The organism is Pseudomonas sp. PAMC 29040, from assembly GCF_003994535.1.
In the GTDB taxonomy this organism is placed as follows: Bacteria; Pseudomonadota; Gammaproteobacteria; order Pseudomonadales; family Pseudomonadaceae; genus Aquipseudomonas; species Aquipseudomonas paraversuta.
This window is the reverse complement of record NZ_RZAA01000007.1, coordinates 57,672-115,342: the sequence shown is the minus strand read 5'-3', so window position 1 is coordinate 115,342 and position 57,671 is coordinate 57,672. Positions and strand designations below refer to the sequence as shown.

Genomic DNA, 57,671 nt, shown 5'->3' with positions numbered 1-57,671 from the left:
GCATCGTGCTGGGCCAGCAGCGCTTGCAGGGCGCGCTCCAGCAGCAGCGGGTCGAGGTTTTCCCGCGGTTGCAGCAATACCGACTGGTTCCAGTGCTGGCGAACCGTGATCGGGCTGTCGAAGAACCAGGCCTGGATCGGCGTCAGGGCCGCCGGCCCGGTCACCGGGCCCTGGACCCGGGCCACACTTGGCGCAACCCTGGCCACCTGGGCCAGAGCGCGAATGGTCTGTTGCTCGAAAACATCCTTGGGGGTCAACAGCACCCCGGCCTGACGGGCACGCCCCACCAGTTGCAGGGAAACAATGGAGTCGCCGCCCAATTCAAAAAAGTTGTCGCTGGCGCCGACCCGCGCCGTACCCAGCAACTGCTGCCAGATCCCGGCCAGCACGGTTTCCACTTCGCCCAGGGGGGCGACGAATTCGCCGTCCTGCACCTGCCAGTCCGGGGTCGGCAAGGCCGCCCGGTCGAGCTTGCCGTTCGGCGTCACCGGCAACTGCTCCAGCCAGATCAACCGGGCCGGAATCATGTAGTCCGGCAAATGCCCGGCCAGGGCCTGCTTGACCCGCGCTTCCAGGCCCGGCTCGGCGGCCGGGCTGCTGGCCACGCCGTAGGCGACCAGTCGCGGGCCGGTGGGTGAAGGCAAGGCCAGCACCACGCACGTCTGCACCTGCGGGTGTTGCTGGATATGCGCCTCGACCTCCCCGGGTTCGATGCGATAACCACGGATCTTGATTTGCTGATCGATGCGGCCGACGTATTCGATCACCCCGTCGACGCCCCACAACACCCGGTCACCGGTGCGGTACATGCGCGCCCCTGGTGCACCGAACGGGTCAGGCACGAAGCGCTCGGCGCTCATGGCCGGGTGGCGGTGATATTCCCGGGCCAGACCGCTGCCGCCCAGGTACAGCTCGCCACTGACCCCGGCCGGCACCGGCTGCAGGCGCGCGTCGAGAATGTAGGCACGCCGGTCGCCGACAGGACGGCCGATGGGCGCGTAGGCCGACAGGCAGGCCTGACTGGCCGGCACCTTCCACACCAGGGGGGTGACCACGGTTTCGGTGGGGCCATAGCCATTGATCAGGGTGCGCGGCGCCAGGGTCTGGCGGATCAGCTCGAAATTGGCCTGGGGCATGGCTTCACCGCCGAAGGAGTACAGGTCCAGCGCCGGGGCACGGCCCCGGGCCCGGGCTTCGGCGGCCAGTTGGGTCAGATACACCGGCGGGAAGCCGGCGTTGGTGACCTGCTGCTCTTCCAGGGTCTGCAGGGTGCGCGCCGCAGACCACAGTTCTTCGTCGCGCAGCACCAGGCTGGCACCGCAGGTCAGTGCAGTCAGCCAGCGCTCATGGGCACCGTCGAAAGCAAAGGAGATAAAGTGGAACTCCCGGGATTCGGCGCTCATGTCGTACAGCGGCGCAGTGGCATCACAGTGCATTGCCAACGGACCATGGGCCACGGCCACGCCTTTGGGCGTGCCGCTGGAGCCGGAGGTGTAGATCAGGTACGCGAGATTCTGGGCATGCACCTGAACCCCGGGCGCCTGATCGCTGTAGCTGTCCAGATCCAGCCGGTCGAGGTCGAGCATGGCCAGACCCGGGGTTTGCGGCAGGCGATCCAGGGCCATCCCCTCGGTGAGCAACAGGCTCATGCCGCTGTCGGCCAGGACGAAACCCAGACGTTCGCGCGGGTAATCCAGAGCCAGGGGGACGAAAGCCGCACCGGCCTTGGCCACTGCCAGCAACGCCACCAACAGGCGGTTGGAACGCTGCAAAGCGACCCCGACCCGAACCTCGGGTCCGATACCACGGGCGATCAAGGCATGGGCCAGGCGGTTGGCCTGTTCCTCCAGTTCGCCACGGCTCAACTGCTGCCCCTCGCAAATCAGCGCAATGCGTTGCGGATCGGCCGCGGCATGGGCGGCGATACGCTGCTGGACACTGGTGAAGGCCGGGGCCGCGTAGTCCGAGCGGCTCCAGGCCATGAGTTGAGCCTGTTCGCCCGCGCTCAGCGGGCTGAGTGCGGCCAACGGCTGCAGCGCATCGGCACACAGGCCAAGCAACAGCTGCTGCAGGTGTCCGGCCAGGGCCTCGACCCGCTCCGGGGCGAACGCATCACGGCGGTAGCCAAAGGTGATGTCCAGGGTCTCGCCGGCGAAGATCGCCAGGGACAACGGATAGTGGGTGGCTTCAAGGGTGCTGGAGGCTTCGATACGCACGCCGCTGCGCTGGCGCATGGCGTGATCGACCGGGTAGTTCTCGAACACCAGCAGGCTGTCGAACAGGCTTTGACCGCTGAGCCCCGCCCAGCGCTGGATATCGGCCAGCGGAGTGTGCTCGAACTCGCCGGCATCGGCACTGCTGGCCTGCAGCTCGCGCAACCAGTCACCCACCGGCTGTGCCGGAGCACCGCCAGCGATCACCGGCACGGTATTGATAAACAGGCCCACCACCGCTTCGGCATCATCCAGGGCCGCAGGACGGCCCGAGACCGTGGTGCCGAACACCACCCGGGACTGGCCGGTGTAGGTTTGCAGCAGCAGAATCCATGCGCCCTGCACCAGGGTATTGAGGGTCACCCGCTGGCGCCGGGCAAACTGGCGCAGGCGCTGGCTGTCTGCCGCCGACAGACCGCCACGGATCACCCCGTGACCGAGGGCCTGAGCAAGGTCCCGGGTGTCCCGGGGCGGCAGGCTCTGGGCCAGCAAGGTCGGGCCATCCAGGGTTGCCAGACGCCCTTGCCACCAGGCCTCGGCCGCCTGCTCATCCTGGGCGCCGAGCCAGGCGATGTAGTCGCGATACTGGCTGCGGGGTGCCCGCGGCCGTTCACCGGCGTAATGTTGCAGCACTTCGCCGATCAGTCGCGCGCTGCTCCAGCCGTCCAGCAGGATGTGGTGGAAGGTCCAGATCATCCGGCAGCGAGTGGCGTCCAGACGTAGCAACTGCACCCGTTGCAGCGGCAAGCGGTCCAGCTCGAAACCTTCGGCGCGTTCGCGGCGGGCCCAATCATCCAGCTCTTGCTGGCTGAGCCCGCGGGCGTCGTGCAATTGCGCTACGGCCGGGCCACGGCGCAATACGGCTTGCAACGGCGTATCGAGCCCGCTTTCCCAGAGGAACAGGCTGCGCAAGGTCGCGTGTTGCTCAACCGTGGTTTCCCAGGCCTGCAGGAAGCGTTGCAGGTCGAGGCCTTCGAGCACCACGTCGATCTGGTTGACGTAGGCCGACCGGGCATCCCCTTGCAGGCTGTGGAACAGCAGCCCCTGTTGCAGCGGCGACAGCGGGTACAGGTCCTCGACATCGCGGGCCGCCAGGGGCAAAGCGTCGAGCCGGGCCTGGCTCAAGCCCGCCAGCGGCACATCGGCCGGGGTCAGCGCGGCGTTTTCCGGGATCAGGCAATAGGCGCCAAGCAAGCTCAGCTCGGCGCGCAGGTCGTCCAGCAGGGCTTCCAGCTGCGCAGCGCTGTAGTGCCGGGCATCGGCGCGGCCGTCGAATTGCAACTGGCCTTCCACCAGGCGGGCGTTGAGGGTCAAGGCATGGCTCAGCGGTGCAGCATCGTCGCGCTGGCGGCCCTGGGGTTCGCCGGCCAGGGCAAACAGGCGCTGGCCATCGAGGCTGGTGTCGTACTGCCCCAGGTAGTTGAACATCACCTGTGGCCGCGGCTGTGCCTCAAGCAATGCCCGGGCAGACGCCGGGCCGAGATAGCGTAACGCGCCGTAGCCGATGCCCTTGTTCGGCACCTGGCGCAGTTGTTCCTTGATCGCCTTGATCGCCGAGCCCAGATCCCCCGGGCCCGGGCTCAGACGCACCGGGTACAGGCTGGTGAACCAGCCGACGCTGCGCTCGATATCCAGGCCTTCGCCGAAGGGTGCGGGCAACGCATCGCGGCCATGGCCTTCGAGCTCGACGCTCAGGCCGTCCTGTGCGCTCTGGCGGCACAGGACCCGGGCCAGGGCCACCAGCAACAATTCATCCAGACGCGTGCGATAGGCCGCCGGCGCCTCTTTTTGCAGACGCCGGGTCAGTTCCGCCGGCAGGCGCAGGCGGCGCTCCACGGCCTGGCCTTCACAGCCCAAAGCCATTAGCGGCTGCCCTGCGGTCTGCGCGCACCAGTAGTGCAGTTCATCGAGCAGCGCCGGGCTGGCTGCGAATGCCTGCAAACGCTGGCCCCACTGGGCGAAGCTGGCGCCCACCGGTGCCAGGGTCACGCTCTGGCCGGCCGTCAGCTGGCGATAGGCCTGCTGCAAATCTTCCACCAGGACACGCCAGGACACGCCGTCCACCACCAGGTGATGAACCACGATCAGCAGGCGCTGGCTGCCATCCCCCAGGGTCAGCAAGGCGGCCCGCAGCAGAGGGCCGCGGCCCAGATCCAGGCTGGTCTGCAAGCGCTCGGCCTCGCGCAGGAACACCTCGGCGTCCGGGGCATCCACTTCCACCAGCCAGTCCTCGGCGCAGTGCTCGCTGTAGCCTTGTTGCCAGACGCCCATGGCGTCCTGTTCGTAGCGCAGGCGCAGGCTGGCATGCTGTTGGGCCAGGGCCGCCAGGCTGGCGCGCAGGGGTTCGACCTGCAGCGCCTGCAACGGGCGCAATAACGCCGACTGGTTCCAGTGCTGACGCTGCGGGATATCCTGGCCGAAAAAATACTGCTGGATCGGTGTCAGTGGCGCCGGGCCGACCGTTACCGCCTGCTGCAGCTCGCCACCCTGGGTCACGCAGCGCGCCGCCCGGGCCAGGGCCGCCAGTGTCGGGTGCAGGAACAGGTCCCGGGGGCTCAGTTGCCAGCCGGCCTGACGCACCCGGCTGATCACTTGCAGGGACAGGATGGAGTCGCCGCCCAGTTCGAAGAAGTTGTCGCCAAGCCCTACCTGATCCTGGCCCAGCACCTCGGCCCAGATGGTCGCCAGGGTCTGTTCGATTTCGCTGCCGGGTGCCACATAGTCTTCGGTCACCTGCCCCTGGGGTTGCGGCAACTGCTTGCGATCCAGCTTGCCGTTGGCCGACAGCGGCATCGCCGGCAATTGCAGCAGACGCCACGGCACCATGTATTCAGGAAGGTGGCGGGCCAGATGGGCCTTGAGGGCATCCTCCTCGATGGCAGCGCCCACCCAGTAGCCGATCAGCTTGTCGTCCCGGGCTATGACCACGCTTTCCTGAACATTGGCGTGGCTCAGCAACAGCGCTTCAATCTCCCCCAGTTCGATACGCAGGCCGCGCAATTTCACCTGATGATCGAGACGGCCCAGGTAATCGATGGCACCGTCGGCGCGCCAGCGTGCCAGGTCGCCACTGCGGTACATGCGCTCCCCGGGAGCGCCGTAGGGATTGGCGACAAAGCGTTCGGCAGTCAGTGCCGGACGGCCCTGATAGCCCCGGGCCAGATTGACCCCGGCGATGTACAGCTCGCCTGCCACGCCCACCGGCAGCGGATTGAGATCGGGATCAAGAATATGGATTTGTGTATTGGCGATCGGGCGGCCAATGGGCACGCTGTTGCCGTCTTCGCGACAGGCCCAGGAGGTGACGTCGATGGCCGCTTCGGTCGGACCGTAGAGGTTGTGCAACTCGCTGGCGGTTTGCCCCAGCACCTGACGCTGCAACTCGGCCGGCAAGGCTTCGCCGCTGCAAATGATCCGCTTCAGCGAAGTGCAAAGGGGCAGTTCACCCGCCGATACAAAGGCCTGCAACATCGACGGCACGAAGTGCAGCGTGGTGATGCGGTGCGCGACAATCAGTTCACGCAAGGCCTGTGGATCACGGTGGGCACCCGGTGGCGCCATCACCAGTGCCGCGCCGCTGAGCAGCGGCCAGAAGAACTCCCAGACCGAGACGTCGAAGCTGTAGGGGGTTTTTTGCAGCACCCGGTCGCTGGCGTTCAGGCCGTATTCGGCCTGCATCCATTGCAGGCGATTGAGCAACCCGGCGTGGCGGTTGCCCACCGCCTTGGGCTTGCCAGTGGAGCCCGAGGTGTACAGGCAGTACACCAGGTTTTCCGGGTTGATATCGACCTTGGGTGCAGTCTGCGGCTGGGTCGCCAGCGCCAGGTTTTCCAGTGCATGCACCGCTACATCGGCAGCGCCGGACCACTTCTCCAGTAAGTGATTCTGGGTCAGCAACAACGGGCTGCCACTGTCGGCCAGCATCCCTTGCAGACGCTCAAGGGGCAGATCCGGGTCCAGTGGCAGGTACGCGCCACCGGCCTTGATCACCCCCAATAACGCGACTACCAGTTCCACGGAACGCTCGGCGCACACCGCCACCGGTACGTCCGGACCAATGCCCTGGCCTTGCAGCCAGTGGGCCAGTTGATTGGCCCGAGCATCCAGCTCGCCATAGCTCAGTTGCGTGTCGCCATACACCAGCGCCAGGGCATCGGGGGTGGTAAGCACCTGTTCGGCGATCAGGGCTGGCAGGCTCGGGTACTGCGGATAGTCTTCGCGGGTGGCATTCCAGCCTGTCAGTTGCTGTTGCTCCGCCGCTGTCAGCGGCTGCAGTTCATGCAGCGCGCGTTGCGGCTGCTCCAGCAATTGCTCGAGCAGGTACAGAAAATGCGTGTGCCAGGCGTGCACGGTGGACGCTTCGAACAGGTCGGTGGCGTAACTGAAGGTGGCGGTGATCTGACCCTGAGGGTTTTCCTCGGTGGTCAGGGCCAGGTCCAGCTGAGCGGTTTCGGCAGCCTGCTCCAGGCGCTCGAACACCAGCCCGCCCGCCTGCAACTGGCTGTCGCCGCGCTGCAAGTGGTTGTACAGCACCTGGAACAGCGGGTTGCGGCCAAGGCTGCGCTGGGGTTGCAGCGCTTCGACCAATTGTTCGAAAGGCAGGTCCTGATGGGCCTGGGCCTGCAACGCTTGCTCACGCACAGCCTTGAGCTGATCGATAAAGGATTGGCGGCGCGAGATCTGCAGCGGCCAGACCTGAGTGTTGACGAAGCAACCAATCAAACCCTGGGTCGCTTGCGCCTGACGATTGGCCACCGGGATCCCGACCCGCAATTGCCCCTGGCCGCACAGACGGCTGAGCCACACACCGTAGGCGGCCAGCAGAACCATGAACGGCGTGGCCTGTTGCTCCCGGGCGAACTGGCGCAAGCGGCTGCTGGTGGCATCGGGCAAGGTCTTGCCGACCCGCGCCCCGCGGTAGCTGGGCAAGCCGGGACGCAGGTGGTCCACCGGCAACTCCAGCACCGGTTCCTCACTGCCCAGGCGCTCGCGCCAATAGGCCAGTTGCTGCTCGCTCTCGCCGGACTCCAGCCACAGCCGCTGCCAGCGCGCATAGTCGCTGTATTGCACATCGAGGTCGGGCAAAGGGCTGGCGTCGCCCCCCAGGTGACGGGCATAACCGCTGGCCATTTCCTGGACAAACAGCTCCATCGACACACCGTCGGCAACGATGTGATGCAGGGTCACCAACAAGGCGTGACGCTGCTCGGCGCAACGCACCAGACACAGGCGCAGCAAAGGCCCCAGGGTCAGGTCGAAGGGTTGCCGCGCCTGATCCTGGGCCAGGCGCATCAAGGCTGCGTCCCGGGCCCGGGGCGACAATTCGCTGAGGTCTTCGCGAGCGAATACCAGCCCGCACTCAGCGGCGTCATGTACCCGCACCCGGGGCTCGCCGCCCTCTTCGGGAAAGTCGCTGCGCAGTACTGCGTGGCGGGCGACGATATCGGCCAGGGCAGCGTCCAGCGCCGCCTCGTTGAGTTCCCCGGTGAGTTGCAGCCCGCCGGTAATGTGATAAGCGCTTGAGGTCGGTTCCAGTTGCCACAGCAGCCACAGCCGGTGCTGGCTGTAGGACAGCGCACCCGCAGCCCCGGCAGGTGCCGGGACTATTGGCAGACGCCGGGCATCGATGCCTTTTTCCCGCAGCTGTTGCAGGAACAGCCGCTGCTTTTCCCCTGGAAGAGCATTGAGCCGTTCGGCCAGCGGGCGCAACGGATCGTCACGGTGGCTGGGGCCTCGGGCTTGGCTCAGGTCATTCATTCAATGCGCTCCAGTTCATTCAGCAATTGGGTCATGGCGTCCACCTCATCTTCGGGGGCGTGCGCCGGAATGTGCTCCAGGTGCCGAGCAAGCGCCTCGACCGTCGGTGTTTCGAACACCGCGCCGAGGTGAATCTGTACGCCTAACTGGTGGCGAATCTGCGAGGCCAGGCGGGTCGCCAGCAGCGAGTGCCCGCCCAGCTCGAAAAAGTCATCCGTCACACCGACCCGCTCCACACCCAGCACCTCGGACCAGATTCTGGCCAGGGCGCGCTCGGCGTCATTGCGGGGCTCGACATAGCCAGTGGCAGCGGCTTGCGCCTCGACCTGCGGCAACTGCTTGCGATCCAGCTTGCCGTTGGCCGAGAGCGGCATCGCCGGCAATTGCAGCAGTCGCCACGGCACCATGTATTCAGGAACGTGCTGACCCAGATGAAATTTAAGCGCGGCTTCGTCGGCATCGGTGCCGACCCAGTAGCCGAGCAGCTGATTGTCCCGGGCTATCACCACGCATTCGTGCACCGCGGCATGGGCCAGCAACACTGCCTCGATCTCTCCCAGCTCGATTCGCTGGCCGCGCAACTTGACCTGATGATCCAGACGGCCCAGGTAGTCGATGGCACCGTCGGCGCGCCAGCGTGCCAGGTCGCCACTGCGGTACATACGCTCGCCGGGAGCGCCGTAGGGGTTGGCGACAAAGCGTTCGGCAGTCAGTGCCGGACGGCCCTGATAGCCCCGGGCCAGATTGACCCCGGCGATGTACAACTCGCCGGCCACCCCCACCGGCACAGGATTGAGATCGGCATCGAGGATATGGATTTGCGTGTTGGCGATCGGACGCCCGATCGGCACGCTGTTGCCGTCTTCGCGACAGGCCCAGGAGGTGACGTCGATGGCCGCTTCGGTCGGGCCGTAAAGGTTGTGCAACTGGCTGGCGGTTTGTCCCAACACCTGACGCTGCAACTCGGCCGGCAAGGCTTCGCCGCTGCAAATGATCCGTTTCAGCGAAGTGCAAAGGGGCAGTTCGCCGGCAGACACAAAGGCCTGCAACATCGACGGCACGAAGTGCAGCGTGGTGATGCCGTGCTCGACGATCAGTTCGCGCAAGGCCCGTGGATCACGGTGGGCACCGGGTGGTGCCATCACCAGTGCCGCGCCGCTGAGCAGCGGCCAGAAGAACTCCCAGACCGAGACGTCGAAGCTGTAGGGGGTTTTTTGCAGCACCCGGTCGCTGGCATTTAATCCGTATTCGTCCTGCATCCATTGCAGGCGATTGAGCAACCCGGCATGGCGATTACCGACGGCCTTGGGCTTGCCGGTGGAACCCGAGGTATACAGGCAGTACACCAGGTTTTCCGGGTTGATATCGACCTTGGGTGCAGTCTGCGGCTGGGTCGCCAGCGCCAGGTTTTCCAGCGCATGCACCGGTACACCGGCAGCACCGGACCAGCTGTCCAGCAGGTGTGCCTGGGTCAGCAACAACGGGCTGCCACTGTCAGTCAACATGCTTTGCAGGCGCTCCCGCGGGTGATCAGGGTCCAGCGGCAAGTACGCGCCACCGGCCTTGATCACCCCCAGCAATGCCACCACCAGTTCCACCGAGCGCTCGGCGCACACCGCCACCGGTACATCCGGGCCAACGCCCTGAGTTTGCAGCCAGTGGGCCAGTTGATTGGCCCGGGCATCCAGTTCGCCATAGCTCAGTTGCGTGTCGCCATACACCAGCGCCAGGGCATCGGGGGTGGCGCGCACCTGTTCGGCAATCAAGGCTGGCAGGCTCGGGTACTGCGCATAGTTGAACCGGGTCGCGTTCCACTGCGAGAGCCGCTGCTGTTCTGCGCTATCGAGCATCTGCAACTGGCCAAGGCGCACCTTTGACGGCCCCTGCGCCTCGGCCGCCATGGCCAGCAGCAGGTTCTGCAAATGCTCACCGAGGCGCGCCACGCTGGCAGGGTCGAAGGCACTCAACAGGTAACTCAATTGCAGGTCCAGGGTGTCACCCGCGTGGATCACCACAGTCAAGGGGTAATGGGTGGTTTCCCGCGAAATCACCTGGCCGAATTGCACGCCGCTGCCGCTGCGCAGGGCGCTGTCCACCGGGTAGTTCTCGAACACCAGCACAGTGTCGAACAGCGCCCGGCCACCCTGCCCGGCCCAACGCTGGATATCGAACAGCGGCGTATGTTCATGCTCACGTACCGCCAGGTTCAGCGATTGCAAATCCCGCAGCCAGTCCCCCAGCAAGCGCTGCGGCCCGGGCGCCTGAATGATCGGCAAGGTATTGATAAACAGCCCCAGCACGCGCTCGGCATCGGCCAGGGCGATCGGGCGACCGGCCACAGTGGCGCCGAAAGCCACGCTGCGCTGCCCGCTGTAGCGCTGCAACAACAGGCTCCAGGCACCTTGCAGCAAGGTGTTGAGGGTCACCCGCTCGCGTCGGGCAAACACCCCCAGCGCCGAGGTCACGTCCGGGGCCAGTTGCAGGCGCAGGTCACCATGCCCGCTGCGGGCCGGTACCGCCGGCAAGGCATCGGCCAGCAGGGTCGGTTGCTCCAGCTCGCACAGTTGCTGGCTCCAGAATTGCTGGCTCGACGCGCCATCCTGACGGCCCAGCCAGGCCAGGTAATCGCGGTAGCGGCTGGCCCCCGCCGCGGGCGTCTGACCGCGGTAATGCAACAGCACTTCTTCGATCAGGCGCGCCGTGGCCCAGCCATCGAGCAGGATGTGATGGCGGGTCCAGATCAATTGGTAGGCGCTTTCGCCCAGACGCACCAGCAACACCCGTTGCAGCGGTGGCCGGCGCAGGTCGAAGCCCTGATCGCGCTCGGCATCGGCCAGTTCGGCCAGTTCCAGGCGCGCCTGTTCGGCGCCGCGTTCGCGCCAGTCAAGATGGCGCACCGGCGAAGGTAACTGGCGGTGGATCCATTGCAGGGGCTGGGGCAAGTCGCCTTCCCAGGCGAAACCGGCCCGCAGGATCCCGTGCTCATGGCTGACCCGCTCCCAGGCTGCGGCGAAGCGCAGGCCATCGACATCGCTCAGCGGCACGCAGACCTGATTGACATAGGCACTGCCCGCGGCGCCTTGCAGGGCATGAAACAGCATGCCCTGTTGCAGCGGTGACAAGGGGTAAAGGTCTTCGAGGTCGGCGGCGGCCACCGGCAGTGCGTCCAGTTGCGCCTGACTGATGCTCGCCAGCGGGAAGTCCGAGGGTGTGACCCCGGCAGCGCCGGGGCTCAGGCAATGGTCGATCAGCGTGCCCAGGCTCGCCAGGTAGTCCTCGGCCAGACCTTGCACCAGCTCGCTGTCGAAACGCTCGCAGCCATAGCGCCAGCTCAGTTGCAGGCAGCCGTCGCGCACTTGACCGGTGATCACCCATTCGCTGTCGGCATCGGCACTCGGGTCCAGGGACGCACCGAGGTGTTCTCCGGCCAGGTCGAACAGGCCGTCGGCCAGGCGGCCCGGGTCGAACTGCCCCAGATAGTTGAAGGTGATTTGCGGCGCCGTGCGGCACGCCAGCCGGCGGGCCAGATCGTCCTCGCCCAGATAGCGCAACACGCCGTAGCCCAGGCCCTGGCCGGGCACCTGGCGCACTTGTTCCTTGATCGCCTTGATCGCTTCACCGGGTGCGCGGCTGCCGGGGGCCAGGCGCAACGGGTACAGGGCGGTGAACCAGCCGACGCTGCGGCTCAGGTCCAGTTGGGTCGGGGCATCGGGCCCCGGTGTGCGGCCGTGACTTTCCAGGAGGATGTCCAGTGCCGGCTGACCACTCCATTGGCACAGGGTACGGGCCAGCGCGGCCAGCAGCAGTTCATCGATCCGCGTGCGATAGGCCGCGTGGGCCGTCCCCAGCAAGGCGCGGGTCCGCGCCGGGTCGAGCTGCACCTGCACCCGGGCCGTCGCGCCGAGGGCACGGCTGCCTTGGGGGCGCGGCACCCGCAACGGGGTTGCCGTGGTCTCGGCATACGCTTGCCAGTAGGCCAGCTCGCTGTCGCCCAGCCCTTGGCGCTGCCAGCTTGCCAGGTGCTCGCCCCAGGCCTTGAAGCTGCTGGTACGCGCAGCCAGATGCAGCGCTGAACCGGCCAGCGCCTGGGTATAAAGCTGTGCCAGATCTTCGAGCAGGATGCGCCAGGACACGCCATCCACCACCAGGTGATGGGCCACCAGCAACAGCCGTTGCTGGCCATCGCCCAGTTGCATCAGCACTGCCTTGAACAAAGGCCCCTGACCCAATTGAAAACCGCGCTGGGCCGCTTCGCATACGGCGCTGATCGCCTCAGGCCGGCTCAGGGTCAAGCACTCCAGCAACCCGGGGGCGTCGGTGCCATGACTGGCGCTCCACTGCCCGTCCAGCTGCCGGAACTGCAGGCGCAAAGCATCGTGGTGGGCGAACAGCGCGGTCAGTGCCTCATCCAGAGCAGCAGGCTCCAGGCTGTGCAGCGGGCGCAGCAATAATGCCTGGTTCCAGTGGCCCGCAACCGGCACCGCCTGGGCGAAAAAATGCGCCTGAATCGGGGTGACCGGGGCCGCGCCCTGAACCGGACCGCTGTCAGCGCTGGCCTGCTCCAGAGGCACAGCGACACGGGCCAGGGCAGCGATGGTTTGATGCTCGAACAGGTCCCGCGGGTTGAGCTGCCAACCGGCGCGGCGCATCCGGCTGATCACTTGCAGGGACAGAATGGAATCGCCCCCCAGCTCGAAGAAATTGTCGCTGGTCCCGACCTGTTCCTGACCCAGCACCTCGCCCCAAATGGTCGCCAGGGCCTGCTGGATTTCGCTGGCGGGTGCCACATAGTCTTCGGTCACCTGCCCCAGGGGTTGCGGCAACTGCTTGCGATCCAGCTTGCCGTTGGCCGACAGCGGCATCGCCTCCAGCTGCAGCAGGCGCCACGGCACCATGTATTCAGGAAGGTGGCGGGCCAGATGGGCCTTGAGTGCATCCTCCTCGATGGCAGCGCCCACCCAGTAGCCGATCAGCTTGTCGTCCCGGGCTATGACCACGCTTTCCTGAACATTGGCGTGGCTCAGCAACAGCGCTTCAATCTCCCCCAGTTCGATACGCAGACCACGCAGTTTCACCTGATGATCGAGACGGCCCAGATAGTCGATGGCGCCATCGGCGCGCCAGCGTGCCAGGTCGCCACTGCGGTACATGCGCTCGCCGGGAGCGCCGTAGGGATTGGCGACAAAGCGTTCCCCGGTCAACCCGGGACGACCCAGATAACCCCGGGCCAGATTGACCCCGGCGATGTACAGCTCACCTGCCACTCCCACCGGCACAGGATTGAGCTCGGCATCGAGAATATGGATTTGCGTATTGGCGATCGGGCGGCCAATGGGCACGCTGTTGCCGTCTTCGCGGCAGGCCCAGAAAGTGACGTCGATGGCCGCTTCGGTCGGGCCGTAGAGGTTATGCAACTGGCTGGCGGTTTGTCCCAGCACCTGACGCTGCAACTCGGCCGGCAAGGCTTCTCCACTGCAAATGATCCGTTTCAGCGAAGTGCAAAGGGGTAGTTCGCCGGCAGACACAAAGGCCTGCAACATCGACGGCACGAAGTGCAGCGTGGTGATGCCGTGCTCGACGATCAGTTCACGCAAGGCCTGTGGATCACGGTGGGCACCCGGCGGCGCCATCACCAGTGCCGCGCCGCTGAGCAGCGGCCAGAAGAACTCCCAGACCGAGACGTCGAAGCTGTAGGGGGTTTTTTGCAGCACCCGGTCGCTGGCGTTCAGGCCGTATTCGGCCTGCATCCATTGCAGGCGATTGAGCAACCCGGCATGGCGATTACCAACGGCCTTGGGCTTGCCGGTGGAACCCGAGGTATACAGGCAGTACACCAGGTTTTCCGGGGCGATATCGACCCGGGGCGCGGTCTGCGGCTGGGTCGCCAGCGCCAGGTTTTCCACTGCATGTACCGGTACTTCGGTAGCGCCGGACCACTTCTCCAGTAAGTGTGTCTGGGTCAGCAACAACGGGCTGCCACTGTCGGCCAGCATCCCTTGCAGACGCTCAAGGGGCAGATCCGGGTCCAGGGGCAGGTACGCGCCACCGGCCTTGATCACCCCCAGCAGCGCCACCACCAATTCCACCGAGCGCTCGGCGCACACCGCCACCGGTACGTCCGGAGCAATGCCCTGGCCTTGCAGCCAGTGGGCCAGCTGATTGGCCCGGGCATCCAGCTCGCCATAGCTCAGTTGCGTGTGGCCATACACCAGTGCCAGGGCATCGGGGGTGGCACGCACCTGTTGCGCAATCAAGGCAGGAAGGTTCGGGTACTCGGGGTAGCGACTCGCTGTCGCGTTCCATGTAGTGAGCTGCGCCTGCTCGCCCGCGTCCAGCAACGGCAGGCTGAACACCGGACGGTCGGGCGCTGCGAGCATGCCCTGCAGCAACTGGCACAGGTGCTGGCCGAGGCGCTCAATGGTCGGGGCGTCGTAGAGCTCAGTCACATACTCCAGACGACAATCGATGGCGTCGGGGCCGGCGATAACATCCAGGGTCAGGTCGAAACGCGCGCTTTCCAGCTCGACATCCAGCACCTCCACCTCCAGCCCCGGCAACTGCAAGGGCTGGGCGTCCCGTGAGTGGCGGAAGTTGAACAGCACCTGGAACAGCGCCGTGTGGCGCAGGTCGCGGGTCAGGTTGAGACCGTCCAGCACGCACTCGAAGGGAAAGTCCGAGTGTTCCAGGGCAATCCGGCTTTCATCCCGCAGGCGGCTGCACAGCTCGCGGGTGGTCAGTTGCGGATCGAGCCGGGCGCGATAGACCTGGGTGTTGACGAAGAACCCGACAATCTCCTGGACCTGGGCATGGCTGCGTGCGGCGTTGGGCACACCGACCGCGAAATCGCGCTGGCCGCTGTAGCGCGCCAGCAGTACTTGCCAGGCCCCCAGCAGCAGCACGAAGGGCGAGCAATGTTGCGCCCGGCACCATTCACGCAGCGCCCGGGCCACAGCGTCCGGCAGCCGGAGATCATGGCGCGCGGCCTGCAGCCGTGGCGCTGCGCTGCGCGGGCGGTCGCTGGGCAATTCCAGCACCGGCACCTCCTGGCCCAGGTACTGGCGCCAGTAGTCCTGGCCTGCAGCAGCGCCCTGGCCTGCAAAGTGCTGGCGCTGCCAGGTCGCGTAGTCGGCGTACTCCAGGGACAAACCCGGCAACGGCCGGTCATTGCCGTCCAGAGCCGCGGCATAGGCCCGGCCCAGGTCGGCGATCAGCAACGGGTTGGACCAGGCATCGGCAACGATGTGGTGCAGGCACAACAGCAACACCGCCCCCTCGCCGTCGCACAACAGGCTGGCCCGCAGCAACGGTGCGCAACCGAGGTCAAACGGCACGGCAACCCGCTGGCGCAGTTCGGCTTGCAGGTCGGCGCCGGCCGCCAGGGTCACGCATTCAAGATGAAAATCCACAGCGGGTTCGATGACCTGCAGCGGCTGCTCATCCACCAGCACGAAGCGGGTGCGCAGGCTGGCATGGCGCTCGATCAGGCGGCGCAAGGCGGCCTCCAGGGCCCCGACATCCGGCCGGCCCTGAATCCGCAGCGCCCGGGCCGAGTTATAGGCCGGGCTCTGTACTTCGTACTGCTGGAGAAACCACAAGCGGCGCTGGGCGAATGACAGCGGCGCCGGCCCCGGCTCGGTGCGCCGGCCCGGCCCGACGGGTGCGGCTGGCGCGTCATCATCAAGTAACAGGGCAAGCAATTGGTCGCGGTCGATATCGGTCATGGTCAATCCAGTGCGGAATAAAAAAAGCCGGCCTCAGCCGGCCTGTTTTCAGTGGGTTGTCAGGCCCCGGGCGGCGCGGGCCTGGGCCAGTAGCTCGGCGCGTTGTTGATCGCTGAGGCTGTCGAGCTCGCGGCGCAGGCGAGCGATCTTTTCCAGGCGCAGGGGCTCTGCAAGTTCACCGAGGGCCTCGGCCAGACCGGCGGCACTGGGATGATCGAACACCAGCCCGGGGGCGACTTCGAGCTTGAACATCGTGCGCAGCCGCGCCACCAGCTTGATCACCAGCAGTGAGTGGCCACCGGCCTCAAAGAAGTCGTGGTCCACCCCCAAAGCGTCCGGCGGGCACTCCAGCAATTCGGCCATGGCATCGCGCAGGCAGGCTTGCAGTTCGCTGGTGGGGGCCCGTACCGGTTGCCGGGGTACCTGCTGGCCCGGATCGGGCAAGGCAGAGCGATCGACCTTGCCGTTGGCCAGACGGGGCAGGCTCGGCATGGCCAGCAAGCGCGCCGGGCACAGGGCTTCAGGCAGGCGCGCGGCCAGGGCCCGGGGCAACTGTTCCAGGGCACCTTCAGCGCCATCCTCGTTGAGCACCACATAGGCGATCAGGCTGGCCGCGCCATCGCCGGGCGACCACAGCCGGGCCACAGCCTGTTCGACCCCGGGCAAGGCCAGCAGCGCCGCCTCGATTTCACCCAGCTCGATGCGCTGGCCGCGCAACTTGACCTGCTGGTCCTGACGGCCAACCAGTTGCAGGCCGCCTTCGGCCCGATAGCGGCCCAGGTCGCCGGAGCGATACAGACGCTGCCCCGCCAGGAACGGATCCTCGATAAAGCACTCGGCACTGGCTTGCCCCAGGTAGCCACGGCATAGCTGGGCTCCGCCGATGTACAGCTCACCCAGGGCACCGGTGGGTACCAGTCGCAGGCGCTGGTCCAGCAGGTACACGCGATTGCCGTCAAGGACACGGCTCAGGGGCACCCGCTCATCGCGGTCCGGGACGTCGGCCCGCAGGGGGTGAAACATCACCCCGACCGTGGTTTCGGTGGGGCCGTAGTGGTTGAACAGGCGCAAGCCCGGCGCCCGCTTGAACAGTTGCTCCACCAGACGTTGCGGCGTGGCTTCGCCCCCCAGGATCAGGGTTTCGGGCAACGGCGGGGTATGTCCTTCGAGCAAGGCCGCCAGGTGCGAAGGCACGAATTTCGCCACGTCCGGTCGTTCCCGAAGCAAAAAGCGGCTGAATGCCGCGCCATCCACAAGATCCTCCGCGGCGGCGATGACCAGCCCGGCGCCGACCTGCCAGGCGCCGAACAGCAAGGTGTGGCCCAGGTCGACGCTTAGCGGACTGGTGAGTGCCAGGCGCATGCCGGCTTGCAGACCGAGGGCTGCGCTGGCCGAGCGGGCGTAGTTGCCCAGCGCGCCGTGCTCCACAAGCACGCCCTTGGGTGCCCCGGTCGAGCCGGACGTAAATAGCAGGTACGCCAGGTGCCGGTCAGTCAGTTGCGGTGCCTGGAACGGCAATTCGGCATCCCTGCCCGCCTGCTCCAGACTGGCGCTCGGCCAGGGGCCGCGAGCACTGCTGGACGCCGGATCGCACAGCACCAGTGCCGGTTCGGCGCGGGTCAACAGATCGTGACGGCGCTCCGCCGGCCAGGCCGGTTCCAGCGGCAAGTAGTAAGCCCCGGCCACCAGCACCGCAAGGATATGCAGCACCCCTTGCAACGAGCGCTCGGTCTCGATGGCCACGCATTGCCCCACGCCGACACCCTGCCCTTGCAACCAGCCGGCCATGCGTGTGACGGTCTGCTGCAAGCCGGCATAATCCAGCTGCTGCCGGCCATCGCTGAGGGCCATGGCCTGTGGGGTTTGCCGGGCATGCCGGGCCAGACACTGCGCCAGCCCGTCATTGCTCTGCACCGGCTGCTGCGGGGCCAGGCCCGACAGCCGCTGGCGCTCCCGGGCGCCCACCGGCTCCAGGTCGTCGAGGGTCACGGCGCCATCACCCGGCAGCTGTTGCAGCAGGGTGCGGTACTGTTCCAGCAGCACCTCGATACTGGCGGCGCTGTAGGCCGCGCCATTGGCCTGGATATTCAGGAACAGGGTCTGGCCCCGGACCCGGGCACTCAACAACAATTCGAAGGCCCCCCGGTGCGGATAGGCAAGCACCTGGCGTGGATCGATGTGCGCCTGTTCAAAGACAAACCCCGCCAGCAGCGGCGCGGCGCTGGTGGGCGCCTCGATCGGGCAGTACTCCTGCCAGCCCAGATGATCCCCCAGGCGTTCTTCGGCCTGTTGCAACCATTCGCCGAGATGGCGCGCCGGGTCCAGCTCGACCCGCAACGGCAGGATTTTTTCGAACACCCCCAGGGTGTTCTCGAAGTGGTCGTAGTCGCTGCGGCAATCGTGCAACCAGCCAGCGACAAAACCGCGCTGACCGCTCAGGCGCCCCAGCAGCACCCACCACAAGCCTTGCAGCACCAAGTCCAGAGGCTGGCCGAGGAAGTCGGCCAGGGCCAGGGCGCCACCCAGATCCGACAGCGGCACTTCCAGCTGCAGGGTCTGACGCAGCGCCCCTGAGGGCTGCGGGTTGCCGCGCAGGCCCAGATGCAGGGCGTCACCCCGGGCCGGATCAACCCCGGCGTGTTGCCAATAGGCACGGCCCTGGGCAGCGTCTGCATCGGCGGCCATGTCCTGGCGCCATTGCACATAGTGTTCGTAGCCCACTTCGTTGAAGGTCGGCGCCTCACCATTGGCCAGCGCCAATACCTCAGCCACCAGTTGCTCCAGGCTCGGTGGGTCCAGGGCCAGGGCAGCGGCAACGAATTCCAGCTCGACCCCGCCGTTGGCCAGGGTACGCTGGCTGACCGCCAGCACTTCGTCCGGGGCCAGGTTCAAGGCCGCTGCCTGGGTGTCCAGCCCGACCCAGCGTATTGCCCCACCCTGATTGGGCAAGGCCTGACGCCAACCACGCAACCCCGGTACTTGCAGCCAGCAGGCGGCGAGAATCGGCTGGCTCGCCGAATAGCCTTGCAGGGCCGCCTGGATGTCCGCCGGCACCTGTGCCGCAGTCAGCGCCAGGCGCAGTCGATGGCTGCCGGCGTCAGCCCGGGCCGGATCATGGCCGAGCAGGCAGGCACGCTGCTCGGGGCTCAGGGCCAGGGTCTGTGGTGCGGTCAAATCAAGACTCAAATCATTCATCACAGTGTCCTTAAACAGGCAGCCCGGCCGATTGGCCCGAGCGCTCTTCGTTGTCTTGGGCAGCGTCATCGAACACGCTACGGTCGGTCATTTCGCCCATGGCCACGACGATCCGCCGCGGGCCTTCGAACGGGTCCCGGGCGTGGGCCACCAGCATGTTGTCGAGCATCACCACATCCCCGCGCTGCCAGTCGAAGCGCACCGCGCAGGCTTCGTAGAGCTGGCCCAGTTGTTCCATGACCAGGTCATCGATGGGCGTGCCATCACCGAAATACACCTGCCGCGGCATGTACCCGGCACCGACTATGCCCAGCAGGTCGCGGCGCACGTCGGCTTGCAGGCAATAGTCGTGGTGCAGCTGGACCTGGTTGAAAAAGGACTTTTCCCCGGTGTAGGGGTGGCGGATCACTGCCGGGCAAGGGGTGCGGGTCTGCAGGCCGCCATTGGCCAGCCATTCGAACGCCACGCCCTGCTCACGGCAGGTGGCCTCGACCACGGCACGCTGCTCGGTTTTGTAGAAGTCGCGCCAGTCCACATCGAAGCCCGGGGTGAAGGTGCGCACATACAACAGTCCCTTGCGTTCGAAGGTCTCGGCCAGCGCGGCCGGCAAGGCGCGGTACATCGCCCGGCAGTCGACGATAGGTGTGGCACCGCCCACCGGCGATGGCTGCTCGCAGAAGAACCACTGCTTGCGCGGCCAGCGTCGCAGGTGCGCGCTTTCGTTGTGGAACAGGATCATCTGCCGCTCGGGGTATGGCGTGGAGCGGTAGGTATTGCGCCCGCCCTCTTTCTTCGGCAAGTCGCCATAGGCGCCATACAGGCCCGGCTGGATGGCCTCGGCGAAGGCTTCGAAGTCTTGCGCGGTGCTCAGGCCGAAGCCACGGAACAGCAGGCCGGCATGCCGGCGCAGGCTGGTTTCAATGAACTCTCGGTTGAGGCTGGCCCACACGCAGGGGTCGAGATCGGCACTGACTGGCTCGATTACCAGCGGCAACTCGCAGCCGGCATTCAGCGGCGTGCAGCGCACGGCAGCCTCCGCCACCGACGGCGTGCTCGGACGGGCAAAGGACTTCAACTTGTCGCGCCTGGCCTCCAGCCGCGAGCGCCCGCTGACCGGCGCTGCAACCGCGGGCTGCAAGGCGCCGAGGGTCAGGCTGTCGAGGGAACGCTCGGGGTCGGCGAGGATTTGACCCAGCAGGTCGACCCAGGCCTCGACCCAGCAGCGCACCCGCGCCTCATCGAGGATCGCCGTGGCGAATACCCACTCGCCGCCCAGCCCCCGGGCGTTGGGCGTCAGGAACAGGGCCATGTCGAACTTCGAGGTCTGGGCCGGCGCGGCCAGCAGTTCGGCGCTCAGCCCCGGCACCGCGAACTGACCCCGGGGCATGCTGTGCAGCACGAACAGCGCCTGCACCAGCGGGTTGCGCTGGCGGGGCACGGCGCTGGCATCGACGATCTGTTCGAAGGGCAAGTCCGCCTGTTCGAACAGGTTCAATGAATCCTCGCTGACCCGGGCCAGCCATTGGTTGAACGATTGCTGCGGGCGCACCCGGGCGCGCAGCGGCACGATGTTGACGAAGAAGCCGATGAGCTGTTCCAGTTCGGTTCGCGGTCGACCGGCGATATCGGTGCCATAGATCAAATCGTCCTGGCCGGTGAGGCGATGCAGCAGCCAGTCGAAAGCCCCCCGCAGGACCATGAACAGGCTGGCGCCGTGGGCACGGCCCAGGGCTTCGAGACGCCCGACCTGTTCGGCGTCGAGCTGGAAGGCCACGCTGGCCCCGCCAGTGTGCGGGGCCGAGGGACGCGCACGGTCAGTGGGCAAGGCCAGTTGCTGCGGGGCGCCTTGCAGATAGTCGGCCCAGAAATCGCGTTCGCGCTGGCGCTCGGCACTGCCGGCCCGGGCGTTCTGCCAGGCCGCATAGTCGCTGTACTGAATACTCAACGGCGCCAGCGCCGACTGGCTGCCGGCCAGTTGCGCCTGATACCCCGCGCCCAGTTCCTGGACCAGCACGCCGAACGACCAGCCATCGCCGATCAGGTGATGCATGCTCAACAGCAAGCGATATTCCTGAGCGCCCAGGCGCAGCAGGGTGGCGCGTAACAGCGGCGCGCGCTGCAGGTCGAACGGCTGCCCCGCCGCCTCGGCCTCGGCCACCGCCAGGGCGGTGGTTTGTTCGCCATCGCGCAGACCACTGAGGTCAAGCACCGGCAAGGCCAGTTCTACCTGACCCGCACAGTGCACCAGGGCCACGCCATCCGGGCCCGGCACAAAGGCACTGCGCAAACTCGCCTGGCGTTGCAGCACACCGGCCAATGCCGCTTGCAGGGCGTCCACCCGCAGCTCGCCACACAGACGCAACTGGGCAACCATGTTGTAGGCCGCCCCGGCCTGCTCCCCTCCCAGCTGCTGGGCCAGCCACAGGCTGCGTTGCACCGGCGACATGGCCTGCGGGCCGCTGACATGCAGCGCCTGCAAGGGTACGCCGGCGGCCAGACGTGGTGCAGCGTCAACCATGGCCGCCAGCCGGGCCAGGGGGCTGGCGGCAAACAGCGCGCTCAGGGGCAATTCGACGTTGAACTCGGTGCGCACCCGCGCCAGGACTTGCACGGCGGCGAGGGAATGCCCGCCTACGGCGAGAAAGATGTCGTCGCGGCTGATCTCGGCGCCTTCCAGCACCTCGGACCAGATCGCCGCCAGACGCTGTTCGGTGTGGCCCAGGGGCGCGGCACCTGCCGGCGCGGCCCCACTGCGGCTCAATACGGGCCGGCGATAGACGTGATACGCGCCCAGTTCACCGGTCTCCAGACGCTGGCGGCAGGCCGAGCGTTGCAGCTTGCCGCTGGTGGTCTTGGGCAAGGCCGCCGGCTCGAGCAGGGCAATGACGCTGGCCGGTTCCTGCTGGGTTTCACTGACCACCCGGTCGATGGCTTCGATCAATACTTGAGGGTCGAATTTCTTTTGCACACTGCGCCCGATCTCGGCGGCGATGCCAATGCATTCGCGCCCGTCGACCTGCACCGGAAACGCTGCGACACGGCCCTTGCGCACCGCTTCGACGCCCTGCTCCACGGCTTTTTCGATGTCTTGCGGGTAACGGTTCTGGCCGCGAATGATGATCACATCCTTGGCCCGCGAGGTGATGAACAGACCGCCCTGATGCAGGAACGCCAGGTCGCCGCTACGCAGCCAGCGGCCGTCGGGCAGGTCGAGGAAGGTACGGGCGGTGGCCTCGGGGTTGCGCCAGTAGCCACGGGCCACACTGGGCCCGCGCACCCAGATTTCACCCACGCTGTTTTCAGCCACCGGTTGCAGGGTCTGCGGGTCCATCAGGCGCACCTGATCATCGAACAGCAAACCACCGCTGCTGACCATTTCGCTGCCGTGCGGGTCAGGGACCACCCGGCCCAGCGCCAATTGCTCATGGTCCACATGCAGGGTGTAGTACGGGCCGCCACGGGTGTTGCTGGTGACCATCAAGGTCGCTTCAGCCAGGCCGTAGCATGGATGTACGGTGGTTGCCGCCAGCCCTGCCGGCGAGAAGCGCTCAACGAAGTCGGCCAGGGTGTCGGCCCGCACCGGTTCGGAACCGCAAAACGCAACCCGCCACTGGCTCAGGTCGAGCTCGGCAAGCAGGCTGTCGCGCACGCTCTCGGTACACAGGCGGAAGGCAAAGTCAGGGCCGCCGCTGAGGGTGCCGCCGTAGCGGTGGATCGCTTCCAGCCAGCGCGCCGGCCGGGCGAGGAAGTGCTGGGTGGTCAGCAACACCAGCGGCACCCCGGCATAGATAGGTTGCAGCATGCCGCCGATCAGGCCCATGTCGTGGTACAGCGGCAGCCAGCTGACAAAGACATCCCCCGGGCGGGTGCCAAAGCCCATTTGCAACAGGCGCTGATTGTCCAGCAGGTTGGCGTGGGTGACTTCGACGCCCTTGGGTTCGGAGGTGGAGCCGGAGGTGTATTGCAGCATGGCGATGGCATCGCCCGGCACGGCACGGGGTTGCCAGGCCCGGGGCGCTTGCGCTTCAAGATCCTGGACGCTGGCCAGGGCCGGCAAGGACGCCAGGGTCAAGCCATCACGCAGCAACCGGGAAGCGTCGAGGGCAGCATGCTCGCAGAGAATCAACGAGGGCTCGGCATCCATGGCCATGCCTTGCAGGCGTTCGGTGTGGAACTGGCGATTGCGCTCCGGCGGATAGGCCGGCACCGCGATCAGCCCGGCATACAGGCATGCGAAAAAGGCCACTATGTAGTCCGGGCCGTTGGTCAGCAGCAGGAGCACCCGGTCGCCCTCCCCGGCGTGCTGCCCGAGGCAGGCGGCCAGGTGCCGGACCCGGGCATCGAGCTGGGCGTAGGTGTACAGCTCGGTGGTCTGGTTACCGTCACCGAGAAAGCGCAGGGCCAGTTGATCGCCTTGCTGCTCGGCGCGCTGCGCCAGCATCTCGATCAGGGATTGGGGTTGAGGCTGATGTGGGATGGCCATGGGGCGTCCTCCTGCAATCGCAAAAAGTCAGAAAAAAATCGGGGGGGGGTACTCAGCGCACGTCGGCGCCGTGGGGTTCGGCCATGGCCACCACCACTTTGCGTGGCCCCTGAAACGGTGCGCGACCGTGGGCGGTGAGCATGTTGTCGAGCATCAGCACGTCATTGTCCTGCCAGGAAAATTCGACCTGTTCCTGTTGCATCACGCCGCGAATGTCCTCCAGCAGGCTTTCTTCCAGCGGGCTGCCGTCGCCGTAATAGACGTTGCGCGGCAAGTCCTCTTCCTCCACCAGATCGAGCAGGGTTTCGCGCACCTCCTCGGGCAAGTTGGAAACGTGGAACAGGTGCGCCTGGTTGAACCACACCGCGTCGCCGGTGCGCGGATGGGTGGCCACCGCCTGGCAAACCTGGCGCGTGCGCAGGCCGCCGTCGTCTTTCCACTCCAGGCTGATGCCGTGGGCCTCGCAGTAGGCGTGCACGACAGCGCGGTCCTGGGTGTTGAATACCTGCTCCCAGGACACGTCCAGGCCGTTGCCGTAGTTGCGGGTGTACATCAGGCCTTTGCTGGCGAAGCGCTGGCGAATCTGTTCACCGACCCGGCGATAAATTGCCCGGCTGTCACCAATCGGCGTGGCACCGCCTACGGGAGATGCCTGCTGGCAGAAGAACCAGATTTTCATTGGCCAGTCCCGGGTGTAGGCCTGTTCGTTATGCAGCGGGATGTGCTGGTGCGGCGGATATTCGGTAGAGGTGTAGATGCCGGCGGTGACGTTGCTGCGCGGCGTGGAACCGAACTCGTAGGTCAGCAGGTCCGAACCGAAGCCGGTGGCGAAAGAGCGAAAGCGCTCGGCGGTCTGCACCTCGAAGCCGCGCAGCAATACGCCACCGGCGACCAGCAGTTGCTGCTCGATCAGCGCCCGCAGCGCGGGCAGGCAGACCGCCAGTTCAAGACCGGGCTCGCGGGCTTCAATCAGCAGCGGCAAGGGGGTATCGGCATGGCGCAGGGGCCGGATATCGAAGCGTGAATCAAGCATGGAAGACTCCGCGAAAAAAGGACGGCGGTACGACCCGGATCAACCCAGGGCGCGCAATGAAGGGAGCGAGAGACGCGATGCCTGCTGGCGTAGATCCAGGCACAGCGCGAGCAGGCGCTGGAGGAAGTCGGCGCGCTGGCGGTGCAGGAAAAAGTGCCCGCCGTCGCAGATCTGCAAATGGAACGGCCCGCTGCATTCGGCTTCCCAGGCCGCCAGGGCACTGACGGCGACACTGTCGTCACGCCCGCCGAACACATGCAGGGCGCAAGGCAAAGGCCCACGGCGCGGCGGCTGATAGCGGTCACCGAGGAGGAAATCCGCGCGCAGCACCGGCAGCACCATGGCCAGCAATTGCGGATCGTCGAGTACTGCCCGGGGTGTACCGTCGAGGCGAAGCAACTCGGCGATCAGTTCGGCATCGGTCATGGGTTGCGCATCGGGATTACCGTCGCGCTGCCCGGGGGCGGTACTGGCCACGGCGATCAGGGCTTCGGGCGGTTCGAGCCCCAGAGCGACCAGGGCGTGGGCCACCTCCAGGGCCACCACGCCGCCGACGCTATGGCCGAGCATCAGGTAAGGGCCGTTGATCATCGGCGCCAGTTCGGCCGCCAGGCTGGCGGCGAGGACGGGCATATCCACCTGCAACGGTTCATCGCCACGGCCCCCGTGGCCGGGCAGTTCGACCGGCTGCACATCGAGCCATGCCGGCAATACAGCCCGCCACGGGGCGAAGGCCATGGCACTCGCGCCGGAACAGGCGAAGCAGAACAGGCGGATGCGATCGGGGGCGACGGACACTGCGGATCTCCTTAAAAGCAGTCGACAAGCCGGGCCGGCCTTGCCTGGAACACTGCTAATAAGAACGAAAGAAATACCTGGGGAATTAACTGTCTTTGATAAATATTGTTATTTGCAGGGCACCAGACCTGGCCTGGTCTGTAGTCGCTGGCGAGCTGTGCGAGGCGGCGATCGGGCAAAGCCCGCAACCCCTCAGACCGCGTGTATCTGACACACCGAGGGGCGCGACTGGCGACTACAGGATCGTTTTTTGATCTTGATCTTCAAGCCCCTTCGGAAGGAGCGTGCATATCCATTCTATGTATCATGGCTTTTTACGGGTTTCGCCCTTACGGCGAGTCCCTTTTGGCAAACGCCCCAAAAGGAACCAAAAGGTCTGCGCCCTACCATACGGCCGAGCTCGCCTAGGCTCGCCCGGTGCCCTCACTCCGGCGCTGTTGTGGGGGCACGCCGTGACGGGCCATCCATGGCCCGGCACGGCTGGCTCGGCGTCCTGCCTCGCCACCCCCACAACAGCACCTGCGTTCGGCCTTCTGTGATGGGCATCCGCGTCGTTTCGACTATCGAGTGGCGGCAGGGACATCGTTTTTAAAAGCAAAAAGCAAAAATCAAAACAGCGCCTACAAGGTCGTTTTTGATCTGCTTTTGATCTGCTTTTGATTTTGATCTTGATCTTGATCTTCAAGCCCCTTCGGGAGGCCGAGAGGAGGTTCTGCGTAGTGGTCCTCCCGGCATGGATGCCGGGAGAGCCGTGTTGGGCCATGGATGGCCCGTCACGGCGTGGCCACGGAGCGGGACCGGAGCGAGGGAACCTGAGCGCAGCGAAGGCCGTACGCTGGGGCAAGGCCTTTTTGGTTCCTTTTGTGGCTGTTTGACAAAAGGGACTCGCCGTAAGGGCGAAACCCGTAGAAAGCCGTGATACATCAAACGGATATGTACACGGTATTCCAGTTGCTTGAACTAGGTACATATCCGTTCATTGCGCAACGGCGATTTACGGGTTTCGCCCTTACGGCGAGGTACTTTTGGCAAACGCCGAGTGTCGGACCATCCCAAAAATACCCAAAAGGTCTGTGCCCTACCATACGGCCGTGCTCGCCTAGGCTCGCCCGGTTCCCTCACTCCGGCGCTGTTGTGGGGGCACGCCGTGACGGGCCATCCATGGCCCGGCACGGCTGGCTCGGCGTCCTGCCTCGCCACCCCCACAACAGCACCTGCGTTCGGCCTCCTGTGATGGGCATCCACGTCGTTTCGACTATCGAGTGGCTGCAGGGACATCGTTTTCAAAAGCAAAAAGCAAACATCAAAACAGCGACTACAGGACTCTTCGGGAACATTGTGCAGTCGTTGACGAGCCCTGCGAAGCTGCGATCGGGCAACGCCCGTAACCCCCTCACCCGCGGTGTACCTGACACACCGCAGGACTCGACTGGCGACTACTGGAGCTGACAATCTGCCCACGCTCAAGCTTGATCAACTGATCGGCCAGATGGAAATAACGGTCATCGTGGGAGATGACCAGCAACGTCTTACCCTGGGCCCGCAACTCAGGCAGCAGTTCGCAATAGAACACTTCACGGAACGCCGGGTCCTGGTCTGCCGCCCATTCGTCAAAGATGATCACCGGCCGCCCTTCGAGACAGGCAACGATCAACGCCAGGCGCTTGCGCTGGCCCTGGGACAGTTCTCGGGTGGAAAACGAACCATTGCTGACGCTGACTTTGTGCTCCAGGTGCAGCTTGGCCAGCCAATCAGATGCCTGGCTGTCAAGGCTGGAATCCGGCGCTTCGAGCAGGGTGTCGAACAGGTGGAAGTCCGAGAATACCGCCGAAAACAGCTGGCGATAATCGTCCCGCCCGTCCGCCGCCACAGGTCGGCCATCGACCCGCACTTCGCCACTTTCCGGCACGTACAGGCCGGCAATCAGCTTGGCCAGGGTGGTCTTGCCGCTGCCGTTGCCTCCGACCAGGAAGGTAATCTCGCCAGGCTTGAGGGTCAGCGTGACCGGGCCAAGGGTAAAAACTTCATCCTCGCGCTCACTGAAATAACCATGGGTCAGACCATCCAGTTCCAGGGTAACGCCCTTGGCCTGCACCGCAGGCGCCGGCGTTTGCGAGCGGGCTTCGGCTTCCAGTTGCGCAAGGGTCGCTTCAATCCGTGCGCTGGCGACTCGTGCCTGACTCATCTGCGGCAGGTTCAGCAGCACGCCTTCCAGAGGGCCCATCATGTACAGGAAAACCATCACGTAGCCGGTGATCACCGCCGTGTCGGAAGGCACCCACAGGCGCAGGAACAGCACCACACCAATCAGCACCAGAAACAGCAAACGCCCCCAGCCACCGGTAATGGCGAACAGCATCAGGCCCTTGGCCCGGTTGCGGCGCACTTGCTCGACAGCGCTGACCAGTACTTCATCGAGAAAACGCCGGGCCTTGGAGCGGTTGAGTTTGAGTTCCTTGGCCCCCGAGACCATGGCGTCGAAATGACCGAAGAGTTCGTCCTGGCTGGCACCGGCCTTGCGGAAGTACTGCAGCATGTGGGAATGGCACAGGTGGTAGCCCAGGGAGCCAAGGCCGATGGCCAACACCGAAACCAGAAATATCACCCACGACAGGTATGCCAGGTAGCCCAGGCAACCGAGCACCACCACGGCACTGGTCACCAGCATCGGGAAGCCGGTAAAGAAGTTCGACAAGGTGGTGGTGTCGTCGGCCAGGGCCGCCTGGATACGTCCACGTCCGGCCTTTTCCAGCCCGCGCAGGGGCGCCGCAACCACGTGCCGTGAAATGTGCATGCGCAGGGTGGCCAGGCCTTGTTGACTGAGGTAGGCGAACAACGCCCTGGACAGCACCTGGCTGCCCATCACCAGGGCTATCACCAGCACGAAGGGCAGCGCATAGCTGGCCAGGCCGTCCAGTGGAGCATTCAGGGCCTGGTTGATCAGCGCCACCAGCAACACGTTGGCCAGACCGCAGACCAGGCTCGCGCCAATGGCCACGGCCAGCCGTGTGTGCGAGGTGCGAACCAGCATACCGAACAATGACATGGTGTCTCCTTGGGGGTCGGCTGGCGCAGGCCGTCACGCCGCCGCCATCGATAAATTGGGTTCCCGGAATAGACGAAGCCTGTGGCGGATTCTTTAGGACGCGGCATTATTGCAGGTATTGGGAATTAGGTGCTGTTGCTATAGACTCTCATTCTCGCCTGAGGGCGACCTGTCTGCTCCGGAGTCTGTTGCAATGCCCATTACCCGCCGTCGGGCCCTGACCGGCCTCGCATTGTTGCCGGTCGCGCTGTGCGGCTTGCCCGTGGTCCGCGCTGGCGATCCGACACTGCCGAAAGTCGATATTGTCAGTTTCGAGCCTGCCCTTACCGAAAGCCTGCTCGGCCTCGGCGTGGCGCCCCGGGCGGTGGTCAACGCCGGGTATTATCGCGAGTTCGTCGCCAGCCCGGAATTGCCCGACGATGTGCTGGATCTGGGCCCGAGCATCGAGCCCAATCTGGAGTACCTGCAACGCCTGGCGCCGGAACTGATCATCGGCACCTCCTGGCAGCTGGAAGGCACCTTGCTCTCGCGTATCGCGCCGTTGCGCAGCTTCGATATCTATAGCGCGAACGCCCAGCCCTATCGCAATGCCGGCCAGGTAGTGCTGGAGCTCGGCGCTCTGGTGAACCGGCGCGCCGAGGCACAGGCATTGCTGGAACAGACCGACCGCCTGCTCGAGCAGTTGCGCGTCAGGCTGGCACCGGTCAGCCAGCGCCCGGTGTACATCGCGCGCCTCAACCCGGACGGTCGCCACCTGTTGCTGTTCGGTGCCAAGGGCATGTATCAGGCCGTACTCGAGCGCCTGGGTCTGCGCAATGCCTATCAGGGCCGCACCAATGCCTGGGGCGGCAGCCCCGCGGTGGGCATCGAGACACTGCTTGAGCAACCCGACGCATCGCTGCTGTATTACACCAACCCCCGCGAAGCTCTGGCCGCCCAGCGCCGGCTGGACAACAGTCCGATCTGGCGCGCTTTGCCGATGATCCGCGAAGGCCGCGCCCTGGGGCTGCCACGGTTCTACCCCAGTGGCGGGTTGCTGACCGCGCAGCGCCTGGCCCTGTCTATCACCGAACAACTGCTCGCCATGGAATCCAACCGTGCCTGAACCTACTTCACCCCTGCGCCGGCAACCGGTCTGGCTGGCCCTCGGCCTGCTATTGATCGCCCTGGCCCTGAGCGTCCACCAGGGCAATTCGCTGTTGGCCCATGTTTCATGGAGCACTGCCATCGGCCCGGCGTCGCCCGAGGATCTGCCCGCCCTGCTGGTGCGCTACAGCTTTTTGCCACGGCTGGTGATCAGCCTGCTGGTGGGCGCGGCCCTGGCCCTGGCCGGGGTGATATTCCAGCAAGTGCTGCGCAACCCCATTGCCGAACCGACCACCCTGGGCGTGGCTTCCGGTGCCTACCTGGCCCTTTCCGCCTGCGCAATCTATGCTCCGGGCCTGCTGGACGGCGGCCAGGAAGGCGTGGCCCTGGCCGGCGCCGCCCTGGGCATGCTCGCGGTGCTGGGCCTGGCCTGGAGCCGGCGCCTGTCGCCGGTGGCGCTGATTCTCTCGGGGCTGATCATCAACCTGTATTGCGGGACCCTGAGCACCTTGCTGGTGCTGGCCAACCATGAAGTCTTGAGCAATCTGTTCATCTGGCAATCGGGCTCGCTGAACCAGAACAGCTGGCAGGATGTGTATCACCTGGCGCCACGCCTTGGGGTGGCTGCACTGCTCGCCGCACTGCTGGCCCGGCCGCTGCAACTGCTGGGCCTCAACGATGCAGCGGCCGGCAGCCTGGGCCTGTCGCCCAACCGCCTGCGCCTGATGGCCCTGGCCGTAGCCGTAGCCTTGAGCGCCAGCGCCATCGCCAGTGTCGGGGTGATAGGCTTTGTCGGCCTGGCCGCTCCCGCCCTGGCCCGCCTGGCCGGCGCCCGCACCCTGCGCCAGCGTTTGCTCTGGGCACCCTTGTTCGGGGCCTTGCTGCTGCTATTGGCCGACCAGGTGGTACAGGCGTTGGCGCCGCTGCTGGGGGGCGAGATCCCCACCGGCATCCTCACTGCGTTCCTTGGTGCGCCGCTGCTGCTGGTGCTGCTGAGCCGCCTGCATGAAACCCGCCTCAACCCGCCAGCCGCCCGCGCAACCGCTCAGGTCGCCCGGCTCAAACGCACCAGCTGGATATTGCTCGCAGTGCTGGCCATTGCCCTGTTCCTTGCGCTGACCTGGGGCCGCGGGCCGGATGGCTGGTATTTCAGCAGCGGCGCCGAGTTCGACGCCCTGCTGCCATGGCGCGCCCCCCGGGTTGCCGCGGCCTTTGGCGCCGGCATCCTGCTGGCCCTGGCCGGGACCTTGATGCAACGCATGACCGGTAACCCCATGGCCAGTCCGGAAATGCTCGGCGTGAGTTCCGGCGCCGCACTGGGCGGCATTTTTGCCCTGCTGCTGGTGCCCGGCTTCAGCCCTTTGCTGTTGTTGCTGGCGGCCACCTTTGGCGCCCTGCTCGCCTTGCTGGCCATCGTCGCCCTGAGCTGGCGCAGCGCCTTCGCCCCCGACCGCATGCTGCTCACCGGCGTGGCCCTGAGCACATTGCTCAACGCCTTTGCCGCGCTGTTCATGGTCAGCGGCGATTCCCGGGTGCTGCTGATGCTCAGCTGGATGACCGGCTCAACCTATCGCATAGACGCCAGCCAGGCAGTGATCATCTGCGCCCTGGCCGCGCTGTTCCTGCTGGTCACACCGTTGTGCAACCGCTGGCTGGCGATCATGCCGCTGGGCGCCGAACGCACCCGGGCGCTGGGGATTTCCCTGGGCGGCAGCCGTCTGCTGTTGTTGCTGCTGACCGCGGTGATGACCGCGGCGGCCACCCTGGTGGTCGGGCCGCTGAGTTTCGTCGGCCTGATCGCGCCGCACATGGCGCGCCTGCTGGGCGCACAACGGCCGGTCGCACAATTGCTGCTTTCGGCCCTGCTGGGCGGCACGCTGCTGGTGCTGGCCGACTGGCTGGGGCGCAACCTGGTGTTCCCGTGGCAGATCCCCGCCGGGATGTTCGCCACCTTCATCGGCGGCCCGTATTTCATGTGGTTGCTGGCGCGCAAGCGCTGATCCGGAGCAGGACAGAATCCGTCAAGAAATAAAATCTAAATAGTTCTGATTCCCATTCGTTACAGTTTTACCTAAGCTTCGCCTGCACCAACTGCGCCGGCCACTGCCGGGCAGTTGTTTTCGGGCCGGCATACGCGAGAAAACACTAACGGAGAAGCATCATGACCACGCCTAACTTCACCCTTCTTCTGGCTGACGGCCGCAGCGTGATCGCCCGGGTGGCGGACGATGGTAACGCCAGCCTGACCATCGAGGGTGTTGCCCCGGTGTATTTCCGCCGCCAGGATGCCCATGTGCAACTGGAAAGCCTGCCCGAAGCGTTCCCGGTCAGTGGTCTGCTGGCACTGCTGGGCCAGGTCTTCTGCAATTCGTCCCGCGTCCCGCTGCTGGAAGTCAGTGCCCCGCTCTCCCTCGACCGCGCACGGGATGCCATACGCCAGGGGGTGTTCGACACCCTGCTCGGTCATGATGGCCATACCGCACGCCTGGCCTGCTCGCGCAGCAGTTTCTGGCAACACCCGCTGCCCTGGCTTACTACCAGTTCCGCCGCCGGCATGCCGCTGCGCTACACCTTCAGCGGGGAAAAGCGCCATCCGCAGCGGCCACCCATTCCCCACGGCGAGGTCTATCGCCGCGAACTGCCCGGCCTGAACACCACCTTCAGCTTGCGCACCGTGGACATCGGTCTGGACCTGGAGCGTTTCAACCGCTGGATGAACCTGGAGCAGGTCGCGTTCTTCTGGGAGCAGACCGGCAGCCTGGATGAACATGCCGCGTACCTGCAACAGATGCTGGATGACCCGCGGGTGCTGCCACTGATCGGCAGCTACAACGACGAGCCGTTTGCCTATTTCGAGATCTACTGGTGCAAGGAAGACCGCATCGCCCCCTATTACGATGCACAGGACCACGACCGTGGCTGGCACGTGGTGGTCGGCGAGAGCAAGCACCAGAGCGCCGGCAAGCTCAAGGGCTGGTTCCGCTCGCTGATGCACTACATGTTCATCGACGAGCCGCGCACCCAGCGCATCCTCGGCGAACCGCGGATCGACCATACCCGGCAGATCGGTTTCCTTGAGTCCCAGGGTTTCGGCAGGCTCAAGACCATCACCCTGCCCCACAAGAAAGCCGCCCTGCTGCGCCTTGAACGCGAGACGTTCTTCGACGACTACCACCCCTGATCCATCGTATTTGGCCGCACGCTGCCTGATGGGGATCGGGTAGCGCGCGGCCTGCCCTTAATCAACTAAAAAAATAATCACTTCTCACTCCGGAACCTCCATGCACGCAAAAAACCTCTTCGCCTACCATCCCTTGGCGCTGGCCCTGTGTCTCAGTGGCCTGCCACTGAGCACCGCCTTCGCCGCCGAGCAACCCGCTACCGCAACGCCCGGAGGCGCGCTGATGCTGGAAGAAACCAGCATCAATGCCAAAGCCGTCGAGAACCCCACCGGCCATGTCAGCGGCCCGGTGGCGATGCGCAGCACCAGCGCCAGCAAAACCGACGCGGCGATCAAGGAAATCCCGCAGTCGGTGTCGATCATCACCCGCGATGAAATGGACCAACGCAAGGCCGATACCCTGGCCGAAGTCCTGAGCTTCACCCCGGGGGTGATTACCCAGCCGGGGGGGTTCAGCCGTGTGGGCGATGACTTCGTGATCCGTGGTTTCAACGTGGGCTCGGGCACCGGCGGTATTCTGCGCGACGGCATGAAACTGCAAGGCAGCGTGTATGACGGCGGCATCGAACCCTACGGCCTGGAGCGCGTGGAAGTGGTCAAGGGCGCGTCTTCAGTGCTGTACGGCCAACTGTCGCCGGGCGGCCTGATCAACACCATCACCAAGCGCCCGACCGATGTCCCGCTGCATGAAGTCAACGTCGAATACGGCAGCCATGCGCGCAAGCAGTACAGCTTCGACCTGGGCGGCCCGCTGGACGACCAGGGGCAGTTTTCCTACCGCCTCACGGGCCTGTGGCGCGACAGTGACACCCAGACCGTCGACGCTCCAGATGACCGTCGCTACATCGCGCCGGCCTTCACCTGGCGTCCGGACGAGGACACCTCGCTGACCTTCCTCGCCAGCTACCAGGAAACCCGCACCAGCTTCGCGCCGCCGCTGGACTACGACCTGACGACGTCATCCAGCACCCTTTACCCCAAGGTCGACCGCGATTTGTTCACCGGCGAGCGCGGCTTCGATCACTACAACAACTACTCGACCACCATCGGCTACCTGTTCGAGCACAGCTTCACCCCTGACCTGAAAATCCTGCATTCGCTGCGCCACTTCGATGCAAACCTGAGCTGGGACTACATGCAAATTGCCGATACCGGCAGCGCCGCCTTGCGCAATCAGGGACTGCTGGCCCGCAGGGCGAGCATCCGCCGTGAGCACTCCGAAGGCTGGACCAGCGACAATAACGTGCAATGGACCCTCAACAGCGGCCGCTGGCAGCACACTCTGCTGGCCGGGGTGGATTACTACCACAAGACCTACGACTCGCATCGCTATGCTGGCGCCACTTCGCTGTTCAACCCGGACGCACCGGTGTACGACGCACCGACCACCATTACCTCGGCCGATAGCGGATCGGACCTGCACAGTTCGCAGACCGGTCTTTACCTCCAGGATCAGATCAAGTTCGACGACAAGTGGATTCTGGTCCTGGGCGGTCGCCAGGACTGGGCCGAGAGCCGAACCTATGCCAATGCCACCGGCAAGCGCACGCCACGGGAAGACAAGAAAGCCACTGGCCGCATAGGCCTGGTGTATGAAGCAGACAATGGCCTGGCGCCCTACATCAGCTGGAGCCAGTCGTTCTTGCCGGCCAACGTGTTCAACGCCAACGCCGACACCTCGTTCGAGCCAACCGAAGGCGAACAGTACGAAATGGGTGTGCGCTACACCCCGCCAGGCATGAATGCGCTGTTGACCGCCGCGGTGTACGACCTCAAGCAGAAAAACTCCCTGAGCACCGACCTCACCGGCAACACCGTGCAGTTCGGTGAGACCCGCTCCCGGGGTGTCGAGCTGGAGGCAAAAGCCGAGATCACCGCCAACCTCAGCACCACCGCCTCCTATACCTACACCGATGCCAAGATTACCGAAGACTCCGTGGCCAGCCGGGTCGGTACCCGCATCGACGGCGTGCCTTACCACATGGCCAGCCTGTGGGCCGACTATCGCCTGAGCGCCCTGGGTCTGCCCAAGGTCGTGCTCGGCGGTGGCGCCCGCTACATGGGCACCAGCCGCACCTCCAGCTCGGACCTGGACGAGAAGGTTGACGCCTACACCCTGTTCGACGCGAAAGTCAGCTACGAAGTCGACGACAACTGGACCGTGGCCATGAAGGCGCAAAACCTGTCCAATGAGAAGTACCTGTTCTGCAACGTTTCTTGCCGATATGGCGACGAGCGCACGTTGATCGGTTCGGTCAATTACCGCTGGTAAACGAGGTACCGCATTCTGTAGGAGCGAGCTTGCTCGCGAGCTGTGTGCGTATGGCAAAGCTCGCGAGACAAGCTCGCTCCTACAGGAGGATCGGGTGTTGGATATGCAAAAACGCCGCGGTCCGTTTCGGGGGGCGGCGGCGTTGTTCTTTGTTGAAAAGCTCGCGAGCAAGCTCGCTCCTACAGGAGGATCGGGTGTTGGATGTGCAAAAACGCCGCGGTCCGTTTCGGGGGCTGCGGCGTTGTTCTTTGTTGAAAGGCTCGCGAGCAAGCTCGCTCCTACAGGGGGGCCGGGTGTTGGATATGCAAAAACGCCGCGGTCCGTTTCGGGTCAGCGGCGTTGTTATTTGTAGGAGCGAGCTTGCTCGCGAGCTGTGTCGGTCCAGCGTCAGGCCTGCATCGCCTCGCGCAGGCTGGCCGGGCGCATGTCGGTCCAGTTGGCTTCGATGTATGCCAGGCACTCGGCCCTGGAGGCCGCGACGCCTACCGCTGACCAGCCTTGCGGCACGGCCTTGAACTCGGGCCAGATCGAGTACTGTTGCTCCCCATTGATCACCACCAGAAACTGCGTGTCTTCACGGTCAAATGCCATCGGTTGTCTCCTGCAGATAGTTGGGCAGACCGGTGTCACAAACACAGGCCTGCCCATGGAAGACGCTCGACACAGCCCTGAAATTAGTCCCGCCCCCATTCGCCCCGTTACATTTCAGCCTTGGCCACCAGGCGCCGCTCAACCAGATTGTCACGGTTGAGGCCATAACGACGGGCCGTCAATACCCCGACCAGGCCCATCATCGCGCAGAACATCACGCACACCCAGGCGCTCCACGGCATCAGCGCAATCAGCAGCAACGGCGTGGTACTGGCCCACAATGCGTAGGCAATGTTGTAGGTGAAGGAAATCCCCGAGACGCGGATCGGCGCCGGAAACAGGCCAACCATGACCGAAGGCACCACCCCGACAATTCCGCAGGTCAGACCGGCGAAGGCGTATGCCAGGCCGGGCAAGGCCCATTGACCCACCAGACTGGCGTACAGCAGGCCAATGCCCAGCGGCAGCAGCACGCTGTAGAGCACGATGCTGCGCCATACGCCAATGCGGTCGACGATCAGCCCGGCCAGTACACAACCGATATTCAAAAACACGATGCCCAGACTGCTCAGGGCAAAGGTATGACTGGCCGTCATGCCAAAGCGCTGCTGCATCACGGTCGGGGTGATCACCACAAACACCACCACGGCACTGGTCAGCACGCAGGTGAGCAATGCCGCCGGCAGCAATGACGCCCGGTGATCGCGCAATACAGTGCGCAGCGGGAACTCTGCCCGGCCCTCTTTGCGTTCGCGCAAAGCCAGAAATACCGGGGTCTCACTGAGCCAGCGGCGCAACCACACGCCAATCACACCAAACACGCCGCCGAGCAGGAACGGGAAACGCCAGGCGTAGTCGAGAATTTCTGCCGGGGTAAAGAGTTGTGCCAGCAGTGTCGCGGTCAAGGCGCCGATCAGATAACCGAAGGTCAACCCGGCCTGCAAAAAGCCCAGGGCAAAGCCCCGGCGCCCGGCCGGCGCGTGTTCGGCGACAAACACCCAGGCGCTGGGCACCTCGCCGCCGACTGCCGCCCCCTGCAGGATGCGCAGGGCCAACAGGATCAGCGGCGCGAAATAACCGATATCGGCATAAGTGGGCATGATGCCGATCAGCAGACACGGCAGTGCCATCATCAGAATACTGAGGCTGAACACCCGCTTGCGCCCCAGGTGGTCGGCAAAGTGCGCCATCAGGATTCCGCCCAGCGGACGTGCCAGATAGCCGGTCACGAAAATGCCGAAGCTTTGCAGCAAGCGCAGCCATTCAGGCATGTCCGGCGGGAAAAACAGTTGACTGAGGGTCAGGGCAAAGAACACGAAAATGATGAAATCGTAGATCTCCAGCGCCCCGCCCAGAGCTGCCAGCCCCAGGGTTCGGTAGTCGGAACGGGAAAAACGCACCGTTGTGGCTTGGGTATCGGCAGACATAATTACGCTCAATGTGAACTGGACGCGCCTATGTTGGCGCTTGAAGTCGAGGGCGCGAGCATAGCAAATCTGCCCCTGTTCTGTGGCAGCCGGCTTGCCGGCGATGCTTCAGACAAACCCGGGTGCCTGCATCGCTGGCAAGCCAGCTCCCACAAGTGCACACAAGCCATGGGCCAATGCACCAATATGCCCATGTGGGAGCCGGCTTGCCGGCGATGCTTCAGACATACCGGGGCGACTGCATCGCTGGCAAGCCAGCTCCCACAAGTGCACACAAGCCCTTATCCAATGCACCAATATGCCCATGTGGGAGCCGGCTTGCCGGCGATGCTTCAGACACACCGCAGCGCCTGCATCGCTGGCAAGCCAGCTCCCACAAGTGCACGCAAGCCATGGGCCAATGCGCCAATATGCCCCTGTGGCAGCCGGCTTGCCGGCGATGCTTCAGACAAACCCGGGCGCCTGCATCGCTGGCAAGCCAGCTCCCACAAGTGCACACAAGCCCTTGGCCAATGCACCAATATGCCCATGTGGCAGCCGGCTTGCCGGTGCTGCTTCAGACATACCGGGGCGCCTGCATCGCTGGCAAGCCAGCTCCCACAAGTGCACACAAGCCCTTGGCCAATGCACCAATATGCCCATGTGGCAGCCGGCTTGCCGGTGCTGCTTCAGACATACCGGGGCGCCTGCATCGCTGGCAAGCCAGCTCCCACAAGTGCACACAAGCCCTTGGCCAATGCACCAATATGCCCATGTGGCAGCCGGCTTGCCGGCGATGCTTCAGACACACCGCAGCGCCTGCATCGCTGGCAAGCCAGCTCCCTCAAGTGCACACAAACCATGGGCCAATACGCCCCGTGGGAGCCGGCTTGCCGGCGATGGCTGCCCCGGCTGCATGCTATTCCTGCCAGCCTCCGCCCAGCGCGGCGTATACATCCACCAATGACAACGACACCTGGGCCGTGCTCTCAACCAGCGCGGCCTGGTTGGCCAGCAATGCATTTTGTACGGTCAATACGTTCAGAAAATCCACCGTGCCCTGGGCGTACTGTTGATGAACACTGTCCAGTGCATGCTGACTATGCTCCACCGCCTGTGTGAGGCTGTCGCGCCGGCGCTGACCGGCCTGATAGGCAACCATCGCGTCGTCCACTTCGTGCCAGGCCCGCAACACGGTTTTGCGATAGGCAATGGCCGCTTCTTGCTGGCGTCCTTCCTGCAATTGCAACGCCCCTTGCAAACGTCCGCCCTCGAACAGCGGTACGCTCAAGCCCGGCCCAAAGGCAAAACTGCGCGAACCCCAACTGCCCAGATCCGACAGTTGCAGCGCCTGAAACCCGAGGCTGCCGGACAAGGTGATACGCGGATAAAAATCCGCCCGGGCCATCCCGATCGAGGCTGTAGCCCCATGCAGACGGGCCTCGGCACGGCGGATATCAGGACGCCGCTGCGCCAGTTCACTGGGCAGACCGGCCGGTACATCAGCCCCAAAGGCCGGAACCGCCTGGGGTTCGCTCAGTTGCTGTGCCATCGCCCGTGGCTCTCGGGCCAGCAGCAGGCTGAGGGCGTTGATCAACTGCGCGCTGTGCTGTTGCAAAGGCGCCGTTCGCGCTTCGATTTCTGCCACCTGGGCCGCCGCTTCGGACACTTCCAGGTCGGTGGCCACCCCCTCTTTTACCTGCAACCGGGTCAACTCCAGGCTGCGCCGGGCAATCTGCAGGTTCTGCTGCACCACGGCCAGTGCCTGCTGGGTGGCTCGCAACTGGATATAGTGCTGTGCGGTCTGCACGATCACCAGTAACTGCACGCCATGGCGGTCTTCTTCGGCCATCTGCACAGAAGCATCGGCCGCTTCCACAGAGCGTTTGACCCGGCCCCACAAGTCGGCTTCCCAACTGAGCCCCAACCCGCCATTCCACAGGTTGAACGCCTGTTTGCCACTGTGGCCCGAGGGGTCGTTCAAACCCTGCTGACTGTTGCGGCTACGGCTGTAAGCCAGGGACCCGTCAACCGCAGGCAGGCTGTCAGCCGCGATTTGCCGGCGAATGGCCCGGCTCTGCTCAAGCCGGCTGGCAGCCAGCTGCACATCGAAGTTGCTCTGCTGTGCTTCTTGCACCAGGGCCGATAATTGCGCATCGCCAAAACTGTCCCACCAGCGCGGGTCTACCGCCGACTCGACGGTGCGGCTATGACCCTGCTCACTTGCCACCGGAGCCCAACGCTCAGCCAGTTGCGGCACGGGGGCCTGAAAATCCGGCCCCAGTACACAACCACTCAAAGCCAGCGCGCTGTAACAGGCCACAGCGCAGACCAGAAAACCAGGCTTCATCGCACACTGACCTGTTCATTGGCAGTGGCTGTGGCTGTGGTGTCGATGGACGCATCCACCGACATTCCCAGACGCAGCCGCCCGGCTGACAACTGTCCCTGGTCCAGAGTGACTTTCACCGCAATGCGCTGCGCCACCTTGGTGAAGTTGCCAGTGGCGTTGTCCGGGGCAATGGCCGAAAACGTTACCCCTGTGGCCGGCGCAATACTGTCGACGACACCGAGCAGGGTTTCGCCGGGAAAGCTGTCGACCTTGATCGTGACCCGTTGCCCCGGGCTGACGTGGGTCAGTTGGCGCTCCAGAAAGTTGGCGACCACATACGCCTGGGCCAATGGCACCACCGCCAGCACTGAGTCACCCGGTTTTACATAGGCACCCAGGCGCACGCTGCGCCGGCCCACTACGCCATCGAAGGGCGCCACCAGGCGGGTGTGGGACAAGTCCAGCTCGGCCCGGGCCTGCAAGGCTTCGGCATGCTGTACCGAAGCCCGGGCAGCAGTGGTTTGCGCCACCAGCACCCGGGTTTGCTGGCGGGCAGCCTCCAGCGCAGCACGGTGTTGAGCCAGTTCGGCACGGGCGATCTGTGAGCGGTTTTTTGCCTGCTGCGAGTTTTGCAGCGTGCCCGCGCCCTGCCCGGCCAGATGTTCATAGCGCTGCAATTCATGCCGGGTAAACTCAACCTGGGCCAGATCAGCGTCAACCGTGGCACTGGCCTGCTCGATCAGCGAACGCTGACGCTCGAGCATGGCCAGCGCGTTGGCCAGTTGTGCCTGGGCCGTCGCCACATTGGCCCGGGTTGCTTGCAGGTTGGTCTGGTAGTCCTGGGGATCAATGCGTACCAGCAACTGACCTGCCTTGACCGGCTGGTTGTCTTGCACCAGCACCTCATCGATAAAGCCTGCGACTTTTGGCGCGATCAAGGTGTAGTCGGCACTGACAAAGGCATCATTGGTGCTTTGTACTGTGCTGGTGGCAAAGATCAGTTGCCATAGCCCGTACAGCACGACTATCGCCACCAGGCCCGCACTGCCCAGTACCCAGGGCTTGCGCCCGATTGTTGTGGTCATTTCACGGCTCCAACAGCTGTGCCCGGCGGATAGATCCGCGTCGGGCCAAAAGGAATTAATACAATTAACAACAGCGCCAGACCGGCCATGTACAGATAGAGGTCTGAAGATGTCAGGACCACCGCCTGCTGGTGTATCCGGTGTGCCAGATCTGTACTGCCAGCCACCAGCGGCGAGTTACCCAGGCGATCGATCAGCATCGTCGAGTGGAAGTGCTCGCGGTTGAGTGTCAACACCCCAAGAAGGCTGCCCGCGGCCGTTGCCGAAAAGCCTTTGACGGTATTGAACCAGGCCGAGGCAAACGGCCCGTCGGCCGGGTTCAGGCCACCGGTGGCCAACATCAACAAAGGAATCACTGCCATCGGCTGGGCGATGATTTGAATCGCCTGCAACGGGTAGAAGTTCTCCCGGCTCCACGCCGCCGTCACTTGTGAACCGATGCCACAGGCCAGTGCCAGCAACCCGAGACCTATGGCCAGAACCCAGCGGCAATCAACCCGGCGCAGGTTGCACAGGGCAACCACCAGCGGCAGCGCAAGCAATTGCGGCAGCGCCACCAGCAACATCACCGGAGCGGTTTCCAGCGGGCGATAGCCCTGGATCTGGGCCAGATAGCTGGAGGGAATCTTGATCACTGCCAGCAACACAAACAGCACCCCGCCCAGGGTCAGCAAGGCGTGGGCCAGATTGCGGATTTTCAGCAATTGCAACTTGAAGAACGGCAGTGGATGAAACCATTCGTTGATAAAGAACAGCACCAGCAGCGTGCCGCCGCCGAAGATGAAAAACCGGATCATCGGCGACTCCAACCAGTTCAGGCGCTGGCCCAGTTCCAGCGCCAGAACCAGCATGATCAGGCCCGGCAACCCCAGGAGCAGGCCGCGCCAGTCAAACTGTTTGAAGCGCTCAAGGCGCAGCGGGTCCTGCGGCAGACCCCAGGCCACACAGCCCATTGCCAGCAGGCTTAGCGGCACAATCTGCCAGAACGCCCATTGCCAGCCGGCATATTCCACCCACCATGCGGACAGTGGCGTACCGAAGCTGGGGCCGAAGGTTGCGGTCAGCGCATAGCTGCCCAGGCCGTATAGGCGAATGCCCGGCGGTAAAAACCGTAGCGCCACCGACATCAGCATGGGCGGCAACGCGCCACCGGCAAACCCCTGCAAAGTGCGCAGCACCATCAGTACATCAACGTTAGGGGCAAACGGACAGAGGATGCCCAGCAGCAAAAAGGCACCTATGGCACACAGGGTGAAACGGCGCAGGGAGAATGTCGCAGCACACCAGGGTGCAAACGCCATGGCGCTGATCGACGTGGCGCTGTACACCGCCAGCAACCAGGTGCCCTCGTCATAGCCAATGCCCATGGCGCCACGGATATCGGGCATTGCCACCTTGGTCACGTTCTCGTTGAACCCCGAGACCAGCACCGCCAGCAATACCCCTACCAGCCCGGTAAAAATCCGCAGGCCAAAAGCAGCATTGGCTGGGGGGGATTTGGCTGACATCGCGGCGATCGTGGAACCGGCGGTCAGCGAGGTCATGCCCCGCCCTCCGGCGCCAAATGACGCCCACGTTTAAAACGCCAATACATGGCTGACTCCGTCTTTTAGATGACGAAAAGTTTAACCAGCAGGCAATGCTATAAAAATTGATAAATAGCTAACTATGGAGTGCGTCGGACGCAATCCACAGCCAGATCGAGAGCAAGCGTGTGCCTGAAGCGAGGATCTCTCAGGCCACGGCGTTATCGCAGAACGTCTTGAGGGTGCGGCGCAGCCAGCGGTGGGCATGGTCGTTGTCCAGACGCGGGTGCCAGGCTTGAAAGATTTCAACCGGTTGCAGGGGGATCGGCAATTCAAAAGGACGCAGTTTCAAACCCATTGGGGCCAGGGTGTTGAGCAAGACCTGGGGCATCAGCGGCAAGATCAAATCCGCGCCGGCCAGGGCAAAAATCGCCGAGTAAAAAGTGGGCGTGGTAAAGGACACCCGGCGCTCCAGCCCCTGCTCGGCCAGCACCGTATCAATCGGCCCGCGAGCCCGACCCCGGCGCGAAACACTGATGTGGTCAAAGGCGATAAAGCGTTGCGCGGTGATGGGCTGATCGAAGATCGGATGACCTTCCCGCGCCAGCCCCACAAAGGGGCAGGTAAACAGCCGCTGGACCTTGATGTCTGAACTGAATTTGTTGGTGGCACAGATGGCCAGGTCAATGCGCCCTTCGCTCAAGGCTTCATCATCGGTGAAGCCTTCAGGTACTACCCGCAGCGACGCCTTGGGCATCTCCAGGGCCATTTGCTGACGCAAGGCACCCCCGTACACACCGAAAAACACGTCATTGGCGCGAATGCTGAAGGTGCGCTCCAGCAGGCGCAGATCACTGTCCTGGCTCTGGGTGAAGACACCGTGGGCCAACTCCACCACGCCCCGCACCTGCTCGCGCAATTCCAGCGCCCGGGGGGTGGGCACCAGGCCACGTCCCGAGCGCACCAGAATCGGGTCGTTCAAGGCATCGCGAATGCGGGTCAAGGTGCGGCTCATGGCCGGAGCACTCAGGTTCATGCGCCGGGCGGCGCCCACTACCGAGCCCTCTTCGAGCAAGACATTCAGGGCAACCAGCAGATTCAAGTCAGGTATTTGCATGGGGCCAAAGGGTAGCGTTTAACGCGCCGGATCGCTAGACGGGCAATGCTGCATTGTTGCATGACAGGTAAAACTGTATCGCCACTTGTTAGGTAGCTAACTAAGTTAAGGATTGGTACATTGTTTCCCGTCAGGCCGAGGCCTGACGCTCTCTTTGGTTGAGATTTTTGGCCATTACCGGATCCCCATGATGGTAATGGCCTTTTTTATTTCTTGAACCACGCCACAACGCTTCCCCCGAATCCCCCCCTCTTATCGCGCCATGGCAACCCCGTTGCCGGTGGTGGCCTGACTGTTCCTGAACTACGCTCCGTGCGCATTCCATTACAGGGTTTGGGGGCTTTATGCAGCTAGGCAATAAAATTTCGAAACTGGAGCGGCTGCTCTGTAAATACAGCCGCTGGATTCATGCCGCGCGAATCAGCCTCGCCTTTCTGACCACCTTCGTTGCCATCCGCTATTTCAAACTCGACGGCGCGTCTTACGCCCTGATCACCATGCTGATCGTGATGGGGCCCCAACCTTACTGGGGCAATGTGTCTTCCCGTGCCGTACAGCGCACCTTCGGCACCGTCATTGGTGCGCTGTCCGGGCTGGCGGGGCTGTATATGGAGCTCTACTCGTTTCCCGCGATGCTGGCGTGGAGCGCGGTCACGATGTTTATCGCCGGTTACCTGACCCTGGGTAAACACCCCTATATGGCCCTGTTGATCGGCGCCACCCTGGCGGTGGTCAGTTGCGCACCGCCCAACGACATGGAGTCGGCAATCACCCGCAGTCTTTATGTACTGGCAGGTTCGGTACTGGCCATGCTCTTCACCAGTATTTATCCGCAACGGGCGTATACCGACATGCGAATCAAATTCAGCGAAAGCCTGGGCAAACTCAGCGAGTTGTATGAAGCGTACTTCTCCCCGCTGGTGCTGGAACGGCCCAATCTGGATGACAAGTTGAAAGACGAGCTGGACACAGTGGTCAAGCTACGCAATTACGTGTCGGCGGCCAGCAACGAAAGCAATTTGAAGCCCGAAGTTTTCAACTCCATGCAGACCCTGCACCGCAATTTGTTCACCACCATGAGCCTGATGATTGATGCCTACTGGGCGTCCCATGAAGGGCATAAGCTGATTGAGAGCGAGCCCGCCCTGCGTGACCTTAATCGCTTGATCCCGCAGGCCCTCGAGTCGCTGCAGGACAAGCTGTGCAACGGTGTTTCGGATAACCAGATCAGCGGTGAACTGCGCCAGAAAGCCAACGACTTGAAAGAGCTGGTGCTCAAGTGCATCGATGGCAAGGTCAACGAAACCCAGTTTTATGCCTTTGTCTGGCTGAGTCTGCAAATGCTCCGGCAACTGACCGATCTCAACGACCAGCTGCATGCTGCGCTTTACCAAAAAGGCCATCGGCATCTGTTGCTGAAAAATCCCCTTCAAGCCCATAAATAGCGCCAGGCACTCTGGGTGGGCAATCGTCTATCTGGAGGCTAGCAGGCGATCCGCCCGCTATTTTTCAGCAACCCATCACTCATTTAAATGACATATCGCACTAAAGATTAATAATTCTTCACTCAAAACAATGGGTTATCGGGTACCAAAGGCACTTGAAATCCCGCCAATACCTTCGTAACCCTCTGTTTTTTAAATAGTTATAAGAAGTCAACCAGACTTCTATCAATATCTGCCCCCCCCTCCTCCAGCTTCTGGCCAGTCGGAAATTATGGTCTAGGCTCTGTTCGCGCCCGTCTGACAAGGATTTGAACGGTTGAGCCCCATGAAAACAAATCTCGCATTCGCCACCCCGCCACACCTTTTACCCACCTTCGCAAGCGTTCAACGTGCGCAGCGTTTTTGCCTGCACCTCTGCCCGACCGGCACTCCAGAACTTAAATTTTTTACCGCACTGTAGATAGGAGGGCTTATGCAGCTCACCCCGAGAGAAATCGACAAACTGATGATTTACACCTTGTCGGACGTGGCATTGCGACGCAAGGCTCGTGGCTTGAAGTTGAACTATCCGGAAGCAGTTTCGATTATCACCGTGACCGCACTGGAAGGCGCACGGGACGGAAAGTCGGTTGAAGACGTAATGAATGAAGCCAGCAAGGTGTTGACCAAAGACGATGTCATGGAAGGCGTCAGTGACCTAATTCCCAACGTTCAGGTTGAAGCGATTTTCACCGATGGCAGCCGCCTGGTTACGGTCCACGACCCGATCAAGTAAAGGCGCCCGCGACATCCGGCTAACGCAAGACAGACCCGTTTTGAGGAATCAGTCATGAGCAGCAAAAAACCCGCGACTCCCGCCAGTGCAGCAAGCCCGCACCAGGATACCCATCCGGATCACAAGATCCCCCATGCCAAAAACCCTGGCGGTGTGCATCAGGGTAATGAACAGGACGTGCCGCTGGGTGGCTGCATCTACGCCAGCAGCCCGATCGTGTTCAACGAAGATCGCCCGGTAACCAAGGTCAAGGTGCGTAACACCGGTGACCGGCCGATTCAGATCGGCTCGCACTTTCATTTTTTCGAAGTTAACCGTGCACTTGAATTCGATCGCGCAGAGGCCTTTGGCAAACGGTTGAATATTTCCTCAACCACTGCGATCCGCTTCGAGCCGGGTGACGAGATTGAAGTGTCGCTGGTGCCTTACGGTGGCAAGCAAACCCTGTACGGCTTCAACAACCTGGTGGATGGCTGGGCGCCGCACAAACTGACCAGCAACCATGAACGCCCGGAAAAACTGCAAGCGATCCAGCGCGCGCGCGATCACGGCTTCAAGTTTTCCAAGCCCGCCAAGTAATCAACGCATTCCCATACTTTGCACTCGCGCCGTTGAGTTATTGACGCCCGTGCGGCATTAGAAAGGAGCCACCGATGCCTACCATTTCACGCAAAGAATACGCCGGCCTGTTCGGCCCGACCACGGGCGACAAGATCCGCCTGGGTGATACCAACCTGTTTGTCGAAATTGAAAAGGATTTACGCGGTTACGGCGACGAGTCCGTATACGGCGGCGGTAAATCCCTGCGTGACGGCATGGGCGCCGACAACACCCTGACCCGCGATAACGGCGTACTGGACCTGGTGATCACCAACGTCACCATCATCGACCCGATCCAGGGCGTGATCAAAGCCGACGTCGGCATTCGCGACGGCAAGATTGCCGGGATTGGTAAAAGCGGTAACCCGGGCACCATGAATGGCGTAACCCCGGGCCTGGTGGTGGGTGTGAGCACCGACGCCATCTCCGGCGAACACCTGATTCTGACCGCTGCCGGGATCGACACCCACGTTCACCTGATCTCGCCTCAACAGGCTTATCACGCGCTGTCCAACGGTGTGACCACCTTCTTTGGCGGCGGCATCGGCCCGACTGACGGCACCAATGGCACCACAGTGACCCCGGGGCCCTGGAACATCCGCCAGATGCTGCGCTCGCTCGAAGGCTTGCCGATCAACGTCGGCATGCTGGGCAAAGGCAACTCCTATGGTCGCGACCCGCTGGTCGAACAAGTGATCGCCGGGGTTGCCGGGTTCAAGGTTCACGAGGACTGGGGCGCAACTTCAAACGCCCTGCGTCACGCGCTGCGTACTGCCGATGAACTGGACGTCCAGGTCTCGGTGCACACCGACAGCCTCAACGAATGCGGTTACGTCGAAGACACCATCGACGCTTTCGAAGGTCGCACCATTCACACCTTCCACACCGAAGGTGCGGGTGGCGGTCACGCCCCGGACATCATCAAGGTCGCCAGCCAGACCAACGTGCTGCCGAGCTCCACCAACCCGACCCTGCCCTATGGCATCAACAGCCAGGCCGAGTTGTTCGACATGATCATGGTCTGTCACAACCTCAACCCGAACGTGCCGGCCGACGTGTCGTTTGCCGAAAGCCGGGTGCGTCCGGAAACCATCGCCGCCGAAAACGTGCTGCAGGACATGGGCGTGATTTCGATGTTTTCCAGCGATTCCCAGGCCATGGGCCGGGTCGGTGAAAACTGGTTGCGGGTGATGCAGACCGCCCACGCGATGAAAGCCTCCCGCGGCAAGCTGCCGGAAGACAGCGCCGACAACGACAACTTCCGGGTGCTGCGTTACGTGGCCAAAATCACCATCAACCCGGCTCTCGCCCAGGGCATCAGCCACGTGCTGGGCTCGGTGGAAGTTGGCAAAATGGCCGACCTGGTGCTGTGGGACCCGCGCTTCTTCGGGGCCAAACCGAAGCTGGTAATCAAGGGTGGCATGATCAACTGGGCCGCCATGGGCGATCCGAACGCCTCGCTGCCAACCCCGCAGCCTGTGTACTACCGCCCGATGTTTGGCGCCCAGGGCAAAACCCTGCAAGACACCTGCGTGACCTTTGTCTCCCAGGCAGCAGTGGATGACGGCGTCAAGGAAAAAGCCGGGCTGGAGCGTCAGGTGATGGCGGTGCGCGGTTGCCGGACCGTCTCCAAAAGGGATCTGGTGCGCAACGATAAAACCCCGCATATCGAGGTCGATCCGGAAACCTTCGCCGTGAAGGTCGATGGCGTGCACGCCACGTGCAAACCCATAGATACGGCCGCGATGAACCAGCGTTATTTCTTTGGCTGAGACTGTGGGAGCCGGCCCGGCGATGCAGACCACGCAGTTGCGTCTGTGTCGCCAGGCCCGGCACCCGCAGGGTGTGGTCCGTAACAATCAAGGAAGGAGTTTGCAACGTGATTTTGATTGAACACATTCTGGGCAATGCCAAGAAAGACCCGGTCTGGAAACAGAAACTGGAAGGCGCCAACGTCGACCTGCTGGTGCTTGATCAGCGTGAAGCGCAAAAAAGCCGCTGCCGGCGCACCAGTATCGGCGGGCTCGATCTGGGGATTTCGCTGGAACGCAACGTAGTGTTGTCCGATGGCGATGTACTGATGTGGGATGAATCATCGCGCACCGCCGTGGTGGTGCAGTTGAACCTGCGCGACGTGATGGTGATTGACCTCAAGGAGCTGAAAAAACAGCCCCTGGACGTACTGATCAAAACCAGCTTCGAGCTGGGCCACGCCTTGGGTAACCAGCACTGGAAAGCGGTGACCAAGAACAACGAGGTGTACATCCCGCTCACGGTCGAAACCAAAATGATGGATTCGGTGATGCGCACCCACGGCTTCCAGCATCTGCCGTACGCCTTTATTGGCGGCGCAGAGATCCTGCCCAAGCTCACCACCTCCGAAGCACGCCTGCTGTTTGGTGGCGCCGAAGAAACCGACACCCACGTTCACGTCGCCAGCCCGCAAGACAAGCTCGATGCTGCCGCCCTCAAGATCCAGGGCCTGCACAGCCATGGCGACGGTATCAGCCACAGTCACGGGCATGACCACGGCCACTCGCACCACGATCACGACCATAAGCATTAAATCCGGCAAGAAGGCGCCTAGATGAACGCATCTGATCTAATTCGCATCATGCAGTTTGGCGATTCCGTATTGCCAGTGGGTGCCTTTTCGTTCTCGAACGGCGTTGAATCCGCCATTCAGAAAGGCATCGTCCACGATGTCGCGACCCTCAAAGGCTTTGTCCTCACCGCCCTCAAACAAGCGGCCAGTTGTGATGGCATGGGCGTGGTCGCTGCCCACCGCGCGGCCAGCAATGATGATCGTGACGGAATTTTGCGCGCCGACTGGGCCGTGAATAACCGCAAGCTCAACGAAGAAAGCCGGTTGATGGCCACGCGCATGGGCAAAAAACTGGCAGAAATGTCGATCCATGTCGTCGAGAAACCGCTGGTGCGCTGGTGGCTGGAGCAGATCAAGGCCGGTAATGCAGCGGGCACCTACCCCGTCACCCAGGCGGTAGTGATGTCGACCCAGGGCATTGGCGCCCGCGAGGTGGTGGTGATGCACCAGTACGGTGTGGCCATGACCATTCTCAGCGCCGCGATGCGCTTGATGCGGGTCACGCACCTGGACACCCAGCACATCCTGTTCGAACTCAACCACGACATTGAAGCGTTCTGCGACATCGCCGAAATCGGTGATATCGAGCAAATGTCGTCCTATGTGCCGATTGTCGACGTGCTGGCTGCCGTCCACGTCAAAGCCCACGTGCGGCTATTTATGAACTGATGCTGCAAGCGAATCCGGATCAACAGCGCTGACCTGAGTCGACGCTGAATCAGCTTCAATTTTTGTTAAGGAATTTATCGTGAAAAAGATTACTCGCATTGGTATTGGCGGCCCGGTCGGCTCTGGTAAAACCGCGATCATCGAAGTGATCACTCCGATCCTGATCAACCGTGGCTACAAGCCGCTGATCATCACCAACGACATCGTGACCACCGAAGACGCCAAACAGGTCAAGCGCACGCTCAAAGGCATCCTCGACGAAGACAAGATTCTGGGGGTCGAAACCGGTGCCTGCCCGCATACCGCAGTGCGTGAAGATCCGAGCATGAACATTGCCGCAGTCGAGGAAATGGAAGAGAAGTTTCCGGACAGCGACCTGATCATGATCGAAAGCGGTGGCGACAACCTGACACTGACCTTCAGCCCGGCCCTGGCCGACTTCTACATCTACGTGATTGACGTGGCCGAAGGCGAAAAAATCCCCCGCAAGAACGGCCCGGGACTGGTGCAGGCGGACATTCTGATCATCAACAAAATCGACCTGGCACCCTACGTCGGCGCCAGCCTCGATGTGATGGAAAGCGACACCAAGGTGGTGCGTGGCAACCGCCCTTATATCCTCACCAACTGCAAGACCGGCCAGGGCATCGAAGAGCTGGTGGACATGATCGAACACATGTTCCTGTTCGCCCAGAAACCGGCGGCCAAGAGTGAGGTCACTGCATGACAGCCCAATGCCAGATCGTGAACAACCCTTCAAGGCTTCGCGCTCACTCATTGGGTAATGATGCGCCGGAGCTTGCGCAGTATCAGGACGAGCCGCCGCAAATGAGCAGCGGCGCCGTCGGCAAAAGTGGTTACTTGCGCCTTGGTTTTGAAAAACGCGGCAACCGCAGCGTGCTGGCGGACATGGAGCGGCGGGTTCCGTCGCTGGTGCAGCGGGCACTGTATTGGGACGAAATAATGCCCGAACTGCCCTGCGTGACCATGATTTCGACCTCGGGCTGCATCCTGCAGGGCGATCGCCTGGCCACTGATGTCAATGTCGGGGTGGGTGCCTGCGGGCACGTCACCACCCAGTCGGCGACCAAAGTGCACTCGATGAACGCCAACTACGCCTCGCAAATCCAGAATTTTCGGGTTGAAGAAGATGGCTACCTGGAGTTCATGCCCGATCCCTTGATCCCCCATCGCAATGCGCGGTTTATCACCGAAACCAGAATCAGTATCCACCCTACGGCTACGGCGATTTACTGCGAAATCCTGATGTCGGGACGCAAGTATCACCATGTCGACGAGCGTTTCGGCTTTGACGTGTATTCCTCACGGGTCACGGCCGAAAACCTTGAAGGCAAGGAACTGTTTGTCGAGAAGTACATTCTGCAACCGAAAGAGGAAAGCCTGGACGCCATCGGCGTCATGCAAACCTTCGATGTGTTCGGCAACGTCGTGTTGCTGACCCCCAAGGAGCATCACGACCGGATAGTCGAGCGCGTCCCTGCGATCTTCGACATGGAGGCAGGTATTGCCAGCGGTGTCACCCGCTTGCCAAACAACTGCGGGCTGATTTTCAAAGTGCTGGGCAATGACAGCGGTGAAGTCAAAGCGCAGGTGCGCGAGTTCTGGAAAGTCGCCCGTGAAGAGATTCTGGGCCTGACGTTGCAACCGCAATTTTTGTGGCGATAGGAAATACCAAATGGATCCTGTGGGGGCCGGCTTGCCCGCGATAAAGGCAAAGCGGTTTGACTGACACTGCGCAGTGATGCTTTCGCTGGCAAGCCGGCTCCCCTTGCGATGGATCTGGCCAAGTGCACAATCGGGAGAGTCAATATGGATGCTGCATCAGCCCCTACGTCCAAGTGGTCACAGCTGACCCAAGGTAACGTCTTTCTGGAGTTCGTAGACGTTACCCTGCGCGGTTGTGCCCAGGTCATGTTCCAGAACAATCCGCTGACCGGACTGCTGTTTTTTGCCGCGATTTTTGTCGGTGCCTATGGTGAGGGCAACCCCGCGGTGGCCTATGGCGCGGTACTGGGTACTGTGGTTGCTACCCTTACCGGCTTGAACCTCAAGGACCGTAAATCCTGGAAAGCCGGTTTGTATGGCTATAACGGCTGCCTGGTGGGGGCAGCCTTGCCAACATTTCTGGATGTCACACCGGCGCTCTGGTTGTGCATCATCCTCGGCAGCATGGTCTCGGTGATCGTCATGATTTGCATCGCCGACATTCTCAAGACGTGGAAAGTCGCCGCCCTTACCGCCCCTTTCGTGCTGGTGACCTGGATCATGTTACTGGCCAGCTATGCCTTTGGCGGCCTGAACAGCAGCGTCTTGCCGGTACCCAACCTGCCCCATGAGCTGGTCGCGGTGAACAGCAGCCTGTTCGACGGCATCCATTTGGTCGATGGCACCTTCTACGGCATTTCCGAAGTGTTCCTGTTCAGCAGTGTCATTGGCAGCGTGCTGCTGCTGGCGGGGCTGGCGGTGTCCTCGGTATGGGCTGCAGTGTTTGGATTGTGCGGTTCGCTGCTGGCGATTCTGGTGGCCACGGTGCTGCAGGCCGAACACACCAGCGTCAATAACGGGATGTATGCATTCAGTGCCGTACTGACGGCCATCGCCCTGGGTTCGACCTTCAACAAGCCCAGCCGGCGCGTGCTGATCTATACCCTGATCGGGGTGATTTTCACTGTATTTGTACAGGGCGCCTTGAATACGCTACTGGCACCTGTTGGCATCCCGACCCTGACCATGCCGTTTGTTCTGGCGTCATGGCTATTCCTGGTCCCGAACAAGGATGTGATGCCGCATCACCGTCAATAACGCCCGACTTTTACAGGGAATTTTTCAATGACAGCTATCGCCCGGTTAGCGCCCGCTATCGAGTCGTCCAGCACGACGCGGCGCGCCATCTATTTATTGATCGGCCTGATCGCTGCCAACCTGCTTGCCTGGGCCTGGGCTTTTATCGAGTTCGGCGCCAACCCGGTATTGATGGGCACCGCGTTACTGGCTTACAGCTTCGGCCTGCGGCATGCCGTGGATGCAGATCACATTGCCGCCATCGACAACGTCACCCGCAAGCTGATGCAACAAGGCAAAAAACCCATTGCCGTGGGTACCTGGTTCTCCCTGGGACATTCCACCATCGTGGTGCTGGCATCCTTCGCCATTGCAGCCACAGCCATGGCATTCAAGGACGACATGGCCTGGTTCCATGAAACCGGCGGCCTGATTGGCACCCTGGTTTCCTCCGCCTTCCTGCTGCTGTTTGGCCTGCTCAACCTGGTGATCCTGCTGTCGGTGTACAAGAAGTTCAAACAGGTCAAGGCCGGCCAGCAACTGGCCCCCGAAGAACTCGACCTGCTGGTCGCCAACAAGGGTGGATTGATGGCGCGGATCTTTGGCCGGCTGTTCAATCTGGTGGATAAAAGCTGGCACATGTACCCGGTTGGTTTTTTGTTCGGCCTGGGCTTCGACACTGCCACCGAGATCGGCCTGCTGGGTATCAGTGCCACCAGCGCCTCACACGGCATCAGCCTGTGGTCGATCATGGTGTTCCCGGTGCTGTTTGCGGTGGGCATGGCCCTGATCGATTCACTGGACAACTTCGTGATGATCGGCGCCTACGGCTGGGCCTTCTCCAAACCGGTGCGCAAGCTTTACTACAACATCACCATCACCGCCGCTTCGGTGGTGGTGGCCCTGTTTATCGGCGGGATCGAAGCATTGGGCCTGATCGCCGACAAGCTTGAATTAACCGGCGGGATCTGGACCCCGATCAATGCCATCAACGAAAACTTCGGCCAAATTGGCTACTGGATCATCGGCATGTTTGTGCTGTGCTGGCTGATCTCGGGCCTTAACTACTATCTGCGCGGTTACGACCAACTGGGAGCCAATACCTGATGAAATTTGTCACAGTGCGGGCCTGCTGCGGGCAGCCTGCGAAACCTGGCCTAAAATCCATCCACCTCTCAACAGACGCGTCGTAGGTACTATGACTTTATTACAGGACGTAAAAAATCGGCTTTCCTTTGCCTACGGGGTCGCCTTGCTGGTGGCCATCAATGGCTTTCTCTTATTCTTGCCGGTGCTGCAACGGGGGGTTGCGCACTCCAATGAGGCTGGTGGCTCATTTGACACCTGGAAGGAGGCGCTAAGCTTTTTGGCCTTGCTGGAAATACCCGGGTTCGTGGTGGGCTTTGTTCTGGTGCTGATGTCACTGGGGCTGCTGATCAAGTCCCGAATCAGTTGGTTCTTCGCCCTGTTGCTGCTGGTGGCTACGGTTTGCGTTGATTTTTTCATTCTGAAAAAGCCCGGCGGCATCACCTTCTTCTCGATCTTCACCATTGCGGTACTGGCCTTTTATTGGCGCCGGTTTGACCACTACAGCCTGGCCACCGGCAGCTTCTTTGCAGTGGTCAGCATCGCCTCGCTGATTGTCTACAGCACCCTGGGCACGCTTTACCTGGGCGAAGAGTTCGCACCGGCGGTGACAGATCTGCCGTCGGCGTTTTACTTCGCCATTGTGGTGATGTCCACCGTAGGCTTTGGCGACATAGTGCCGCACACCACCGATGCGCGTTTTTTCACCCTGACGGTGATCATTCTGGGCATCACCATCTTCGCGATCTCGGTGGCGTCCATTGCCGGCCCGCTGATCAGCAACAACATCCAACGAATCGTTAAAGGCAGGATTACCCATATGGCCCGTAAAAATCACTACATCCTTGTCGGCGTCGGCTCATTGGCCCAGAACATTTACAAGGGCCTGAGCGATCGTGGTGAGCATGTCACCGTTGTGTGCGCCACCGGCAGCCAGCACGAGCTACCGGAAAAGGCCGACATCATTGAAGGTGATCCATCGTCGGTAGCCACCCTCAAACTGGCCGGGGCCGCGGATGCCAAGTACATCGTGACCCTGTGCGACAGTGACGCCGAAAACGTCTTCACCATTCTGGCGGCCAAGGAAATAGCCGGTGACGACACCCAGATCATCGCGCTGGTCAATGAAACGCGGAACATGCCCAAGGTCAAACGCGTCAACCCGACCATGGTGCTGTCGTTGCCGCTGCTGGGCAGTGAGTTGCTGGTACGCACCCTTGAGGGGGATGAAATCAACAAGGACCTGATCACCGAAATGTTCTTTGGCAAACGTACTTCCCTGGCCTGACCCGGGCTGCAACTGCAGGAGCGAGCTTTTCAGGATCAAAAGATCGCGAACAAGCCCGCTCCTGCAGGGTCAGTGCTTTAATCTGTCGCTGGCAATGGTTTAACCCTGGCTCCGGCGAACAGGCCCAGTTCAACCGCGGCAAAACCTACCACCAGGCTGGCCACCAGATAGCAGATGGATAGCAGCACCCCGCCCGGATCTTTCATCATCTCCACCGCACCGAATACAAAACTGGAAAAAGTAGAAAGCCCGCCCATGATCCCGGTGCCGATCATTACGTGTACGTATTGATTGATCCGGTTGCTCTTGAACAGCGAAGTGGCGACGCCCAACAGGAATGCCGCGACGATATTGGCGACAAAAATATCCATGGGAAAACCGTCGGCCAGGCGTGGTATCGACAGCATTACAAACTCGCGGCACATGGCACCGAATGCCCCACCGACGAAAATCAGAATAATCAGATTCAGCATGTTCCCTGCTCCTTGTCAGCGCGCCAGCCAGGCGCCAAATGCGGCAGCGGCCAGACCCACCAGTACCGAAATGATCAGATAGCCGCCAGCCAGTGCACGGTCCCTGGCGTTGGCCAGTTTGGAGGCGTCCAGTTGCATGCTGCTGAACGTGGTATAGCCACCGAGAATGCCGGTGAGCACGGCAGCATTCATTACATCGCCATAACGGTCGCGCCAGTCCACGGCAAACAGAATGCTCAGGTAGCCGATAACAAAGGCACCGCTGACGTTGATCAGAAACGTGCCCAACGGAAATTTGCCTTTATAAAACTGCCCGACCCGCAGCCCGATCCACCAGCGCAGCAGCGAGCCCAGGCCACCTCCCAGCCCCACCCAAAAAACGTCCAGCGCAGTCATGTAGATCCCTCTCGTGTCTGTTGGTTTGGGGGGAACTCTAGTTCATAAGGTCAGTTGTCGCTGACGAGTCACGAAGCTGCGATGGACTGCGCAGCAGACCTTGACGCGACTACGCAACTGCAGGGCGCGAAGAAAAGGAGTAACCTGCCGTCCGGCTTTAATTCCCGCCCCATGGAACCCCTATGTTTCCCAACGCTGAACGCTACAACCACTCCACCGAATACGCCAACAAGCTGGTGGACCGCATTGGCCAGACTCCGGCCTGGATCGCCCAGCGCATCGGCGTGACGGAAAAGCGCATGCGCTACATCCTTGCCGGTTCGCGCACCATCAAGGGTGATACCACCGAGATCATCATGAGTTACGCCGAACAATTTTGCCTGGAGTGCCTGGCCGCCGAAGCCAAGGCCGCCAAAGACCGCGCCAAGTCCAAGGCAACCCCGGCCAGCGACGCTTAAAACAAGCCCAGCTGCCCGCCCACCAGTGCGCTGAAATCATCGTCGACAAACGCCAGAATCGCGTCCGCCACCGGTTGTAGCTGGCGCGTCAGGTAGTGATCGTAATCCAGCCCGGCCGTGCGGTTCTCCAACGGCTGGGGGCCGGCCAGGGTGATCACGTAGCTGATGGTGCCGCCGTTCTGGTATTGCCGGGGGCGCCCCTGCCGGTCGTTGTACTCGTCCGCCAGCCGCGCGGCCCGCACATGGGGCGGCACGTTGCGCTCGTAGTCACTCAGCTGCCGGCGCAAGCGCTTGCGGTAGATCAGCAGCTCGTCATGCTCCCCGGCCAGGGTACTGCGCACAAAGTCACGCACGTAGTCCTGATACGGCTGGCGATTAAAGATGCGCAGGTACAACGCCTGCTGAAACTGCTGGGCCAGCGGCGACCAGTCACTGCGTACGGTTTCAAGCCCTTTGTAGACCATCTCCCGGCGCCCGTCCGCGTGCGCAACCAGCCCCGCATAGCGTTTTTTACTGCCCTCTTCGGCCCCGCGAATGGTCGGCATCAAAAATCGGCTGTAGTGGGTTTCGAACTGCAACTCCAGCGCACTGCTGAGCCCGTACTCGTCACGCACATGGGCCTGCCACCATTGGTTGACGTGCTGCACCAGTTCGCGTCCGATACGGGCCGCATCGGCCTCACTGTGCTCACTGCGCAGCCAGACGAAGGTGGAATCGGTATCGCCATAAATCACGCTGTAGCCCTGGGCTTCGATCAAAGCCCGGGTCTTGAGCATGATTTCGTGCCCGCGCAAGGTAATGGACGACGCCAGCCGGGTGTCGAAGAAGCGGCAGCCGCTGGAGCCCAGCACCCCGTAGAACGCATTCATGATGATTTTGAGGGCCTGGGACAAGGGGGCGTTCTTCTCCCGCTTGGCGACCTCGCGACCATTGGCTACCCGCTCGATAATGGCCGGCAAACAGTGCCGGGTCCGGGAAAACCTTGCCCCGCGAAAGCCCGGCACCGAGGTCTCGTCACCGGGTTCACGCAACCCTTCCACCAGCCCCAGCGGGTCAATCAGGAAGGTGCGGATAATCGACGGGTACAGACTTTTGTAATCCAGCACCAGCACCGATTCGTACAGGCCCGGCCGGGACTCCATCACAAAGCCACCGGGGCTGGCCTGGGGCGGGTTGTCTCCGACATTGGGGGCAACGAAACCCTGTCGGTGCATCAGCGGCATGTACAAATGATAAAACGCCGCCACCGAGCCGCCGCTGCGATCCGCCTCAAGCCCCGTCACCGAGGCCCGCTCCAGTAAAAAGGTCAGCAGCTGGGTTTTTTCGAAAATCCGCGTCACCAGCTCGCAGTCCTTGAGGTTGTAACGCGCCAGCGCGGGCTTGTCCTCGGCGAACATGCGGTTGATTTCGTCCATGCGCTGGTACGGCGTACTGATGTCCTTGCCTTCACCCAGCAGGGTCTGGGCAACGTTTTCCAGGCTGAAGGACGGAAACGACCAGGTCGCCGAGCGCAACGACTCAATGCCATCAATAATCAGCCGGCCCGCGGCACTGGCGAAGAAGTGGTTGTTGCGGGTGCCGTGCTCGCGCCACTGCATCTCGCTGGCGCCGCGGCCCAACAGCAAGGGAATACCCAGGCGCCGGGCATGCTCGTGCAACACCCGCATGTCGAACTGGACCACATTCCAGCCAATGATCGCGTCAGGGTCGTGCAGGGCCATCCACTGGTTCAAACGTTGCAGCAACTCGCCACGGGTGGCGCAGAACTCCAGGTCGAAATCCACCGCCGCATCGGCCTCGGTGGCCTTGCCCAGCATATACACCTGACGCTGGCCGCAACCCTGCAGCGCGATCGAGTACAGATCGCCATGGGCACTGGTTTCGATGTCCAGGGACACCAGTTGCAAACGCGGCCGGTAGTCGGGATGGGGCTTCATCCGGGTATTGCGCAGCGGCCCGTCAGCCGCACAGGTGCCGCCGAAGCTCACCGGTGCGGTGATAAAGCGCTCCATCAAAAAGCGCTCCGGGGGGCGGATATCGGCCTCGAACACCTCGACCCCGGCACGCCGCAGGCGCTGGGCGCTATCGATCAGGCGGGCGTGCTGCTGGCAGTAAATACCGAGCACCGGGCGTGACTGAAAATCCTGTAGCGCCAGTTCACGAAACTCAATGCCGGGCTCATCCTGCAGCAACGCCTGCGCCTGAGAACGCTGGGCTGCCGGGATAAACATG

At 63.0% G+C, this 57,671-nt stretch carries 32 protein-coding genes (2 of these 32 cut by a window edge); 16 read left to right on the top strand and 16 right to left on the bottom strand.

From position 1 onward, the window contains the following. The 7 genes from WG29040_RS14570 to WG29040_RS14535 form a co-directional block, all read right to left on the bottom strand. Window positions 1-7,970, bottom strand: the 5' portion of a protein-coding gene (locus WG29040_RS14570) for a non-ribosomal peptide synthetase (RefSeq protein WP_127196415.1). The gene continues 4,345 nt to the left of window position 1, outside the view; 7,970 of the gene's 12,315 nt are visible here — the first part of the coding sequence; the start codon lies at window positions 7,968-7,970; its stop codon lies beyond the left edge, outside the window. Next, window positions 7,967-15,691, bottom strand: coding sequence for a non-ribosomal peptide synthetase (locus WG29040_RS14565; protein WP_127196414.1), 7,725 nt, complete (start codon window positions 15,689-15,691; stop codon window positions 7,967-7,969). The genes WG29040_RS14570 and WG29040_RS14565 overlap by 4 nt, the downstream gene beginning before the upstream one ends. Window positions 15,692-15,739: 48 nt before the next feature. After that, window positions 15,740-18,886 carry an amino acid adenylation domain-containing protein gene (locus tag WG29040_RS14560; protein WP_127196413.1) on the bottom strand — a complete coding sequence of 1,049 codons (3,147 nt, stop codon included), beginning with the start codon at window positions 18,884-18,886 and terminating at the stop codon, window positions 15,740-15,742. A 10-nt stretch (window positions 18,887-18,896) separates the two neighbouring features. Then, a complete protein-coding gene (locus WG29040_RS14555) occupies window positions 18,897-23,369 on the bottom strand; it encodes a condensation domain-containing protein (protein ID WP_127196412.1) in 4,473 nt (1,490 codons plus the stop codon). 52 nt (window positions 23,370-23,421) lie between these two features. Then, complete coding sequence (locus WG29040_RS14550) at window positions 23,422-24,402, bottom strand: TauD/TfdA family dioxygenase (RefSeq protein WP_003444936.1); 981 nt, start codon at window positions 24,400-24,402, stop codon at window positions 23,422-23,424. Window positions 24,403-24,441: 39 nt separating this feature from the next. After that, window positions 24,442-25,200: a thioesterase II family protein gene (locus WG29040_RS14545; protein ID WP_127196411.1), complete on the bottom strand. Its 759-nt coding sequence runs from the start codon at window positions 25,198-25,200 to the stop codon at window positions 24,442-24,444. Between the two features lie 1,393 nt (window positions 25,201-26,593). Next, the gene (locus WG29040_RS14535) at window positions 26,594-28,246 is read right to left on the bottom strand and encodes a cyclic peptide export ABC transporter (RefSeq protein WP_127196409.1); all 1,653 of its coding nucleotides are present in this window, start codon (window positions 28,244-28,246) and stop codon (window positions 26,594-26,596) included. Between the two features lie 193 nt (window positions 28,247-28,439). Here WG29040_RS14535 and WG29040_RS14530 point away from each other — a divergent pair, with 193 nt between their 5' ends. The 4 genes from WG29040_RS14530 to WG29040_RS14515 all read left to right on the top strand — a co-directional run bounded on the left by WG29040_RS14530 (window position 28,440) and on the right by WG29040_RS14515 (window position 34,785). After that, on the top strand, window positions 28,440-29,351 hold the full coding sequence (locus WG29040_RS14530; RefSeq protein ID WP_003444946.1) for an ABC transporter substrate-binding protein: 912 nt from the start codon (window positions 28,440-28,442) through the stop codon (window positions 29,349-29,351). Continuing rightward, window positions 29,344-31,332, top strand: coding sequence for a Fe(3+)-hydroxamate ABC transporter permease FhuB (gene fhuB, locus WG29040_RS14525; protein WP_010657198.1), 1,989 nt, complete (start codon window positions 29,344-29,346; stop codon window positions 31,330-31,332). The genes WG29040_RS14530 and fhuB overlap by 8 nt, the downstream gene beginning before the upstream one ends. Before the next feature lie 161 nt (window positions 31,333-31,493). Beyond that, on the top strand, window positions 31,494-32,513 hold the full coding sequence (locus WG29040_RS14520) for a GNAT family N-acetyltransferase (RefSeq protein WP_003444950.1): 1,020 nt from the start codon (window positions 31,494-31,496) through the stop codon (window positions 32,511-32,513). Window positions 32,514-32,613: 100 nt separating this feature from the next. Continuing rightward, entirely contained in the window at window positions 32,614-34,785 is a 2,172-nt protein-coding gene (locus WG29040_RS14515; RefSeq protein WP_003444952.1) for a TonB-dependent siderophore receptor, read from the top strand. Window positions 34,786-35,172: 387 nt separating this feature from the next. Here the strand turns inward: WG29040_RS14515 and WG29040_RS14510 are convergent, their stop codons facing one another. From WG29040_RS14510 to WG29040_RS14485, 6 genes are all read right to left on the bottom strand, one after another. Continuing rightward, window positions 35,173-35,376 carry an MbtH family NRPS accessory protein gene (locus tag WG29040_RS14510; protein WP_003444954.1) on the bottom strand — a complete coding sequence of 68 codons (204 nt, stop codon included), beginning with the start codon at window positions 35,374-35,376 and terminating at the stop codon, window positions 35,173-35,175. Between the two features lie 107 nt (window positions 35,377-35,483). After that, entirely contained in the window at window positions 35,484-36,803 is a 1,320-nt protein-coding gene (locus tag WG29040_RS14505) for an MFS transporter (RefSeq protein WP_003444956.1), read from the bottom strand. A gap of 898 nt (window positions 36,804-37,701) precedes the next feature. After that, entirely contained in the window at window positions 37,702-39,132 is a 1,431-nt protein-coding gene (locus tag WG29040_RS14500) for an efflux transporter outer membrane subunit (protein ID WP_127196408.1), read from the bottom strand. Continuing rightward, window positions 39,129-40,199, bottom strand: a complete 1,071-nt coding sequence (locus WG29040_RS14495) for an HlyD family secretion protein (protein ID WP_127196407.1) — start codon at window positions 40,197-40,199, stop codon at window positions 39,129-39,131. Before WG29040_RS14495 ends, WG29040_RS14500 begins: the two co-directional genes overlap by 4 nt. After that, window positions 40,196-41,743 (bottom strand): MFS transporter, encoded by a 1,548-nt coding sequence (locus WG29040_RS14490; RefSeq protein ID WP_003444960.1) that lies wholly within the window; start codon window positions 41,741-41,743, stop codon window positions 40,196-40,198. Before WG29040_RS14490 ends, WG29040_RS14495 begins: the two co-directional genes overlap by 4 nt. A 190-nt stretch (window positions 41,744-41,933) precedes the next feature. Beyond that, window positions 41,934-42,842, bottom strand: coding sequence for a LysR family transcriptional regulator (locus WG29040_RS14485; protein ID WP_127196406.1), 909 nt, complete (start codon window positions 42,840-42,842; stop codon window positions 41,934-41,936). A gap of 344 nt (window positions 42,843-43,186) precedes the next feature. On the opposite strand from WG29040_RS14485, the gene WG29040_RS14480 reads away from it, so the two are divergent. From WG29040_RS14480 to kch, 11 genes are all read left to right on the top strand, one after another. Continuing rightward, window positions 43,187-44,287, top strand: a complete 1,101-nt coding sequence (locus WG29040_RS14480; RefSeq protein WP_003444962.1) for an FUSC family protein — start codon at window positions 43,187-43,189, stop codon at window positions 44,285-44,287. A gap of 472 nt (window positions 44,288-44,759) precedes the next feature. Further along, entirely contained in the window at window positions 44,760-45,062 is a 303-nt protein-coding gene (locus tag WG29040_RS14475) for an urease subunit gamma (RefSeq protein WP_003444963.1), read from the top strand. A gap of 54 nt (window positions 45,063-45,116) precedes the next feature. After that, on the top strand, window positions 45,117-45,641 hold the full coding sequence (gene ureB / locus WG29040_RS14470; protein ID WP_165878370.1) for an urease subunit beta: 525 nt from the start codon (window positions 45,117-45,119) through the stop codon (window positions 45,639-45,641). Between the two features lie 74 nt (window positions 45,642-45,715). Then, complete coding sequence (locus tag WG29040_RS14465) at window positions 45,716-47,434, top strand: urease subunit alpha (RefSeq protein WP_003444965.1); 1,719 nt, start codon at window positions 45,716-45,718, stop codon at window positions 47,432-47,434. Window positions 47,435-47,541: 107 nt separating this feature from the next. Then, window positions 47,542-48,228, top strand: coding sequence for an urease accessory protein UreE (ureE, locus tag WG29040_RS14460; protein ID WP_127196405.1), 687 nt, complete (start codon window positions 47,542-47,544; stop codon window positions 48,226-48,228). 21 nt (window positions 48,229-48,249) lie between these two features. Next, window positions 48,250-48,936, top strand: coding sequence for an urease accessory protein UreF (locus WG29040_RS14455; RefSeq protein WP_003444968.1), 687 nt, complete (start codon window positions 48,250-48,252; stop codon window positions 48,934-48,936). Between the two features lie 79 nt (window positions 48,937-49,015). Continuing rightward, window positions 49,016-49,663, top strand: a complete 648-nt coding sequence (gene ureG, locus WG29040_RS14450) for an urease accessory protein UreG (RefSeq protein ID WP_003444969.1) — start codon at window positions 49,016-49,018, stop codon at window positions 49,661-49,663. After that, on the top strand, window positions 49,660-50,622 hold the full coding sequence (locus WG29040_RS14445) for an urease accessory protein UreD (protein WP_029612920.1): 963 nt from the start codon (window positions 49,660-49,662) through the stop codon (window positions 50,620-50,622). The genes ureG and WG29040_RS14445 overlap by 4 nt, the downstream gene beginning before the upstream one ends. Window positions 50,623-50,766: 144 nt before the next feature. After that, complete coding sequence (gene yut, locus WG29040_RS14440) at window positions 50,767-51,759, top strand: urea transporter (RefSeq protein WP_127196404.1); 993 nt, start codon at window positions 50,767-50,769, stop codon at window positions 51,757-51,759. A 27-nt stretch (window positions 51,760-51,786) separates the two neighbouring features. Beyond that, on the top strand, window positions 51,787-52,845 hold the full coding sequence (locus WG29040_RS14435) for a HoxN/HupN/NixA family nickel/cobalt transporter (RefSeq protein ID WP_003444972.1): 1,059 nt from the start codon (window positions 51,787-51,789) through the stop codon (window positions 52,843-52,845). A gap of 91 nt (window positions 52,846-52,936) precedes the next feature. Continuing rightward, window positions 52,937-54,112, top strand: coding sequence for a voltage-gated potassium channel protein (gene kch, locus WG29040_RS14430; RefSeq protein WP_010657204.1), 1,176 nt, complete (start codon window positions 52,937-52,939; stop codon window positions 54,110-54,112). 77 nt (window positions 54,113-54,189) lie between these two features. On the opposite strand, the gene crcB is transcribed toward kch, so the two are convergent. Together crcB and WG29040_RS14420 are read right to left on the bottom strand one after the other, a co-directional pair. Beyond that, the gene (gene crcB, locus WG29040_RS14425; RefSeq protein ID WP_003444974.1) at window positions 54,190-54,585 is read right to left on the bottom strand and encodes a fluoride efflux transporter CrcB; all 396 of its coding nucleotides are present in this window, start codon (window positions 54,583-54,585) and stop codon (window positions 54,190-54,192) included. 15 nt (window positions 54,586-54,600) lie between these two features. After that, window positions 54,601-54,981, bottom strand: coding sequence for a CrcB family protein (locus tag WG29040_RS14420; protein WP_003444975.1), 381 nt, complete (start codon window positions 54,979-54,981; stop codon window positions 54,601-54,603). A gap of 182 nt (window positions 54,982-55,163) precedes the next feature. Here WG29040_RS14420 and WG29040_RS14415 point away from each other — a divergent pair, with 182 nt between their 5' ends. Next, window positions 55,164-55,439, top strand: coding sequence for a hypothetical protein (locus WG29040_RS14415; protein WP_003444976.1), 276 nt, complete (start codon window positions 55,164-55,166; stop codon window positions 55,437-55,439). Here the strand turns inward: WG29040_RS14415 and WG29040_RS14410 are convergent. Beyond that, window positions 55,436-57,671, bottom strand: the 3' portion of a protein-coding gene (locus tag WG29040_RS14410) for a DNA polymerase II (RefSeq protein ID WP_010657205.1). It continues 128 nt past the right edge of the window; the window shows 2,236 of its 2,364 coding nt (coding positions 129-2,364); its start codon lies off the right edge, out of view; its stop codon occupies window positions 55,436-55,438. The genes WG29040_RS14415 and WG29040_RS14410 overlap by 4 nt on opposite strands.

Excerpts from the sequence above, each read along its gene's own strand:
- WG29040_RS14415 (WP_003444976.1), top strand. The coding sequence starts at position 55,164 with ATGTTTCCCAACGCTGAACGCTACAACCACTCCACCGAATACGCCAAC.
- WG29040_RS14520 (WP_003444950.1), top strand. The coding sequence starts at position 31,494 with ATGACCACGCCTAACTTCACCCTTCTTCTGGCTGACGGCCGCAGCGTG.
- WG29040_RS14490 (WP_003444960.1), bottom strand. The coding sequence starts at position 41,743 with ATGACCTCGCTGACCGCCGGTTCCACGATCGCCGCGATGTCAGCCAAA.
- WG29040_RS14495 (WP_127196407.1), bottom strand. The coding sequence starts at position 40,199 with ATGACCACAACAATCGGGCGCAAGCCCTGGGTACTGGGCAGTGCGGGC.
- WG29040_RS14505 (WP_003444956.1), bottom strand. The coding sequence starts at position 36,803 with ATGTCTGCCGATACCCAAGCCACAACGGTGCGTTTTTCCCGTTCCGAC.
- WG29040_RS14445 (WP_029612920.1), top strand. The coding sequence starts at position 49,660 with ATGACAGCCCAATGCCAGATCGTGAACAACCCTTCAAGGCTTCGCGCT.
- WG29040_RS14555 (WP_127196412.1), bottom strand. The coding sequence starts at position 23,369 with ATGGCCATCCCACATCAGCCTCAACCCCAATCCCTGATCGAGATGCTG.
- WG29040_RS14480 (WP_003444962.1), top strand. The coding sequence starts at position 43,187 with ATGCAGCTAGGCAATAAAATTTCGAAACTGGAGCGGCTGCTCTGTAAA.
- WG29040_RS14435 (WP_003444972.1), top strand. The coding sequence starts at position 51,787 with ATGACAGCTATCGCCCGGTTAGCGCCCGCTATCGAGTCGTCCAGCACG.
- WG29040_RS14535 (WP_127196409.1), bottom strand. The coding sequence starts at position 28,246 with ATGTCATTGTTCGGTATGCTGGTTCGCACCTCGCACACACGGCTGGCC.
- WG29040_RS14420 (WP_003444975.1), bottom strand. The coding sequence starts at position 54,981 with ATGACTGCGCTGGACGTTTTTTGGGTGGGGCTGGGAGGTGGCCTGGGC.
- crcB (WP_003444974.1), bottom strand. The coding sequence starts at position 54,585 with ATGCTGAATCTGATTATTCTGATTTTCGTCGGTGGGGCATTCGGTGCC.
- WG29040_RS14500 (WP_127196408.1), bottom strand. The coding sequence starts at position 39,132 with ATGAAGCCTGGTTTTCTGGTCTGCGCTGTGGCCTGTTACAGCGCGCTG.
- WG29040_RS14515 (WP_003444952.1), top strand. The coding sequence starts at position 32,614 with ATGCACGCAAAAAACCTCTTCGCCTACCATCCCTTGGCGCTGGCCCTG.
- WG29040_RS14475 (WP_003444963.1), top strand. The coding sequence starts at position 44,760 with ATGCAGCTCACCCCGAGAGAAATCGACAAACTGATGATTTACACCTTG.
- WG29040_RS14565 (WP_127196414.1), bottom strand. The coding sequence starts at position 15,691 with ATGACCGATATCGACCGCGACCAATTGCTTGCCCTGTTACTTGATGAT.
- ureB (WP_165878370.1), top strand. The coding sequence starts at position 45,117 with ATGAGCAGCAAAAAACCCGCGACTCCCGCCAGTGCAGCAAGCCCGCAC.
- kch (WP_010657204.1), top strand. The coding sequence starts at position 52,937 with ATGACTTTATTACAGGACGTAAAAAATCGGCTTTCCTTTGCCTACGGG.
- WG29040_RS14510 (WP_003444954.1), bottom strand. The coding sequence starts at position 35,376 with ATGGCATTTGACCGTGAAGACACGCAGTTTCTGGTGGTGATCAATGGG.
- WG29040_RS14530 (WP_003444946.1), top strand. The coding sequence starts at position 28,440 with ATGCCCATTACCCGCCGTCGGGCCCTGACCGGCCTCGCATTGTTGCCG.
- WG29040_RS14550 (WP_003444936.1), bottom strand. The coding sequence starts at position 24,402 with ATGCTTGATTCACGCTTCGATATCCGGCCCCTGCGCCATGCCGATACC.
- yut (WP_127196404.1), top strand. The coding sequence starts at position 50,767 with ATGGATGCTGCATCAGCCCCTACGTCCAAGTGGTCACAGCTGACCCAA.
- WG29040_RS14485 (WP_127196406.1), bottom strand. The coding sequence starts at position 42,842 with ATGCAAATACCTGACTTGAATCTGCTGGTTGCCCTGAATGTCTTGCTC.
- WG29040_RS14465 (WP_003444965.1), top strand. The coding sequence starts at position 45,716 with ATGCCTACCATTTCACGCAAAGAATACGCCGGCCTGTTCGGCCCGACC.
- WG29040_RS14455 (WP_003444968.1), top strand. The coding sequence starts at position 48,250 with ATGAACGCATCTGATCTAATTCGCATCATGCAGTTTGGCGATTCCGTA.
- WG29040_RS14560 (WP_127196413.1), bottom strand. The coding sequence starts at position 18,886 with ATGAATGATTTGAGTCTTGATTTGACCGCACCACAGACCCTGGCCCTG.